The organism is Citrobacter amalonaticus (assembly GCF_018252635.1).
Taxonomy (GTDB): Bacteria; Pseudomonadota; Gammaproteobacteria; order Enterobacterales; family Enterobacteriaceae; genus Citrobacter_A; species Citrobacter_A amalonaticus_E.
The window spans coordinates 634,386-692,056 of record NZ_JAGTXM010000001.1 but is presented as its reverse complement, the minus strand read 5'-3'; the positions used below and the strand labels follow the sequence as shown (position 1 = coordinate 692,056).

Annotated in this window: 55 protein-coding genes (2 of these 55 cut by a window edge); 33 read left to right on the top strand and 22 right to left on the bottom strand. The window is 49.2% G+C overall.

The window, feature by feature from the left end; genetic code table 11:
* Window positions 1-76: the end of a hypothetical protein gene (locus KE671_RS03215; RefSeq protein WP_206161679.1), read on the top strand. 407 nt of this gene lie to the left of the window's left edge; only the last 76 of its 483 coding nucleotides appear in the window; the start codon falls outside the window, past its left edge; it ends in the stop codon at window positions 74-76.
* Window positions 77-120: 44 nt separating this feature from the next.
* Here the strand turns inward: KE671_RS03215 and KE671_RS03210 are convergent, their stop codons facing one another.
* On the bottom strand, window positions 121-672 hold the full coding sequence (locus tag KE671_RS03210; RefSeq protein WP_206161678.1) for a hypothetical protein: 552 nt from the start codon (window positions 670-672) through the stop codon (window positions 121-123).
* Window positions 673-950: 278 nt separating this feature from the next.
* On the opposite strand from KE671_RS03210, the gene KE671_RS03205 reads away from it, so the two are divergent.
* Window positions 951-1,574 carry a DNA-binding protein gene (locus KE671_RS03205; RefSeq protein WP_206161677.1) on the top strand — a complete coding sequence of 208 codons (624 nt, stop codon included), beginning with the start codon at window positions 951-953 and terminating at the stop codon, window positions 1,572-1,574.
* Here KE671_RS03205 and KE671_RS03200 read toward each other — a convergent pair.
* On the bottom strand, window positions 1,571-2,095 hold the full coding sequence (locus KE671_RS03200; RefSeq protein WP_206161676.1) for an HD family hydrolase: 525 nt from the start codon (window positions 2,093-2,095) through the stop codon (window positions 1,571-1,573). The two genes, KE671_RS03205 and KE671_RS03200, sit on opposite strands and share 4 nt — an antisense overlap.
* A gap of 256 nt (window positions 2,096-2,351) precedes the next feature.
* Window positions 2,352-2,927 (bottom strand): TIGR00730 family Rossman fold protein, encoded by a 576-nt coding sequence (locus KE671_RS03195; protein ID WP_206161675.1) that lies wholly within the window; start codon window positions 2,925-2,927, stop codon window positions 2,352-2,354.
* Window positions 2,928-3,772: 845 nt separating this feature from the next.
* On the opposite strand from KE671_RS03195, the gene KE671_RS03190 reads away from it, so the two are divergent.
* From KE671_RS03190 to KE671_RS03140, 11 genes are all read left to right on the top strand, one after another.
* Entirely contained in the window at window positions 3,773-4,378 is a 606-nt protein-coding gene (locus tag KE671_RS03190) for a tyrosine-type DNA invertase (RefSeq protein ID WP_206161913.1), read from the top strand.
* Window positions 4,379-4,837: 459 nt separating this feature from the next.
* Entirely contained in the window at window positions 4,838-5,434 is a 597-nt protein-coding gene (locus KE671_RS03185) for a tyrosine-type DNA invertase (protein ID WP_206161674.1), read from the top strand.
* A 494-nt stretch (window positions 5,435-5,928) separates the two neighbouring features.
* Window positions 5,929-6,477, top strand: a complete 549-nt coding sequence (gene fimA / locus KE671_RS03180) for a type 1 fimbrial major subunit FimA (RefSeq protein ID WP_206161673.1) — start codon at window positions 5,929-5,931, stop codon at window positions 6,475-6,477.
* Between the two features lie 68 nt (window positions 6,478-6,545).
* Window positions 6,546-7,085, top strand: a complete 540-nt coding sequence (locus KE671_RS03175; protein ID WP_206161672.1) for a fimbrial protein — start codon at window positions 6,546-6,548, stop codon at window positions 7,083-7,085.
* A 55-nt stretch (window positions 7,086-7,140) separates the two neighbouring features.
* A complete protein-coding gene (locus KE671_RS03170; RefSeq protein ID WP_206161671.1) occupies window positions 7,141-7,845 on the top strand; it encodes a fimbria/pilus periplasmic chaperone in 705 nt (234 codons plus the stop codon).
* A 71-nt stretch (window positions 7,846-7,916) separates the two neighbouring features.
* Window positions 7,917-10,538 (top strand): fimbrial biogenesis usher protein, encoded by a 2,622-nt coding sequence (locus KE671_RS03165; RefSeq protein ID WP_206161670.1) that lies wholly within the window; start codon window positions 7,917-7,919, stop codon window positions 10,536-10,538.
* Between the two features lie 7 nt (window positions 10,539-10,545).
* Entirely contained in the window at window positions 10,546-11,076 is a 531-nt protein-coding gene (locus tag KE671_RS03160; RefSeq protein ID WP_206161912.1) for a fimbrial protein, read from the top strand.
* Window positions 11,077-11,088: 12 nt separating this feature from the next.
* Window positions 11,089-11,589, top strand: a complete 501-nt coding sequence (locus KE671_RS03155) for a fimbrial protein (RefSeq protein WP_206161669.1) — start codon at window positions 11,089-11,091, stop codon at window positions 11,587-11,589.
* Window positions 11,590-11,605: 16 nt separating this feature from the next.
* Window positions 11,606-12,511: a fimbrial protein gene (locus KE671_RS03150; protein WP_206161668.1), complete on the top strand. Its 906-nt coding sequence runs from the start codon at window positions 11,606-11,608 to the stop codon at window positions 12,509-12,511.
* A gap of 67 nt (window positions 12,512-12,578) precedes the next feature.
* Window positions 12,579-13,949 carry an EAL domain-containing protein gene (locus KE671_RS03145; RefSeq protein WP_241029726.1) on the top strand — a complete coding sequence of 457 codons (1,371 nt, stop codon included), beginning with the start codon at window positions 12,579-12,581 and terminating at the stop codon, window positions 13,947-13,949.
* Window positions 13,950-14,179: 230 nt separating this feature from the next.
* A complete protein-coding gene (locus KE671_RS03140; protein ID WP_241029725.1) occupies window positions 14,180-14,863 on the top strand; it encodes a helix-turn-helix transcriptional regulator in 684 nt (227 codons plus the stop codon).
* A 13-nt stretch (window positions 14,864-14,876) separates the two neighbouring features.
* Here KE671_RS03140 and KE671_RS03135 read toward each other — a convergent pair whose 3' ends face one another.
* The 3 genes from KE671_RS03135 to KE671_RS03125 all read right to left on the bottom strand — a co-directional run bounded on the left by KE671_RS03135 (window position 14,877) and on the right by KE671_RS03125 (window position 17,327).
* Window positions 14,877-15,512, bottom strand: a complete 636-nt coding sequence (locus KE671_RS03135) for an acyl-homoserine-lactone synthase (RefSeq protein WP_206161666.1) — start codon at window positions 15,510-15,512, stop codon at window positions 14,877-14,879.
* A gap of 479 nt (window positions 15,513-15,991) precedes the next feature.
* The gene (locus KE671_RS03130; protein ID WP_206161665.1) at window positions 15,992-16,297 is read right to left on the bottom strand and encodes an antibiotic biosynthesis monooxygenase family protein; all 306 of its coding nucleotides are present in this window, start codon (window positions 16,295-16,297) and stop codon (window positions 15,992-15,994) included.
* A gap of 88 nt (window positions 16,298-16,385) precedes the next feature.
* Window positions 16,386-17,327 carry a LysR family transcriptional regulator gene (locus tag KE671_RS03125; RefSeq protein ID WP_206161664.1) on the bottom strand — a complete coding sequence of 314 codons (942 nt, stop codon included), beginning with the start codon at window positions 17,325-17,327 and terminating at the stop codon, window positions 16,386-16,388.
* A gap of 138 nt (window positions 17,328-17,465) precedes the next feature.
* On the opposite strand from KE671_RS03125, the gene KE671_RS03120 reads away from it, so the two are divergent.
* Together KE671_RS03120 and KE671_RS03115 are read left to right on the top strand one after the other, a co-directional pair.
* The gene (locus KE671_RS03120; protein ID WP_206161663.1) at window positions 17,466-18,896 is read left to right on the top strand and encodes an aspartate ammonia-lyase; all 1,431 of its coding nucleotides are present in this window, start codon (window positions 17,466-17,468) and stop codon (window positions 18,894-18,896) included.
* A gap of 111 nt (window positions 18,897-19,007) precedes the next feature.
* Complete coding sequence (locus tag KE671_RS03115) at window positions 19,008-20,306, top strand: anaerobic C4-dicarboxylate transporter (protein WP_206161662.1); 1,299 nt, start codon at window positions 19,008-19,010, stop codon at window positions 20,304-20,306.
* 66 nt (window positions 20,307-20,372) lie between these two features.
* Here KE671_RS03115 and KE671_RS03110 read toward each other — a convergent pair whose 3' ends face one another.
* The 5 genes from KE671_RS03110 to KE671_RS03090 all read right to left on the bottom strand — a co-directional run bounded on the left by KE671_RS03110 (window position 20,373) and on the right by KE671_RS03090 (window position 25,791).
* Entirely contained in the window at window positions 20,373-21,386 is a 1,014-nt protein-coding gene (locus tag KE671_RS03110; protein WP_206161661.1) for a fimbrial protein, read from the bottom strand.
* A gap of 12 nt (window positions 21,387-21,398) precedes the next feature.
* A complete protein-coding gene (locus tag KE671_RS03105; RefSeq protein ID WP_206161660.1) occupies window positions 21,399-23,900 on the bottom strand; it encodes a fimbria/pilus outer membrane usher protein in 2,502 nt (833 codons plus the stop codon).
* Between the two features lie 11 nt (window positions 23,901-23,911).
* Complete coding sequence (locus KE671_RS03100) at window positions 23,912-24,589, bottom strand: fimbrial biogenesis chaperone (RefSeq protein ID WP_206161659.1); 678 nt, start codon at window positions 24,587-24,589, stop codon at window positions 23,912-23,914.
* Between the two features lie 44 nt (window positions 24,590-24,633).
* Complete coding sequence (locus tag KE671_RS03095; protein ID WP_206161658.1) at window positions 24,634-25,152, bottom strand: fimbrial protein; 519 nt, start codon at window positions 25,150-25,152, stop codon at window positions 24,634-24,636.
* Window positions 25,153-25,266: 114 nt separating this feature from the next.
* On the bottom strand, window positions 25,267-25,791 hold the full coding sequence (locus KE671_RS03090) for a helix-turn-helix transcriptional regulator (protein WP_206161657.1): 525 nt from the start codon (window positions 25,789-25,791) through the stop codon (window positions 25,267-25,269).
* Window positions 25,792-25,883: 92 nt separating this feature from the next.
* On the opposite strand from KE671_RS03090, the gene KE671_RS03085 reads away from it, so the two are divergent.
* Window positions 25,884-26,183: a hypothetical protein gene (locus KE671_RS03085; protein WP_206161656.1), complete on the top strand. Its 300-nt coding sequence runs from the start codon at window positions 25,884-25,886 to the stop codon at window positions 26,181-26,183.
* 67 nt (window positions 26,184-26,250) lie between these two features.
* Here the strand turns inward: KE671_RS03085 and KE671_RS03080 are convergent, their stop codons facing one another.
* Both KE671_RS03080 and evgA read right to left on the bottom strand, forming a co-directional pair.
* Complete coding sequence (locus tag KE671_RS03080; protein WP_241029724.1) at window positions 26,251-29,436, bottom strand: ATP-binding protein; 3,186 nt, start codon at window positions 29,434-29,436, stop codon at window positions 26,251-26,253.
* Window positions 29,433-30,062 carry an acid-sensing system DNA-binding response regulator EvgA gene (gene evgA, locus KE671_RS03075; protein ID WP_206161655.1) on the bottom strand — a complete coding sequence of 210 codons (630 nt, stop codon included), beginning with the start codon at window positions 30,060-30,062 and terminating at the stop codon, window positions 29,433-29,435. The genes KE671_RS03080 and evgA overlap by 4 nt, the downstream gene beginning before the upstream one ends.
* 480 nt (window positions 30,063-30,542) lie before the next feature.
* Here evgA and KE671_RS03070 point away from each other — a divergent pair, with 480 nt between their 5' ends.
* The 4 genes from KE671_RS03070 to hypT all read left to right on the top strand — a co-directional run bounded on the left by KE671_RS03070 (window position 30,543) and on the right by hypT (window position 33,848).
* Entirely contained in the window at window positions 30,543-31,229 is a 687-nt protein-coding gene (locus tag KE671_RS03070; RefSeq protein ID WP_206161654.1) for a nucleoside recognition domain-containing protein, read from the top strand.
* Complete coding sequence (locus KE671_RS03065; RefSeq protein WP_042322243.1) at window positions 31,226-31,687, top strand: YjiG family protein; 462 nt, start codon at window positions 31,226-31,228, stop codon at window positions 31,685-31,687. Before KE671_RS03070 ends, KE671_RS03065 begins: the two co-directional genes overlap by 4 nt.
* Before the next feature lie 12 nt (window positions 31,688-31,699).
* Entirely contained in the window at window positions 31,700-32,866 is a 1,167-nt protein-coding gene (iadA, locus tag KE671_RS03060; protein ID WP_206161653.1) for a beta-aspartyl-peptidase, read from the top strand.
* 73 nt (window positions 32,867-32,939) lie between these two features.
* Window positions 32,940-33,848, top strand: coding sequence for a hypochlorite stress DNA-binding transcriptional regulator HypT (hypT, locus tag KE671_RS03055; RefSeq protein ID WP_206161652.1), 909 nt, complete (start codon window positions 32,940-32,942; stop codon window positions 33,846-33,848).
* A gap of 7 nt (window positions 33,849-33,855) precedes the next feature.
* On the opposite strand, the gene KE671_RS03050 is transcribed toward hypT, so the two are convergent.
* The gene (locus KE671_RS03050; RefSeq protein ID WP_206161651.1) at window positions 33,856-34,590 is read right to left on the bottom strand and encodes an aspartate/glutamate racemase family protein; all 735 of its coding nucleotides are present in this window, start codon (window positions 34,588-34,590) and stop codon (window positions 33,856-33,858) included.
* A 449-nt stretch (window positions 34,591-35,039) separates the two neighbouring features.
* On the opposite strand from KE671_RS03050, the gene KE671_RS03045 reads away from it, so the two are divergent.
* The 4 genes from KE671_RS03045 (at window position 35,040) to KE671_RS03030 (ending at window position 39,379) form a co-directional block, all read left to right on the top strand.
* Window positions 35,040-36,083 (top strand): TRAP transporter substrate-binding protein, encoded by a 1,044-nt coding sequence (locus KE671_RS03045; RefSeq protein WP_052522439.1) that lies wholly within the window; start codon window positions 35,040-35,042, stop codon window positions 36,081-36,083.
* A 72-nt stretch (window positions 36,084-36,155) separates the two neighbouring features.
* Window positions 36,156-38,030 (top strand): TRAP transporter large permease subunit, encoded by a 1,875-nt coding sequence (locus tag KE671_RS03040; RefSeq protein ID WP_206161650.1) that lies wholly within the window; start codon window positions 36,156-36,158, stop codon window positions 38,028-38,030.
* A gap of 117 nt (window positions 38,031-38,147) precedes the next feature.
* Window positions 38,148-38,912 carry an SDR family NAD(P)-dependent oxidoreductase gene (locus tag KE671_RS03035; RefSeq protein WP_206161649.1) on the top strand — a complete coding sequence of 255 codons (765 nt, stop codon included), beginning with the start codon at window positions 38,148-38,150 and terminating at the stop codon, window positions 38,910-38,912.
* Window positions 38,913-38,959: 47 nt separating this feature from the next.
* Window positions 38,960-39,379, top strand: a complete 420-nt coding sequence (locus KE671_RS03030; RefSeq protein WP_206161648.1) for an RbsD/FucU family protein — start codon at window positions 38,960-38,962, stop codon at window positions 39,377-39,379.
* A 40-nt stretch (window positions 39,380-39,419) separates the two neighbouring features.
* Here the strand turns inward: KE671_RS03030 and KE671_RS03025 are convergent, their stop codons facing one another.
* The 7 genes from KE671_RS03025 to arsR form a co-directional block, all read right to left on the bottom strand.
* Window positions 39,420-40,454: a LacI family DNA-binding transcriptional regulator gene (locus tag KE671_RS03025; protein WP_206161647.1), complete on the bottom strand. Its 1,035-nt coding sequence runs from the start codon at window positions 40,452-40,454 to the stop codon at window positions 39,420-39,422.
* Between the two features lie 474 nt (window positions 40,455-40,928).
* Window positions 40,929-41,645: a YebC/PmpR family DNA-binding transcriptional regulator gene (locus KE671_RS03020; protein WP_206161646.1), complete on the bottom strand. Its 717-nt coding sequence runs from the start codon at window positions 41,643-41,645 to the stop codon at window positions 40,929-40,931.
* A 396-nt stretch (window positions 41,646-42,041) separates the two neighbouring features.
* On the bottom strand, window positions 42,042-42,467 hold the full coding sequence (gene arsC / locus KE671_RS03015; protein ID WP_206161645.1) for a glutaredoxin-dependent arsenate reductase: 426 nt from the start codon (window positions 42,465-42,467) through the stop codon (window positions 42,042-42,044).
* Between the two features lie 12 nt (window positions 42,468-42,479).
* Window positions 42,480-43,769 (bottom strand): arsenic transporter, encoded by a 1,290-nt coding sequence (arsB, locus tag KE671_RS03010; RefSeq protein ID WP_206161644.1) that lies wholly within the window; start codon window positions 43,767-43,769, stop codon window positions 42,480-42,482.
* A gap of 44 nt (window positions 43,770-43,813) precedes the next feature.
* Window positions 43,814-45,565 (bottom strand): arsenical pump-driving ATPase, encoded by a 1,752-nt coding sequence (arsA, locus tag KE671_RS03005; RefSeq protein WP_206161643.1) that lies wholly within the window; start codon window positions 45,563-45,565, stop codon window positions 43,814-43,816.
* A 17-nt stretch (window positions 45,566-45,582) separates the two neighbouring features.
* On the bottom strand, window positions 45,583-45,945 hold the full coding sequence (gene arsD, locus KE671_RS03000; protein ID WP_206161642.1) for an arsenite efflux transporter metallochaperone ArsD: 363 nt from the start codon (window positions 45,943-45,945) through the stop codon (window positions 45,583-45,585).
* Window positions 45,946-45,992: 47 nt separating this feature from the next.
* Window positions 45,993-46,346: a transcriptional regulator gene (gene arsR / locus KE671_RS02995; protein ID WP_206161641.1), complete on the bottom strand. Its 354-nt coding sequence runs from the start codon at window positions 46,344-46,346 to the stop codon at window positions 45,993-45,995.
* A 659-nt stretch (window positions 46,347-47,005) separates the two neighbouring features.
* Here arsR and KE671_RS02990 point away from each other — a divergent pair.
* The 8 genes from KE671_RS02990 (at window position 47,006) to KE671_RS02955 (ending at window position 55,741) form a co-directional block, all read left to right on the top strand.
* A complete protein-coding gene (locus tag KE671_RS02990) occupies window positions 47,006-47,605 on the top strand; it encodes a LuxR C-terminal-related transcriptional regulator (RefSeq protein WP_206161640.1) in 600 nt (199 codons plus the stop codon).
* 215 nt (window positions 47,606-47,820) lie between these two features.
* Window positions 47,821-48,330 carry a fimbrial protein gene (locus KE671_RS02985; RefSeq protein ID WP_206161639.1) on the top strand — a complete coding sequence of 170 codons (510 nt, stop codon included), beginning with the start codon at window positions 47,821-47,823 and terminating at the stop codon, window positions 48,328-48,330.
* Between the two features lie 48 nt (window positions 48,331-48,378).
* Window positions 48,379-49,077, top strand: a complete 699-nt coding sequence (locus tag KE671_RS02980) for a fimbrial biogenesis chaperone (protein ID WP_206161638.1) — start codon at window positions 48,379-48,381, stop codon at window positions 49,075-49,077.
* A gap of 67 nt (window positions 49,078-49,144) precedes the next feature.
* Complete coding sequence (locus KE671_RS02975) at window positions 49,145-51,652, top strand: fimbria/pilus outer membrane usher protein (RefSeq protein ID WP_432759324.1); 2,508 nt, start codon at window positions 49,145-49,147, stop codon at window positions 51,650-51,652.
* Window positions 51,653-51,675: 23 nt separating this feature from the next.
* Window positions 51,676-52,932, top strand: coding sequence for a hypothetical protein (locus KE671_RS02970; protein ID WP_241029722.1), 1,257 nt, complete (start codon window positions 51,676-51,678; stop codon window positions 52,930-52,932).
* Between the two features lie 370 nt (window positions 52,933-53,302).
* Window positions 53,303-53,887 (top strand): LuxR C-terminal-related transcriptional regulator, encoded by a 585-nt coding sequence (locus tag KE671_RS02965; RefSeq protein WP_206161636.1) that lies wholly within the window; start codon window positions 53,303-53,305, stop codon window positions 53,885-53,887.
* Window positions 53,888-54,101: 214 nt separating this feature from the next.
* A complete protein-coding gene (locus KE671_RS02960) occupies window positions 54,102-54,302 on the top strand; it encodes a hypothetical protein (RefSeq protein WP_206161635.1) in 201 nt (66 codons plus the stop codon).
* Between the two features lie 236 nt (window positions 54,303-54,538).
* Window positions 54,539-55,741, top strand: coding sequence for a multidrug effflux MFS transporter (locus KE671_RS02955; protein ID WP_206161634.1), 1,203 nt, complete (start codon window positions 54,539-54,541; stop codon window positions 55,739-55,741).
* A gap of 187 nt (window positions 55,742-55,928) precedes the next feature.
* Here the strand turns inward: KE671_RS02955 and KE671_RS02950 are convergent, their stop codons facing one another.
* Window positions 55,929-56,954 carry an alpha/beta hydrolase gene (locus tag KE671_RS02950; RefSeq protein WP_432759327.1) on the bottom strand — a complete coding sequence of 342 codons (1,026 nt, stop codon included), beginning with the start codon at window positions 56,952-56,954 and terminating at the stop codon, window positions 55,929-55,931.
* Window positions 56,955-57,239: 285 nt separating this feature from the next.
* On the opposite strand from KE671_RS02950, the gene KE671_RS02945 reads away from it, so the two are divergent.
* Window positions 57,240-57,671 carry the 5' portion of a heavy metal response regulator transcription factor gene (locus tag KE671_RS02945; RefSeq protein ID WP_023320379.1) on the top strand. It continues 249 nt past the right edge of the window, so 432 of the gene's 681 nt are visible here — the first part of the coding sequence; it begins with the start codon at window positions 57,240-57,242; its stop codon lies beyond the right edge, outside the window.

Sequence of the window (57,671 nt, the reverse complement as noted above, 5' to 3'; positions counted from 1 at the left end):
CTCCATTCTCAATCAGGGCGTCCACGGGTTCCTGTTTACCATCGGGAAACGTCCCCTGCTGTACTGCGCCCGCTAAACGGAATATCGCCGTCAGCTCTGGGCTTAACAGGGCTGACGTTTTTACAGAAACATCGCCTCTTCCAGCAAATTCTCTTTGATCAGCAGCAGATCGTGGACTCTGTTCCCCCCTAATTTCTTGCACGCGAGATTGCGATAGGTGTATACCCGTTTCGGAGGCAATGCCAATGATTTGGCAATCAGGTTAATATCCTTACCCTGTAACGACTCACAAATAATCATTTTCTCAACGCGATTGAGAACATGATTCCTGATAACCTGCCGCTTTTCCATGCTCGCCAGACGCGTAATCATCATCGTTAATGACAACAGAGACTGTCGGGCACTGACAATCATATCGGCATCAAATACCAGTGCACTGCGCTCAGAATTTAATATAATCAGCAATTTACATTTTTTGTTAAGTCTGGAGACTTCCCTGGCACAACATTTGTTGAACAGATTGAGATGTAAAATCACGGTATCATCAAAAGTGAGTTTTTCTACAGGCAAATGGTGCATGGTTTCTTTCACGATTTCCAGGTTGGCCTCTTTTGCCAACAAGACTATCCCGTCCTGCAAAAAGTTATTGTTGCTTATGATATATATCGTCATCGTTTTTACTTCCGTATTAATAATCCATTTTACTTGCCGTTTATTTCCGTTCTGCTATATCATCTGGCGCGGCATTAAAACTATATTAGGAAATAATTGAATACTTCAATTAAAAAGTCTTAACTGACATGATTTCCATAACCTATTGAAAATATAGATTTTAGTTTGAATTCTTAAACATTCTTAAATGCATGATAATTCGTCTCTCTCTGTATTCTGTCTCTTTCTCTGTGCTATGTTGTGCCACTAGCGAACAGGCAGATGGGTTGGAGGGAAAAATGACCAGGCGTATCGATTACCTGATTGAGAAATATCACTTCACTGAAATCAACGAGTCACCGCGTATTACCAGCCAATGGAAGGAGGTTCTGGCGGAGTGCCAACAAGAGAAAGCCGGCGTTGAAGAACGCCTGCGTATTGCGCTGCTTAATGTCGATTACGTGACCAGTTTCGAACTGCCTTTTCGCTTACTGCTCACCCGCACCCCGCAACTGATCGATAAACTGCGGAAAGAATTTTCCCTCACCCAGAAAAATGTCCTGATTAATGATAAACGCCGTGGGCAGGTTTACAGCATCAGTGCCGATCTCAGTCGTGTCCCCGATGCTTTTCGTTATCGCCTGTCATCACGTATCCGTCGTATGGATGAGGACACCATCACCACGGCCCCCTATCAGCAGGTTGCCAGTCAGACAAAACATCCCGAAGCGCGGCTTCGCCTGGCGCTGGAGAGCGGTTTGCAGGTTAACGCCCTGGATGGGCTGTTCTGGTTGGGGATCCAGCGTATTGCCGCCGATATTCAGCGACTCCGCGCGTCGGGGATGCCTGTTCAGGCCTCGGATGTCGAGGTGTTCGACTCACTGACCGGGACGTGCCGAACCGTAACGGCATACCATCTTTAACCGGCTGTCAGTTCCTGAAAGCGGGATAAAAACAGCGCACGCGCCTCTCGTGGCATCAGCGGGGTGATGGTCAACCGCGTCGTCGGCGAGATCCCTGCCAGCATCGGCCAGTCACTGCCGGGATCCAGATTGAGATCGCGCCGTTCGGTCGCCAGCATCATCAGGTCCACTTGCTTAATCACTTTACTCGGAGTGAGAGGAAGATTGAAACGCTGGCGAATGGCGTTATCCAGCCGTGCTTCAATCTCTTTGTACGCGGGAAGCAACCTTTTTAGCGGTGAAGGAAGATCCAGACAATAGGCTTCGGCGGCATCGTGCAGCAGCGCTTCAAGCGCGAACTCAGGTGGCGTTAACTGGCTGCACAGAACTCCGTGTTGGGCGACGCTGTAAAATTCAGGCACATGCCCGGCAAAGCGACAGAGGTGCGAAAGGGCGACAGCGATATCTTCAATCGCAATATGCTCCGGTCGAATATCGCTGTAATCAATGTGTTGCCCAGTAATAGTGGCGATAAATTTCATCCGCTCTCCTGCTTCCTTGCCTCTTCCCTACCACGATGGCGTCTGGATCTTCCTGAAGAAGCTACGTGTTTACATTCACTTTGTAAATGCTTTAAACGTTCAACGCACGCCTTGCCGACGCGTTACTTTTGCCGCTGTTCAGTTATATTCCAGCACAAAGGTGGCGGTGCCGTTTACCTGCCCCGCCGTAACCGTCAGCCCGCTCTGCACCCTCTGGTTGTCATCACCCAACTAAGCTTGCGCAAGGCGTTTTGCCTTATTTCTGACCTGCCATCCACTTGGAAGCTGGCGGTGTATACGCTGAAAAAAACGCCACAATTTCCGGCAGGGAATCAGAGAAGAGCAGCATATCTACGTAGCTTTGCTTCATAAAACCTTCATCGGCCATTTTCTGCACCATCTCCTGCAGCGGTTGATAAAAATTGTTGATGTTATAAAACGCGCAGGGCTTGTTATGGATACCTAATTGTCCCCACGTCCACTGCTCAAAAATCTCTTCCAGTGTGCCAGCGCCGCCGGGTAAGGCAATGAAAGCAGAAGATAATACCGCCATGCGGTCTTTACGCTGGTGCATATTCTCAACGACCTGTAAATCAGTCAGCCCGGTATGCGCAATTTCACGTTCAACCAAAGATACGGGAATCACTCCCGTCACATGCCCACCGTGTTGCAGGGCTGAATCCGCTACGGCCCCCATCAATCCGACCCTGCCCCCGCCATACACAATACCCAGTCCGGCCTGAGTCAGATAGGTTCCGGTTTCGCGCGCGGCCTGTAAGTAAACCGGAGAATGACCATCAGATGAACCGCAAAAAATACCAATAGACTTCATATAATTTCCTTTGGGAATCACTCAATCCATAAATCTTCATTCACTCAATATCGAAACAGCATAATTCAAAGGGGTTCAATAGACCATGTAAGCGTGAAGAAATGAAAGCGCTGACCACGAAAGCTCCAGGAATTACCAGAAATGCGATGTAACCCTCGCCGTATACCGATAGCAGAAAACATCAATGCCCCTTTAGAATGATACGAATAAATGCCCTTGCACGGACAAGAGTAGTTTCAGACGTTATTATTCCCCCGTTTGCATTTTATTGTCGCAAAACATTTCATCACTTAACGACACGCTAATTTTAACCACACTTCCTCATTCGCCAAATATACCCATAGGAGTGCAACTTCCGCAGCTTAAACGGGAATCATTGTTCTTCCGGCGAAATACCTCATGGGTCCCCTAAAGCGGTCACACGATTTATTATGACTATTCTCCCACTGATTTTTGCAGTATTGTTTACTCATTGTTGTAGTTCAACAGTGAATGCTAGCGAAGTTGCTATCTTGTGCTTCGCCCTTAGCGGAGTCCTTTGCACATCCTTCGGGATGTACCAGAATGAGCGCGATCTTAGAACAGCAATAATGTTATTGATTCAGCAAGATAAGCAAGAACACAAGACAAGAGGAGGCGCCCAGTCGATAATGTCACGACGTTATGACGAAACAACATACAGCCATTTTCATTATCCGCTCAAGTCCTTCTGTGGCGAAGCCGCGTTGCCTATGATAAACGCCTACCGAGCAGTGCAAATAAATAATGAGTTAAAACCGGATAAGACTATTGGATTAATGGAAATCAGCAGAACGCTTGCGCACCTGCAATCAAAAGGGAACCTAATGAAAAACAATGCCGATAATAAGAAGAGGAATTTCCTGACTCAAAATGAAATAGAGTCGCTTCTCAAAGCAGCAAACACCGGACCACATGCTGCCCGTAATTACTGTCTGACATTATTGTGTTTTATTCATGGCTTTCGCGCCAGTGAAATCTGTCGCCTGCAAATTTCGGATATTGATATCAAATCACGGTGCATTTACATTCATCGCCTGAAAAAAGGTTTTTCGACAACGCATCCATTATTAAGAGAAGAAATTCAGGCATTAAATAACTGGCTGGCTATTCGTGCCGCCTACCCCCATGCCAACAGCGAATGGCTATTTTTATCAAGGAAAGGGAATCCTCTTTCTCGCCAACAGTTTTATCAAATTATTTCTGCTTCGGGCGATCACGCCGGACTCCCGCTTGAAATTCATCCGCATATGCTTCGTCACTCATGCGGTTTTGCATTGGCTAATATGGGGATCGACACCCGTCTCATCCAGGATTACCTGGGGCACCGTAACATTCGCCATACCGTCTGGTACACCGCCAGTAATGCAGGTCGATTTTACGGTATCTGGGATGACGCTAAACTCAAACAGCATAATGCTATTTCACTGTGACCTATACAACACCACGGATGGTGTTAAAAAATGGTGACTCATAAAGCATTAATAATATTTAACCATATATTTAATATGCTTATTGTTCACATTTTTCCTTATTCGCATGACAATGAAACCGTTTAATTATATCCTTGCAATCAATCAGGCTATATTTTCAACATTCACTTTTCGTCAGACAAACCTACGCTGAAAATGCCACCTTCAGTGACTATTTTCCTTTTAAATTGATACACCTGACTTTGTCTACTACAGGCGCTATTGTCGCCCTGGAAAAAATCAATAAAAATAAGATTTATCATGTGGTCATAATAGCTACATGTGTAACAGTAATGTAATCACTGATTGTGATTAATCCCCCAAATATAATATGCCTTTAACATCACAGGTTATTTTTTAATCCCATGATGTTTTCTACAGGTATTCATTAACAGAAGCATATTTCAGGAGTAATGCATTGTGAATCGACGTCGTTATCTTACTGGCAAAGAAGTACAAGCCATGATGCTGGCCGCCCGACATGGCGCTACCGGCGAGCGAGATTATTGTCTTATTTTGCTGGCATTCCGTCACGGCATGCGCATCAGTGAACTCCTCGATTTGCATTACCGCGACCTCGATCTACACGAGGGACGAATCAATATCCGTCGACTAAAGAACGGTTTTTCCACCATCCATCCACTGCGTTTTGATGAACGCGAAGCCGTTGAACGCTGGAGTCAGGAGCGTGCAGGCTGGAGAGGCGCAGGCCGCACTGACGCCGTGTTTATCTCCCGCCGGGGGACACCGCTTTCTCGCCAGCAGGCATATCGTATTATTCGGGCTGCGGGCGTTGATGCCGGAACCGTTACCCATACTCACCCCCATATGCTCCGTCACGCCTGCGGTTATGAACTTGCCGAAAGGGGAGCCGATACACGACTGATTCAGGATTATCTTGGCCACCGGAATATTCGCCATACCGTTCGTTATACGGCCAGCAATGCCGCACGTTTCGCCGGATTATGGGAGAGAAGCAGCCTGTTAGAGGTTATGACAGCGGAGAAAAAGAAATAATATAACCCATTGAGATAAAAGGAGAAGTGTTTGCCTGAACAGGTCAATTGGGGCCAAACTGTTTATATCATAAAAAGAATTAGTAAAGCTTTGCAACTAACAAGTTAGGAATTATCGAAAAAAACACGTTATCTCTTTGATAAAAATAGCATTATCATCAGCACCTTCTCACATTCACCTCCGCCGTATTATGCCCTGCCAGGATCTCTCCATCTGATCCCTGCACGATATCAGTCTTTTACAAAAAACCACTGAATGGTTTTTAATATTGAAAATAATAAAAATTCAAAATAATAACCCAAAACAACGAAGTTATAGCACCATTTTAAGTTATTTATTCCAATGAGTCAAAATGGCCCCAATTGTCTCATTAATTGGGTGAAAACTGCGCAGAACCGGCAGTCGCCCCATTCGGCTGAAACATGGAATGCCTGGAAGGCAAAACGACTGGCCATTTCGGTTCGTGATATCGATATTGTTTAAAGGAAAACAGCATGAAAATTAAAACACTGGCTATCGTTGCTATGTCAGCTCTGTCCCTGACCTCCGCGGCGGCTCTGGCCGATACCACCACGGTAAACGGCGGTACAGTGCATTTTAAAGGAGAAGTCGTTAACGCAGCCTGCGCCGTTGATGCCGGTTCCGTCGAACAAACCGTTCAGCTTGGCCAGGTTCGCTCGGCAAAACTGGCAACTGCGGGCAGCACCAGTTCTTCGGTCGGTTTCAACATTCAGCTTGATGACTGTGATACCAGCGTATCAACCAAGGCCTCTGTCGCGTTCTCTGGCACTGCCATTGATACCACCAACAACACCGTACTGGCGCTGCAGGGCTCCGCTGCCGGGAGCGCCACCAACGTTGGCGTCCAGATCCTCGACAACAAAGGCACCCCACTGGCGCTGGACGGCGCAACCTTTAGTGCAGCAACAACCCTGAACGATGGCACCAACATCATCCCGTTCCAGGCACGTTACTACGCTACGGGCGCAGCAACTGCCGGTACCGCTAACGCAGACGCCACCTTCAAAGTTCAATACGAGTAATTCATCACGCAAGGACGCACCAGGGGCCAGGAGGGCCCGTTATCCGCAATGGGACTGAGGTGATAACGATGCAAAGGATGAAATCAGGTCTGCTGATGCTTTTACTTCCCGCCTGCGCGCTGGCCGGCAACAAGTGGAACGTCACGTTACCCGGCGGAAACATGCGTTTCCAGGGCGTCATCATTGCCGAATCTTGCCGCGTTGAAGCTGGCGATCGCCAGATGACCGTGCAAATGGGGCAGATCAGCAGCAATCGATTTCATGCGCCAGGGGAGGATATCAACCCTGTTTCTTTCGATATTCATCTCCAGGAGTGCAGTACCGCCGTAAGCCAGCGCGTCGGCGTGGCATTTCATGGCGTCGCGGATGGTAAAAACCCGGACGTGCTCTCCGTGGGGGAAGGACCGGGGATCGCCAGCGGTATTGGGATCGCGTTATTTGATAAAGAAGGTAGCCAGATCCCTCTTAACGGCCCCCCCGCTAGCTGGACACGGCTTTACGCCGGGCCAACCACACTGCATTTCGTTGCGAAATATCGCTCCACCGGACGTCAGGTCACCGGCGGGGTCGCGAATGCACAAGCCTGGTTCTCTTTGACCTACCAGTAACAAACCGCAGAGTTAGCGAAGACAGGAAACGACGGTGAGTACAGCAAGGATATACATGAAAAAAACACGCACCATGATGCGCAGCCTGCTGGGCGGGATGCTGATGATAGCCGCCACGGGATTATTCACTCAGGCTAAAGCAGGCGTAGCGTTGGGGGCTACCCGGGTGATTTATCCGGCGGGTCAAAAACAGGTGCAACTGGCGGTCACCAACAATGATGACAACAGCACATATCTGATCCAGTCATGGGTGGAAAATGCCGAAGGCGTCAAAGACGGGCGTTTTGTGGTCACACCACCGCTGTTTGCCATGCAGGGGAAAAAGGAGAACACCTTACGCATTCTTGACGCAACCAATAATCAATTACCACAGGACCGTGAAAGTCTGTTCTGGATGAACGTCAAAGCCATTCCGTCAATGGACAAATCGAAGCTCAGCGATAACACCCTGCAACTGGCCATTATCAGCCGTATCAAGTTGTACTACCGTCCAGCCGGACTCGCGCTGCCGCCCGATCAGGCTGCGGAGAAACTCACTTTCCGACGCAGCGCAGGCACGCTCACCTTGATCAACCCAACGCCGTACTACCTGACGGTGACCGAACTCAATGCCGGCACCCGGGTACTGGAAAATGCGCTCGTGCCTCCTCTGGGTGAAACCCGCGTGAAATTGCCAGCCGATGCCGGTGGCGAGATTACCTATAAAACCATTAATGACTATGGCGCACTGACGCCGCGCATGAAAGGCGCACTGCAATAACGAACAGGGACCCGCGTGCTCCCTGAATAAAAAAAGAACTGACAGCCGGGTGATTTTGAACCGGAGGGACTATGTCATATCTGAAACCTGGACTCGTCCATAGGCGGTATTATGCGCCACTTTTGTCAGGCGCAATGGCGCAGATCCCCTTTGCCTTTTTGCTTGCCTCATACACTATTTCCGCCCAGGCAGAACTCTATTTTAACCCGCGCTTTCTGGCGGACGATCCGGCGGCCGTTGCGGATCTTTCCGGCTTTGAAAAGGGGCATGAGCTACCTCCCGGCACATATCGCATCGATATTTACCTGAACGAGGGGTACATGACCACGCGCGATGTCACTTTTCATGCCAACGACAACAGCCGCGAACTGGCCCCGTGCCTGACCCGTGACCAGCTCGCCGCGATGGGGCTGAACACGGCCGCCGTCAGTGGAATGAAGGTGCTGGCCGCAGATGCCTGTGTCCCGTTAACGGAAATGATCCCTGACGCCACCACCCGTTTAGACGTGGGTCAGCAGCGGTTATATCTGACGATTCCTCAGGCCGTTATGGGAAATCAGGCTCGCGGCTATATCCCCCCGGAACGCTGGGACCATGGGATTACCGCCGGGCTACTGAATTACAACTTCACCGGTAACAATGTCCAGAACGACGTTGGCGGCAGCAGCAACTACGCCTACTTAAACCTACAAAGTGGCCTTAACCTGGGCGCGTGGCGTCTGCGCGACAATACCACCTGGAGCTACAGCAGCGGCGGAAGCTCCTCAAGCAACGAAAATAAATGGCAGCACGTTAACACCTGGCTGGAAAGGGACATCACGCCGCTGCGCGCACGCCTGACGCTCGGCGACAGCTATACCAACGGCGATATCTTTGACGGTATTAACTTTCGCGGCGCACAACTCGCATCTGATGACAATATGCTGCCGGACAGCCAGAAAGGCTTTGCCCCGGTGATCCACGGAATTGCACGCGGAACGGCGCAGGTTTCCATCAAACAGAATGGCTATGAGATCTATCACAGCACGGTCCCCCCCGGCCCCTTCAGCATTAGCGATCTGTATGCCGCGGGCAACGGCGGCGATCTGCAGGTCACCATTAAGGAAGCCGACGGGAGCAGCCAGAACTTCACCGTTCCTTACTCTTCGGTCCCGGTGCTGCAGCGTGAAGGCCATACCCGTTATGCCATCACCGCCGGAGAGTACCGCAGCGGTAACGATCAACAGGAAGAACCGACTTTTTTTCAAAGCACCTTACTCCACGGTCTTCCGGCAGGATGGACTCTGTACGGCGGTACGCAACTGGCAGACCGCTACCGCGCCTTCAATCTGGGGGTGGGGAAAAATATGGGGATCCTGGGAGCGCTGTCGGTGGATGTTACTCAGGCCAATGCCACCCTGCCCGATGACAGCAAACATCAGGGGCAGTCGGTTCGTTTTCTCTATAACAAATCGCTGAGCGACGTTGGTACCAATATCCAGTTGGTGGGCTATCGCTACTCCACGCGTGGATATTTTAGCTTTGCCGATACCACGTATCGTCGGATGAGTGGCTATGACATTGAAACGCAGGATGGCGTTATTCAGGTTAAACCGAAATTCACCGATTACTACAACCTCGCCTATAACAAGCGCGGCAAAGTGCAGGTGAGCCTGACCCAACAGTTAGGCCGCACCGCCACGCTCTATCTGAGCGGGAGCCATCAGACTTATTGGGGCGTCGACAGCGCCGATGAACAATTGCAGGCTGGCCTGAATACCGCCGTCGGCGATATTAACTGGACGCTGAGCTACAGCCTGACCAAAAACGCCTGGCAGGATGGTCGTGACCAGATGTTGGCGATTAACGTCAATATTCCCTTCAGCCACTGGTTGCGCTCAGACAGCCAGTCCGTCTGGCGACACGCCAGCGCCAGCTACAGCATGTCAAATGACCTCAACGGTCGAATGACCAACCTGGCGGGACTGTATGGCACCGTGCTGGAAGACAATAACCTTAGCTACAGCGTACAAACCGGCTATGCGGGCGGCGGTGAAGGTAACAGCAGCAGCACTGGATATGCCACGCTGAACTACCGCGGCGGTTCGGGCAATGCCAACATCGGTTACAGCCGCAGCGATGGCCTCAAACAGTTTTATTACGGGATGAGTGGCGGCGTGCTGGCGCATGCCAACGGTGTCACGCTGAGTCAACCACTCAATGACACGGTCGTGCTGATTAAGGCGCCCGGCGCAGAGGGCGCGAAAGTGGAAAACCAGACCGGAGTCCGCACCGACTGGCGCGGCTATGCGGTGCTGCCTTACGCCACCGAATACCGGGAAAACCGAGTGGCGCTGGATACCAATACGCTTGCCGATAACGTGGATCTGGATGAGGCAGTGGTCAACGTCGTCCCCACGCACGGTGCGATCGTCCGGGCGGAATTCAACGCCCACGTTGGAATGAAACTGCTGATGACGCTCCTCCACAACGGCAAGCCGGTGCCGTTCGGCGCGATAGTCACCACCGACAGCAGCCAAAGCAGTAGCATCGTCGCCGATAACGGTCAGGTCTATCTGAGCGGTATGCCGCTGGCAGGGAAGGTTCGGGTGAAATGGGGTGACGGCGCAAACGCCAGCTGTGTGGCGGACTATCGCTTAGCCGCAGAAAACCAACAACAGTTGCTCAGCCAGCTTACGGCGCAATGCCGCTAAGGACATGATGATGAACAAACGTTTCTCTCTGCTGGGCGCCGTCTTCTCACTGGTCAGCGCCAGTGCGTTCGCCGCCGACAGCACGATCACGATCAGCGGATATGTCAGGGATAACGCCTGCGCCGTGGCGGGCGAATCGAAAGATTTTACCGTCGACTTGCTGGATAACGCCGCTAAGCAGTTCAACACTATCGGGGCCACCACGCCTGTCGTCCCGTTTCGTATTGTGCTTTCCCCCTGCGGCACGTCGGTCACGGCGGTAAAAGTCGGTTTTATCGGTATTGCTGACAACGATAACACCCGCTTATTGAAACTCGACAGCGGAACAACGGCGGCGGCGGGAATGGGAATCGAGATCCTCAACGGACAGCAGACGACGTTGCCGCTGAATGCCGCATCCGCCGCCATTCCGTGGACGACCCTGACGCCCGGTCAGACCAATACGCTTAACTTTTATGCCCGCCTGATGGCAACGCAGCTCCCCGTCACGCCGGGACACGTCAATGCAACAGCGACATTCACTCTTGAATTTCAGTAAGCGGAGGCTTTGATGAAATGGTTTCAACCCCGGTGGCTACTGGCGGTAATCCTTGCCGCTTCTGCGGTTGTGCAGGCGGCCGACGTGACCATTACCGTGAACGGGAAAGTGGTCGCAAAACCATGCACAGTGTCGACCACCAATGCCACCGTCGAACTGGGCGATCTCTACACCTTCAGTCTGGTCTCTGCCGGTTCCTCCTCCGCGTGGCATTCCGTGGCACTTGAGCTAAGCAATTGTCCGGTGGGCACCTCGCGAGTCACCGCCAGCTTCAGCGGTACAGCCGACAGCACGGGTTATTACAAAAATCAGGGGACTGCCGGAAATATCCAGCTCGAACTTCAGGATGACAGCGGGAACACACTGAACACCGGCGCGACAACGTCCGTGGTGGTGGATGACGCGTCGCAATCCGCCCATTTTCCTTTGCAGGTCCGGGCGTTGTCGGTAAACGGCGGCGCAACCCAGGGAACGATCCAGGCGGTGATTAACGTGACCTATACCTATGCATGACCAGGAGAGTATGTTGATGAAAAAAGTCGTATTCCTGTTGACGACACTGTTGCTGATGGGCTGGTCAATCAATGCCTGGTCCTTTGCGTGCAAAACCGCCGGTGGCGCGACCATTCCCATTGGCGGCGGTAGCGCGAACGTCTACGTTGATCTCTCGCCTGCGGTTAACGTCGGGCAAAACCTGGTGGTCGATCTCTCAACGCAGATTTTTTGCCATAACGATTATCCCGAAAGCATGACCGACTATGTCACCCTCCAGCAGGGCTCCGCTTACGGCGGCGTGTTATCGAGCTTTTCCGGCACCGTAAAATACAACGGCTCCACCTATCCGTTTCCGACCACCAGCGAAACCGCACGGATGATCTATGACTCAAGGGTCGATAAGCCGTGGCCTACGGCACTTTATCTGACCCCCATCAGTTCCGCCGGCGGCGTGGCGATAAGCGCTGGAACACTTATCGCCAGACTCATTCTCCGCCAGACCAACAACAGAAACAGTGATGACTTTCAGTTCATCTGGAACATCTACGCGAATAACAACGTGGTTGTTCCGACCGGCGGCTGCGACGTCTCCTCGCGCAACGTGACGGTAACGCTGCCGGACTACCCGGGCTCAGCCCCCGTTCCGCTGACGGTCTACTGTGCGCAGAGCCAAAATCTGACATATTACCTCTCAGGCACCACAGCAGATTCCGCCAATTCGATCTTCACCAATACCGCGTCGTCTTCGCCTGCACAGGGCATAGGTGTTCAGCTCACGCGCAACGGTACCATCGTCCCCGCCAACAACACCGTGTCATTAGGCACGGTCAGTACCTCTGCCGTGAGCCTCGGCTTAACGGCCAATTACGCTCGAACCAGCGGACAGGTGACGGCAGGCAATGTTCAGTCAATCATTGGGGTGACGTTTGTTTATCAGTAATGCGGGAACGCCGGGAATAGACTACATTTTGTCCCCCTGCTTCTGTGCCGCCGAAGGGCTTGCGAGGATGATGGCGCCAGACCCTCATCCTCTGGTGCTGCTGAACTCGTCGTCGCTGGAAATATCAACGCTTCCCGTGCGGGCGTCAGCACGTCGGATTGTGGTGTTCCTTCCTGACGATCCCCTGTTACTACTCAGCACATTGCAGCAGGTGGCGCTTTTGCTGGAACAGGCTGCCGCTCCCCTGCCGATGCTCATCCTTAGCCGCTGTCCCGATCGTTGGTTGTGGCACACGCTGGGGCATCTTGTGACGCGTCGCAGTCTGCTTACTGAAATCCGTGCCGTCGCCTCGGATTTACCGACACGCTGCATTGCCGCGCTATTACGCGAGCACGGACAGCAGGATATCCCTCCACTGAGGCAGAGCGCAGGCTACGAGACGTTGATTTATGACAAACCGGCAGTCGGCCTCAGCAAACCGGAGCTCAGCGCCATTCTGGATCTGCTGCACGGATACAACATCCAGGAACGGGCGCAACAACGAGGAATCAGCCAAAAAACCCTTTATAATCAGAGAACATCAGGACTTAAAAAGATGGCGGAACATTTCCCTCAGTTGGCGTCTCACTTTCCCGGTTACCCACAGACCCGGCTGAACAGAAGCGGAAGCGCTGCCTTGTCAGCTTTCGAACGTGAATTCATCCATGCCATCCATTGCCGACAACTCTTCCCGGTATTTCAACCCATTGTGGATAGCAACCACCGTTTACAAGGGATGGAAATCCTCTCACGCTGGCATCGCGAGGGAACGGTCCTGCAACCTGGTGCATTTTTACCACACATCCGCGCTGAACACGCCTGGCAGGTACTGACCGCGTTTGTTTTGCAGGAAGCCATCCAGAAAATCAACCAGCATCCGGGGGAGTTTTATTTCTCACTTAACATCCCTGCCCCCCTTGCCAGCCACGAATGCCTTCCTCGAATGCTGGAGGCCGTAAAACAGAAGCTGGCGTCGCCACAGCAAACGGACAGGCTGGTACTGGAATTTGCTGAGACGACCGAGTTCAGTCAAAGGGGAAAAACCGCCGCGAATATCGACAAAATAAAACAACTCGGCTTTCGGATTATGCTTGATGACTGCTTCTCACAAGGCAGCGTGATGTTTCCGGTCAGACAGATCCAGTTTAGCGAATACAAGCTGGATAGGTGCATAATCAATGATATGCAGCGCGATCCGCACGCGCTTGCGCTGATAAAAAGCCTGAACTATTACTGTATGCTGACAGGCAGTCGCTGCGTTGCCGAAGGGGTCGACAGTGAAGAGAAATTTACGATATTGAAAGCCTTAGGTATCGATCGCTTTCAGGGATATCTCATCTCCCCGCCGGTCGGTGGGAATATGCTTGAAACGTTTATGGAGAGCTACATATCATTCTGATCAAAGCTGTTTTGTGACGAGCTGGAGGACTCGCACGAGCAGATATTTTTCGCCTGCACAATGCCGTTCGTTACCAAACAGATGAATCTGACATTCTGGCAGCACACCGTTCTCGTTATAAGGACAGAAATATTGACTGTTGTGGGTCAAGCCCATTTTGTCAGGCTACGAGGCAGGCTATACTGCTTATTCAAACACTCATCTCAGAGGCAGCAGCTGGCGTGAAGGATATGTATTACAACGATGAAGGGATCAATGCGTTAATCCAGAATGAACTGAATACGTTCATAAAGGACTATAAAAATACGATCTACGCATACGCGATTATGAACAAGAAAGATCCCTCGCAAATGCAGATTATCAATAATAATCCTGAGTGGTTTAACATCTATCTCGAAAGAAAATATCAGTTTATTGACCCTGTTATCATCAGGGCATTAAGCAGCGTTGAAGACTTTTTCTGGGAGAACAAGGTACTACTGGCAAGTGGTTATAACCTTACACGTATTTTCAGTGAAAGTTCTGAGCACAATATCTATCAGGGCCAGACGTTTCCCCTGCATGACTATCTGAATAATCTTGTCGTGTTGTCTATCATCAGCCAGAAAGATTCAGGTATTGAGATGGAATCCTGCCGCGCGCATTTCATGCATTTCCTTATTCAGTTACATCAAAAGACACTCGATCTCTACAGTAAAGTCCATCAAAAAAAGAATGTTTTTTTATCCCCACGTGAGCGACAGATTTTGAAATGGGTCAGCGCGGGTAAAACCTATGCAGAAGTCTCGGTTATTTTGTCAATTGCTGAGCGAACCGTGAAATTTCATATGAGCAATGCAATGAAAAAGCTGGGCGTAAACAATGCCAGGCATGCGGTAAAACTCGGAATGGAGCTCAGATTACTGGATAACTGAACTCCCTGCGGGATTACAGACGGCGAAGTTGTTGAAGAATCTCACGAAGCCAATCGCTGGCCTTGTCTTTGCTGATGATGCTTTCAATTGCGCTTTCATTTGCCGGCATAAAAATATAGTAGATTGTTTCACCTTTCTCCGAGAGACCTTTCTGAATCACGTCTATTTTCCAGTTCGCATGACGAAATATGGCATACATGCCGCGACTGGCCACGGCGAACATCCCCCGATACTGTTTTTTCATGCAATAGATGATCATCGCGAGGAACAACGCCTTACTGGCAGGCATCCCGCGAAGATTCCCGGAATCACGCCTGGCCTTATCTAAAAACAGGCGACTCACTTCGCAGCAGGGAATATCGGTAGGGAGAGAGATATTATCGAAGTATTCATGGAATATTTCGCTGATCATCGTCGGTTGCGTGGCATCGATAAAACGGGCACCGCACAGGATCTCGCCCTCGTGCATCCCTAAAAGGTAAGTCGTGTTTTCGTTATCAAATTGATCCTTTTCCAGGCCATCAGTACATTCCACTTTCCAGTCGAGTCGCTCACGAAATGTTCGGTTTCGCAGTCGGTAGAGTTCAGTGGCAAAACCAGACGGCAACTCATTGCGATCAAGCAAAAAAAACTCAACAACAGAGTTCATTTATTCATTCCTGATAATAACATTCCGAAATTATTATCCCCTGTCTTTTAGGACAGCTTTTTTTTAGACCGGGTCTTCCTTATACTTAAAAAATACCTGACTAATAGCGCTTGCGGCGCATACTAGTCAGGCGGTCAAAGACCAACGTAACACCAGGGATAAATCCACCGGAGATTATCTAACATTTAGACTCCCGGGTACAGAATGCAATAAGCACTTAATCAATAAAAAACCATTAAAATACGACGAATATCAAATATTCTTCCTTATTATATTGCCCCTTGTATTTTCAAGGGGTAATATTTAATGTTGAGTTAACTATTAAGCGCAATGCTGTACCTCGCTCGATCCCGTCCTTTAACAGGATGCGTTGTTTTCTCTTTCTGCCCCTCTACATCCGTCCTTATTTCTCTCTTGTAAAAGAATACAGACATCGCGTGAGATCACCGGAAGTCACACTTGCTTAAGATGTACGAATTTTAGCCATCAGAGGAATAATCACGCAGTACGTGCGCAACGCGAATTCGGTAAAACGAAAATATCGACTTCCGTCCTTCCATCTGCGCTGCCCGGTGTTTCATGTTGCCCTTCCACACCGCAACGGCCTCTTCGCTTTCCCACCACGAGAGCGATAAAATCTTCCCTTCCGTACTCAGGCTTTTGAAACGCTCAATCGAGATGAACCCCTCAATATTAACGAGTTCAGCCCTGAGTTCAGCGGCGAGGTGTAAATATCGTTCCTGCTGAGCGGGCACCGCTTCCGCTTCAAAAATTACAGCTATCATAACAACCTCCAGGGTTAGCACTTCCGCCACTTTAGCGGCTAATGTCAGGCCATACTTCGCTGAAGACCGAAGAGTGAATCGTTGGGGATCATGACGGTTCCTCCGCATCCAAATCGAGCTTACTGTAGAACCCCTGTTCCAGTTTTGTCTCCAGTATCGACTGGACCTCAACCGCCAGGTTTTTATAAAACTCAGACAGTTCATCATCCTTACAGAGCAGGACAATTTTGCGGCGCTCTTTGCGGTTGTTGATACGAATAATTTTCAGCGAGTCAGTAAAAGCGGGAAGCGTGGTAATAAATAGCGGTGTGGTCAGCGTCCATCCGTAACCGCAGGAAATTAATTTTAGAATGTCGTCAGCGTTATCCATTTCAAACTGGATAGATGGCGACAGGTTATTCCATTTCAGCCAGTTGAGCGTCTGGATACCGGTCGGCGTATTGCGGGTATAAGCGATGTAGTCCCTGTTTTTACACAATTCTTCCAGCCGCGTTTCCGGCCAGGTTTTGGGGCAAACGCACAGAAATTCCTCCTCAATCAGCGGGTACATTCTGACATTAGGCGGCATCTCAGTATGCAGCATCGTTACGGCCAGGTTAATGCTGCCCGTATTCAGCGCGGAAAGCAGCCCCGATGCCGTGCCGGTAACCTGAAAAATATGTTTCACCTGCGGTTGCAGGAAGGTCAGTATATCAAGGCCGATAGATTTCCCGATCGAATCAACAAAGCCGATTTTCAGATGTGAAATATGCCCATGGCTGATCGCATTGATATGTTCCTGCAAATAGACACCGCTATCGATAATCTTTTTTCCCAACGGATACAGCGCCTGTCCGGCTATTGTCATCTGAATGGGCCGTTGTGAACGGTTAATCACGTCAGTTTTTAAGCCATTTTCCAGATTCGCAATCTGCTGAGAAATCGAGGATTGAGTCAGATTGAGTTTCTTTGCCGCAGCGGTAAATGAGCCGGTCTCAATCACCGCTAAAAACGCCTGTAACTGCTTAAAATCGAAGTTAATATCCTTCATCACCGTCTCTACTATTACATTTTTTAATAATGACTATTTATCTTTTCAATGCTTTTTTTTCTTTGAGCCACTTCAAATTATCTGTACTGCCAGCAAATTAAGGTAGCGATACACCTTAATACAGGAAGAGACATAACGATGCGTGAAGAAAAGGATCTATTAGGAACGTTAATGGTGCCAGAGGAGGCCTACTACGGTATTCAGACGCAACGGGCGGTACTGAATTTTACAGTTTCAGGGAAAACGGCCGGGGATATTCCGCATTTCCTGTGGTCGATCGCCGCCATAAAACAGGCGGCAGCGCAGGCAAACGCGCAAATTGGCGCCCTGGATCCGCAGAAAGCCGCCGTCATCGTGACAGCATCGCAAGAGGTGATGAACGGTGATTTTGCTGCCCATTTCCCGATTGATATTTTTCAGGGCGGCGGCGGCACCTCGACCAACATGAACATGAATGAAGTGATCGCTAACCGAGCCAATGAACTTCTCACCGGCGCCCGGGGATATGATGCGATTCACCCGAATACGCACGTCAATATGGGACAGTCGACCAACGACGTTATTCCTGCGGCGATGAAAATGACCAGCCGCATGAATATCAAGCATTTGCTGGTGCAACTGGAAAAACTGGAAGCTGTATTAGCGGATAAAAGCCGTCTGTTTGCCGATAAAGTGAAATTGGGCCGCACCTGCTTACAGGATGCTGTCCCCATGACGTTTGGCCAGCAGTTTGGCGCCTATCGCACACAGGTCAGCAGGCTTAAAGAGAAACTGACCGAGGTCAACGAGGAGGCGTTGTGCCTGCCACTCGGGGCGACGGCGATTGGCACAGGGTTATCCACCCATGAGGGCTACTTACCGGCAGTGTATCAATGGCTGGAGACCCTCACTGGCGAGCAGTATCGCCCGGAAGCGGATTTCTTCGATGGTCTGCAACACGGTGACTTCTATATTGAATTCTCCGCGCAGCTCAAGAAAATCGCCGCCTTTCTCTCTAAAATGGCGACCGATTTTCGTCTTCAGGGGTCAGGGCCGCGCGCTGGATTCAATGAAATTATTGTCCCTGCCGTGCAACCGGGATCGTCCATTATGCCAGGAAAAATTAACCCGGTGATGCCCGAACTGATGAATCAAATTGCGTATCAGGTTATCGGTAATGACGTCACGGTAACCATGGCGGTTGAAGGCGGCGAGCTTGACCTGAACGTGTGGGAACCCGTGCTGCTGAAGGCGCTCTTCGAATCCTGTTCGTTACTGAGCCGGGGGATACCGCTGTTTATTGATAAATGCCTGAAAGATATTGCGATCAATGAAGAAGTGAGTGCCCGCTACGCAGAGGAAAGTACGGCCCTGGCCACCGTCGTGGCAACCCTGTTTGGTTATCAGGTGGGATCGCGAATTGCGAAAGCCGCGTATCAACAGCAGTGCAGCGTAAGGCAGGTCGTGCTGGCAGAAAAACTGCTGACGCCGGAGCAGGCGGATTATCTGCTTGATCCAATGAACATGACCGACCCGCAAAAAAGTACGGCAGCGATTAAACGCTATCAAACAGAAATGAATATGTCGTAGTCATCTGTTTTCAAAAAATAAGCGTTAACGGCAGGTAATGAATATTCACTATTCATTACCTCGCCCTCTCGTTGCCGATAAATAAAATATTACAAAGAGCAGGTTAATTATATGGTGATATTACATGTCGTTTTATTGCTGGGAACCATCATGCTTGCCGCCCGCTGGGGCGGAATTGGCGTCGGGTTCGCCGGCGGGATCGGATTAGCGATTTCGGTATTTATTCTGGGCGTTCCGGCGGGTTCTCCACCTGTCGACGTGATGCTCATTATTTTGTCCACCATTGTAGCGCTCTCGGCCATGCAACAGGCGGGGGGAATGGATTATTTAGTCACCCTGACAGAAAAATTATTACGTAACAATCCTGGCTACCTTAATCTTCTCGCCCCTACTGTAACCTTTATTCTGACAGTACTTTCCGGTACCGGTTATACCGCCATGTCGGTGATGAACGTGATTCAGGAAGTGGCGAAAGACAACGGTATCCGCCCCAGCCAGCCGTTGAGCTCTGCAGTCGTTGCTTCGCAACTGGGGATTACCGCCTCCCCAATCTCTGCAGCCACGGCAATTATGTACGGCACCGTTGAGGTAATGGGTGTGAGCTTCGGCGATGCCATGCTGATTATCTTGCCCACCGCATTATTTGCCATGCTGATTGCGGCCTTCATTGCCAGCAGACAAGGCGTTAAACTGGCCGACGATCCTGTGTGTCAAAAAATCATGCAGGAGAATAAAATTGTGCTGAATAAACAAATCCATCGCGAAATTCCGACCGGCGCAAAATCTTCCGTGTTGGTTTTCCTGTTTGGGGTGGTTTTTGTGGTTTGTATGCTGTTGTTTAAATCACTTATTGGACACACCATTAACTCTCGCGACTTAATTATTATTACGATGTTTATCGTCTCTACGACGATTATTTTTACCTGTAAGCTGGACATGAAAGAACTGAAAAATTCACCGATATTTAAATCGGGTGCCGAATCGCTGGTGGTAGTATTAGGGATTGTCTGGCTGAGCAGCACACTCATTGGCGCGCATATCGATGAGATAAAAGTGGAAGCCAGTGACATGCTCCGCGAGTACCCGTTTTTACTGGCGGCGGTATTTTTCTGTACCAGCGCCATGCTGTTTAGCCAGGGAGCAACCAGCGCATTACTGATGCCTATCGCCGCCTCCATCGGAATTAGCCCAGAGGCAATATTAGCCAGTTTTGTCGCGGTCAGCGCACTCTATATCACAAATATTTACCCAACAACTGCGTTTGCGATAGCTACTGATGACACGGGATCGTTTCTCAGTTCGCGCTGGAATGGCTCAAAGATCGTTAATCATCCCTTCTTCCTGCCGGGATGTTTGTCGATTATCTTCTCGGTACCGTTTGGCTTCTTACTGGCACAGCTGATTTTGTAATGGCGGATACAGAACAGGTTGACGTTAACCTGTTCTGCTGTTCACCCTCACGGTTGTCATTCTCAGTTACTGGTATGTCATTGTAAAAGACAGTACGCCATTCGCCGCCCCCGTGGTGATGCGTTCTCCTGTCTGGTAGTAACGCGCCTTAAGCGGTACGGTGAATCCGCCCCCTGTGCTCGATGTCCCAACCGCCACATCGGAGCCCAACCTCATTGGCTGGTTGTTATAAAGCAGTTGGATCCCGACCCCTGTGGCGGCGTTATTCCCGCTGGTCGTATTGATAACGCCTTTCGTTGCATCATAAATATCGCCTTCCATCCTGACGCTGACCGCCGTTCCGGCATTGCAGGTCATCGGCAGACTGAATGACTGGGTATATGTCTCTCCCGGCGTTGTGCCTTTGCCATTAAAGGCGTTTTTATCGACCTCTTTCATATCGACAGGGATGGATGCTGTGGTGAGTTTGCAGGCCGGCGTGGTCACCGTAAACGCATTGATACTGACTGCGGCCTCTGGGGATTGCCAGAGCAGCGAGTTATTCAGCAATACTAACGCCCCCACCGTTCTTGCCGATATCGTACCAGACCCCGTCTCTGTAGCCGTTTTATAAAACGTCACCGTGACTGACCCATTTAATCCGGGGCTTATCATTCCCGTGGTATTTTGACACAGCTGAGCGGTGTTAATATCCCCTCGAATAGTATTCGACCCAGTGACAGTAGCATTCCCTCCGGCACACTTTGTCGTTGTACCGGAAATAGCATAGCCAATACCGTTAATGTTGGTTTTATAAACTCGTACCCCATTAACCATCGAATCGAAGGTACCTGTCGCCTTTACGCCAAACGTTTGATTGGAAATGACCCCTTCCTGTGAGTCATAACAACTGAACGCATTCACTGTCGGGGTCATTATCTGCGTACCAATAACGGCACCCACCGGCAGATCCCTGGAGATAGTGATATTCTGTGGCGATAATGTTGTTGAAGGCGTGACTGTCGAACAATCCCACGCCAGCACGGTACGTGAAAAAAGTCCCAGAGCCACCAAAAGTAAACTTACAATAATTCGATTCATCTTATTCTCCACTTACCTGCACTCAGCGGTGACGTTATGCGTTTTGTCAGAAGCCTGCGCAATCTGATAACTTGCCAGACAACTTTCGCCAGCCCAGTTCACCATTACAGAGCCTTTTTCCGGTGCGCCGCTAAACCAGACTCGCTGACGATCGTCAACAATCCCTTCTGGTGTATTGTCTCGGTTGTTAATTTTTGCTGTCGCGCCAAACGGAATCGTTTTGCCCGTCAATTGCAGCATGATTCGATAGCCGGTAACGGTCGGGAAATTAGCCAGCGCCAGCGCACCTTTTGTAGGTACGACGGTCTGCGTGTCGTTCAACACATCAGTATTGTTATTCAACGTGTCGGTATTTAACGTCAGACTGTTCTGCCGATACGGCGCAACGTACGGTACGACGGCAAAACCTTTACTGTCTGTGTAAATGCCACTGTTATTCGCCACTTTCACTTCTGCCGCATTCTCGACCTTCACCAACGCCATCGTCTCGCCAAGAGGTTGAGTCGCGGAGACGCCATACGGATGAACGACCAGTCCGCCCATCGCGCCAACTGACACCTGACGGTTATCGCGAGAGTAGTTATAGCCAAGCTGATATTCACCATGACGGCCCTTATAATTCGCCGACGCGCTGCCCGTCACATCTGAACCCTGACTGTTGTATCCCTGCTGTACGTTCCAGCTCAGATTTCTGTCTTCCAGCGCGGAACCTGACAGCCCTACCTGTGAAGTGGCATCGCCTTTTTTATTCGCGTTTGCCGAAAGCGTCATCCAGCTATTTGGCAAGAAACGTGAGAACGGAATCTGCATCGTAAAAGAGACGATATGATCATTGTCGTTGTGCCAGGGACCACGGGAATAGCTATAGTTCAGGCCATAATTAATATTGTTAATACTGGTGTTGTAACCGAGGCTGATGTTACGTTCGCTATCACCGCCCCAATAGTCCTGATGCCAGGCAGAAAGGTTGATATTCCCGAAATCACCGAGTTGCTGGTTCAACGTCACCTGTGCCTTACTGCGTTTGTTACGCTGATAACGCCAGTCATTGCCTTCCAGAACACTATCGCTCGCAATCCGATATTTATTCACATCGCCATTCGCTTCCTGAAAATCATGAAAGCCGGAAGAGGAATACCGATATCCCATCAGACTCAGCGAGGTGCCCGTAGATGAAAAATCTTTGGCGTACTGCGCACGAAGCGAGATGCCGCCCTCCGTTTTGCCTGGCATCTGCGTATGAGCAAAGGTGGTGTCAAAAGAGAACGAACCGAAATCCCCCAATCCTTTGCCGATACCTATTGCTCCAGCCTGGTAATCTCCTGATGCCAACGCTCCGCCGTAAACCGTTGTATCCCACGGCAATCCGTAACTCATCGTGGCCTGTAGAAATTCTGGTTCCTTATCTGTGCTACTTGATGCACGATACTTCCCCGCAGCCAGCGCATAGGTGAACTGGCCTTCACGCCGCATGATCGGCACCGCCGAAAATGGCTGAATAAACTGATGCACCGAACCATCTGCTTCACGCACAACCACGGTAAGATCGCCGCTGGCGGCAGTAGGATAGAGATCGTCAATCACAAACGGGCCTGGCGGAACATAAGACTGCCAGATAATATTCCCTCCCTGACGAATGGTGACTTGTGCATTACTTTGCGCTATACCACGAACCACGGGCGCAAATCCCCGCACGCTTTCCGGCAGCATGGTGTCATCCGAATAAATTTGTGCGCCGCGGAAATGGATGCTGTCAAACACGCCGGACTGCGTATATCCGTCACCAACACTGAACTGACTTTTCAGTACTTTAATATCACGCTCCAGTGAAGTACTAAGGGTGTTCCAGTGCCCGTCCCCTTCGTTATTGTTATATGTCGAGTAATTACGCAACCGCCAGGGACCGACGTTAATCCCACTACGCAGGTTCAGATAGCTGTCATTACGCGACTCCCCTTGGCCATGACTGTTGGCCGCAGAGAAGTTATAATTCAGGAACAGCATATTCAGTCCGTCATCCCACAGTTCAGGTGAAACAGAGCCGCGTGGATCGCGCTGCATATATTCTTGTGGCACCGAAATATCCAGACGCATCTCATCAAACTGAAAATTGAGTTGGCTCCCGGGGAGTAATGCACCAATATTGTCGATGGTTGCGGAATCCTCCTTACTCATCCAGTCAGGCTGTGCGTTACGCTTCACACCCCATTTCACGAAATCGGCGTAGGTTAACGATGGAGCCAATTCACTCTCTTTACCCAGAAAGCTAACATCACGAGACTCGATATAATTTCCGTTCAGATAAACATCAACGTGATAGACACCAGGAACCTGTCCGTCAGTTCTACTGAAACGGGAGATATCAATATCACGTGGAATATTCCCTCGAGTTTCAATAAAATCTGGTGAAAAATAATCTTCAGCCAACACGGTTGACGTATGTGTAAAAAGATAGATAAGGACTGATAATTTCGTTAACGTTGCAAAACCTGAAACCGCATTGAGCTGGAGCATAAGTATTTAACCTAAATTTTAACTTTTTGTTCAGTCGTGACGCCTCCAAAATCATTAATCGCACGCCACGATACGTCTCCACCCGTTATCCCTGACAGAGGTAGCGTTACTGTTTGAAATGGTAATACCATTGGAGGCTTAGTTATCGTCTTACCGTTCACCTTTATTTCATTAAGCGACACGCTATAAGGCGTTGGATTATTTACAGTTAATTTTCCACCCTCGCGTGAAAAAATTAACTGCTGATATGCCAATGACGGATCGCCTTTTAATCCAGCAGGACGATAAAAGAGCTTCATTTTACTTTTCACCGCGATCAACAATTCATTTTTCGCATCCGGAGAGGATGAAGGGATCGCTTTTATATTCAACCAGTAAACGCTTTCCCTGTCCGAGGGTAAGTTGTTTTCTGCCAACATGACGCGAACAGAATTCTGAGCATTTGGATTTAATTTAAACAAGGGTGGCGTAGTGGTAAATTCGCTGCCACTATCATCACTATTTTCACTTTTACTCACCCATGACTGAATTAAATAGGGTTTATTGTCCGGGTTTTTAACACTGATTGCAGCCTGACTAGCGTTACCATTATAAACCAGACGCGTACCGCCTATTTCAATACCACTGATTGCCGCTGTTGAGATAAAAATCATCCCCACAGCAACCGTTTTAAATAATTGCTGAAACATGTGAGTTCCTGATTGATTACTCAGGGCCACGAGTGGCCCTGCTTTTACTGATAAGTCACGGTGAAGGAGGTTGACGCATTTGCCGTCCCCGCTCCGACAGCACCTGTTGCCATATATTTCGCGAAATAGGTCAACGTATTGTTGACGTCTTCCAACAACGTCACGCTAGCCGAAGAAGAGCCAACCGGGATCAATGTGGCGCTGTCCTGTTCATAAATAGCAACGCCGACATTCGTCGCCGTTTGCCCCGTGGTCAACGCCAGAATCGAAGGATTCGCCGTGTTAGTGGTACCGTCAAACCGAATACTGGCGCTGGTTACACTCGCCGGACAGGATTTCAGCACAATGTTAAAACGCTTGGCTGCCGCTGTTGCGCCATTCCCGCCTGAAAATGCCGCCGTTGAGACGGTTCCCAGATCAACAGGTTGTGCAATCGCAGAAGGATCAACCACACACGCCGTTCCCGTAATCGTTCCGGTAAAATTGATTACGCCATCGGCTGCATTAGCTGCTTGCAGAGCAGAAAGCGATAACATCGCAGAAATCAGTGCAATTTTTTTCATAAAGTTAAATCCAGATAGTTAAGGTAATATTTAATTAAAAGCGTTGATGTTTAAAAAAATTATTCCGTACTCACCTCCTCTGCTTATTGCCACTCCCGACATTAACGCAATAATTTATGGAAGGTCAGATTCATAAGTAAAATCTTTGCACATTCTTATCCGTGCGATATTTCTATACAGAGACACACGATTACCGAGTTGAAGTTTAAATATTAAACTGCGGCGATGGGCGTAAAATGTCTTCATCGACATACCTAATAACTTACCAATCTCCTTCGCATCCATTCCTTTTTGCATACAAGCAAGAACTTCATTTTCCCTTAAGGAAAGTGTGTATTTCACTCGATAAGCATATCGCGAGTCATTGACAAAGAGGTATGAAAGAATTTCATTTATCCGTCGTTTCTTATCAATAAAAGCAATATTGCTCAAGTGGTTCAAGGCATAGTAATCAAGATCATTGGTGATAAATGCAATGATTTTCCTGCCTGGAGACAAATATTCTGTGAGCCGTTGAATACTGGACTCATCGACGTCGACTATATAGTAATTTTCATCAATCAACTCCGGCGTTAACAACGCACTTATGCCGACAATAAAAAAATAATCATCAGAAAAAACGGAGTCTGACAACTTCATAAAACTTCCCTTTTCGACACTTCCTGTTTGCTTTTTTAACGTCAGTAAGTCACCTCATGTTTCGGTGTAAAATTTACAGAAAATAATTCCGCATGACATCACAAAAGTCGTGGTTTTCGGAAGCAAACATAAAAACGATCGTTTCTACTATCTTTTTACCTTCAAAAGAACAACGATCCACAGTTAACTATTTTTATCAGAATAAAAAGCCACTAATGAAAATAAAAATAGCATCAAACACTACTGACATGGATAGGTTTGGTTTAATGATTCAGGTATATTTGATAGCTGAAACTTGTAATAAACAAAAATATGGATTTTTCTTAGGAAATATACCAGGTTTAATTAACGAATTTTATTCTGTTGGAACAGGGCTTATTTTACCTGGTTAACACAGGAGCAACATCAGCGGTGCCTTATTATTCTGTCAGGCGCCGCCTACATATGTAGGAAGGGAAATTAAGGTGTGAATTTCTCGATTGCCAGATCCAGTTCCTCCAACAGTGCCTGGATATGCTCAAGCTCACCAGGCAGTTCTGTGACAGTAATAGCATCCGGGAGTTTATCCTCCAATGACTGCGCAGCTTTCATTAAGGTCTCAACCCCCAAGAGCTGAGCAGTACCGTTAATACGATGAACATGATGTTTAACCAGACGATAATCACCAGACTCACTGGCTTTATAAGCCTCTGTTAAATCGCAGTGATTTTCTACCTGCGCATCTTTTAATGCGCGGAGCATCAATTCCCGATTGCCTTGCGCCAGCATCGCCAGTCTTTCGAGATCAAATACGGTGTCGTGAGTCTCACTCACACCGGCGAGCAAATGAGAAAGCTGCGCCAACGTAATGGGTTTAAAAAGACAGGCATTCATGCCCGCCGACAGGCAACGTTCGCGCTCATGCTCCTGCGCCGTTGCCGTGAGCCCCCAGATGACAAGTCTCGTATTACATTTTCTTACCTGCCGGGTAAGCTCAATACCATCCATAACCGGCATATTGAGATCGGTAATCAACACGTCATAATCTCTTTGCTGAAGATACTGTAATGCGACCTCTCCATTGGCGGCTTCATCCGCCATGATCCCCAGCGTTGCAAGCTGACGTTTCAGGAGTAACCGGCTGAAAGGAAGGTCATCTGCAATTAATACCCGGAGTGTTCCTTGAAATGCTGGCAGAGGCGAAGCAACGTCCGTAACGGTGGGTGTGATGTCAAATGACGTCTGGATTGGCAGGCCCAACGTCACGGTCGTTCCCCGATTGATCTCACTTTGCAGTTCGATTGTTCCTCCCATTTGCTTCATTAACGCCCGACTGATTGCTAATCCAAGTCCCGAACCGCGATGATGCTCTCCCGCTTTTCCCTGGCTAAAGGCGGTGAATAAACGTCGTTGTTCTTCTTCACTCATCCCAGGGCCAGAATCAGTCACTGAAATCACCAGCGTTTGCTCATGTTTCACTGCGGAAATTCGCACATCACCGCGTTCGGTAAATTTCACCGCGTTACCGATAATATTGGTGAGAACTTGCCCCAGTAATTGCGGATCCAGCCGCATTGCCTCACGCGCGTCTAAACGAGAATCGAAACGCAGCGCGATCCCTTTTTGCGCCGCCAGCGCGCTAAATAGCGTCATTTTGTCCTGGATCAGTTCATCAGGATATTTCCACTGAGGGACAATCTCTAACAACCCGGATTCAATCTTCTCCAGATCGAGGATCTCACCAATGAGTTTTAATAACGAACGTGAGGCCTGAGCCGCCTGGTCCACTGACGCTTTATCTTCCGGACTAAACTTTGCCGGAGAGAGTTGCAGGAGTTCAAGGAATCCCATAATGGCACTTACCGGTGTACGTATCTCATGACTCATATGAGAAAGAAATTCACGTTTCTCCTCATTGGCCCTGAGAGCCCTGTTCCGCTCTTCTTTGAGTAAGTGTTGAGAACGTTTTCTGACACGAACTTCCCGCACCAGATAGACTGCCCATAACAAGGTGCTGAGTATCAGTAACGACGCTAACGTAGCCACCAGATAAAAAGGCCTGTTATATAACTCCCAGGTATCTATTTTGACATCCGGCAGACGGATCCATTTGCTGACGATCTGCAGAACTTCTTTTTGTGGAATATCATCTAACGCTTTATCCAGAATTTGCCGTAACTCTGGTTCAGAACGGGGCACCGCGAAACTAATTGCCGCAGGCTCTTCTCCGGTAAGCGGTATCCAGGAAAGCTGATCGGGATAGTAATGTTCACTCAGATAACGCGCGGTCAACTGGTTTGAAATGGCCGCGTCCACTTTTCCTGTGGCGACCAGATTCAATGCCACGCTGGAATTTTCCACCTCTTCCCACACAATGCCGGAATATTGCGCCTTCAACGTAGCCAGTAAAGTATGATCGGCGCTGATTGCGATATGATTACCGGGTCGCAACACATTTTCTTTACTTTCCTCTTTTCTGATAACGGCAACGAATTGTGTGGTGATAAAGGGGTGAGTAAAAGAGAGATAATTTTCTCGGCTGAGATCATAGGTGGCAGCCTGCACAATATGCCAGTTACCTTTCTTCATTTCAGCGATCATCTCTTTATTCGATTTGACGACAACGGTCTCAAACTGAATACCTGTTTCCAGGCTAATTAAATTAAGGATGTCGCCAACAATACCTCGCGTCTGCTGGCTGCCATCAACCATCGTGTAAGGTGCAAACCAGGGATTAATAATCACGCGTAGTGTTTTGTGGTTATTCAACCACTGCTTTTCGCGTGGCGTAAGGTTCAGAGGTTCTATCAGGAAGGAGAGATTGCTTTTATCAATCATCGACTGGGCAATTTGACCATGAACATTTTCATCAATTGCACTAAGGGTATTATTGACAATGTCCCGCAAACGTTGCTGTGCGGGTAAAAATAGAAAGTGGCTTTTTCTCTGCGGAGCTGGCCAATACTTTACCGTAGTCAGCGCAAGGCTGAACTCCTGGGAAAGCCAGGTACTGGTCGTGAGTGAATCACCGAAAAACCAGGTATTGTTTCCATTATTGACGGAATTCAGCGCCTCCTGATAGCTGCTATAGTTATCGATCTCGGCATCAGGAAAGGACTGACGGATAAAATCAGCATCCGGATAGTGGTTAACAATTGCCACATTCGTACGTTGCGCACTCTGCAATGGCGCCATCACATTGCCAAGGGAAGTCACTAAATTGGGCCAGGAATGAATCAGGGGCAGAGAACGCTGAACACTTTCGTCACTCCAGGATTGCCCTTCCAGCCCGGTCAATACCGTATCGACCTCACCCTTTTTTAGCGCCTCAACTGCATCAGCCTGATCCGGATACGCCATCACACTTATTCGTGTATTAAGGGAATGTTGGATTAATGCCAGATAATCAGCATTCATCCCCCGATAACGTCCAGTAAGCGTTGTCAGAACAAGCGGTGGCAGACCGGGACCATAAACGGCAACTTTGAGTCTTTTTTTCTGTTGCAGCCAACGTTTGTCATCCTCACTCAGATAAACCGGTACCGGCGAGATATAATTGAACCCTGATAGCTCCAGTTCAACGGGCGTTTTTTGCTGTGCGTAAACCGCGTGCCACCCCATTGATAAAGCAATAAACACCACCATCAGCCATTTATTCATCATCATGTCAGCTTATTTTGGTGAGCAAATGAGAGCAGTTCGATTAATGATTTACAGCCAAGTTTTTCCATTAGTCGCGTTTTATAAGTACTGACGGTTTTACCACTAATATGCATGATCTCGCCAATTTGCGAATTGTCCAGACCGCTCAGCACATGTCCCATGACTTTCATCTCTTGTGTTGAAAGGGACTCCAGACGCTGCGAGTCGGTCAGGATTTCGGAGGCTTCTTCAGGGAAAAAGGGAAAGTAGGTATACCCATTCTGCGCTGCGTTAATGGCTGCCAGGATGTTATCCATGTTCTGCTTTTTACTGATAAACGCGTTCGCCCCCGCCTGCGCGCAGCGCTTGCTGTAGTAACGATCGTTTTTCGCGGAGACAACAACCAGCACACCGGGATAGTGCTTCGCTCTGAGCTTCTCCACCAGCTCAACACCATTGACACCGGGGATCTCAACGTCAATAACCACAATATCCGCTGTCGTTTTTACCAGACTGTTCAGCGCAACCGCACCGTCTTCATACTCCCCGAGAACAGTAACGTGATCTTTCTCCAGCACACCGCGAATAGCCATACGCGCCAGAGGATGATCGTCCACTATAATTGCCGTGCGAGAACGTATTTCACTCATAATTCCCCCGAAAAACATAAGGCGTTAAGTCCGCTATGTTATTGAGAATAGTGTAAACAATACGGCAGGTTATCTCCTGCATTAACCTTTGTCGTGAGGAACAGCTCACTGTTCTCGCCAATTTCCCCCCTCCCAACAGAATATATTTAAAAATAAGGTATCGGATACTCACTCATACGCGATCGTGATGACTGTGGCTATCGCACCGTGTGAAGCAATGTTCTGAATGTCTGAAACAATGCCGTTGTATCGACTTACGTTACACCAATGGCGGAGGAATTATCTGGCAATGGTAAAACCTGGCGGAAACTGGCTGGTGGTGTTATTCCGGTTCTGCCTACCGCATTATGCAAGAAACGCATAGTGCGAAACATTCTTGCATTTTCCCCTTATCCACATGACTGATAAGGTCATTGCGTTCGGGCCACTTTTGGCCTGTCGCGATAAACACACATCATCAAAAAAATAACGGGGTTCGCTATGGCGCAACAAGGGGAACAGGCGGCGCTGCCGCTTACAACAGAAAAAGTCGGACTTAAAGGGTATCTGGCATTTTTTCTGACCATCATTTTCTTTTCCGGCGTATTTTCCGGAACGGAAGGTTGGTGGCGTGTTTTTGATTTTACCGTGCTGAACGGTTCATTTGGTCAGATCGCGAATGGGGCTGGACAAACGACCGTAACCTTCCGGGGCGCCGGCGGTACTGGCGCAAAAGATGGTTTCCTTTTCGCGCTGGAACTCGCGCCGTCAGTCATTTTGTCACTGGGGATTATTTCTATCACCGACGGTCTTGGCGGATTGCGAGCGGCTCAACAGCTGATGACGCCGATCCTGAAACCGCTGTTGGGTATTCCGGGCATCTGCTCGCTGGCGCTTATCGCGAATTTACAAAATACCGATGCGGCTGCGGGTATGACGAAAGAACTGGCGCAGGATGGCGAAATCACTGAGCGCGATAAAGTCATTTTTGCAGCATACCAGACCAGCGGCAGCGCGATTATCACCAACTATTTTTCCTCTGGCGTCGCCGTCTTCGCGTTTCTGGGAACGTCTGTTATCGTCCCGCTGGCCGTCATTCTGGTGTTTAAATTTGTCGGCGCGAATCTGCTACGTATCTGGATCAATTTTGAAGAACGCCGTAACCCACCGCAAGGAGCACAAGCATGACCACTCAGGTTCGCAAAAATGTCATGGACATGTTTATCGACGGCGCCCGCCGCGGCTTTACGATTGCCACTACTAACCTGCTGCCAAACGTGGTCATGGCGTTCGTCATTATTCAGGCGCTGAAAATTACCGGTTTACTCGACTGGGTTGGACACATTTGCCAACCGATCATGGCACTGTGGGGACTTCCCGGTGAAGCGGCCACCGTGCTGTTAGCGTCGCTAATGAGCATGGGCGGCGCGGTAGGCGTTTCCGCCAGTCTGCTCGCGGCGGGGGCGTTAAATGGTCACGACGTAACGGTTCTGCTCCCGGCGATATACCTGATGGGTAACCCTGTGCAGAACGTAGGCCGCTGCCTCGGTACCGCCGAAGTGAACGCCAAATATTATCCCCACATCATTGCGGTATGCGCCATCAACGCATTACTGTCGATCTGGGTTATGCAACTCATTGTTTAAAAGGGAATTACCATGCCTGATTTATCCTTTGCAGAATTTACGTTGCTGCAGGGTGCGCACCTTTACACTCCTGAAGACCAGGGGATTTGCGACGTGTTTCTCGCCAACGGCAAGATTATTGCCGTTGCACACGATATCTCGCCTCACATTGTGCCGGATTGTAAGGTTATCAATCTCAAAGGGCGGATTCTGTGTCCTGGCTTTATCGATCAGCATGTTCACCTGATTGGCGGCGGCGGCGAAGCGGGCCCCACGACCCGAACGCCAGAAGTCAGACTGAGCAGACTGACCGAAGCCGGGGTCACGACCGTCATTGGCTTGCTCGGCACCGACTCCGTCACCCGCCATCCGGAATCCCTGCTGGCAAAAACCCGGGCGCTAAATGAAGAAGGGATCACCGCCTGGATGTTAACCGGCGCTTACCATGTCCCTTCACCGACGATCACCGGTTCCGTAGAAAAAGATGTGGCGCTGATCGATCGCGTCATCGGCGTAAAATGCGCCGTCTCTGACCACCGCTCTGCCGCCCCAGGTGATTATCAACTGGCAAACATGGCAGCGGAATCCCGCGTGGGTGGACTGCTGGGCGGCAAACCTGGGGTTAGCGTGTTCCATATGGGTGACAGCAAAAAGGGGCTCAAGCCGCTGTATGACATTCTTGAAAACAGCGATGTGCCGATGAGTAAGCTGCTTCCAACCCACGTTAACCGCAATGAAGCACTGTTTGAAGAAGCGCTGGCCTTCGCTCTCAAAGGCGGAACCATTGATATCACTAGCGGTATTCCCGATCCGGTTGCACCGGCTGAGGGGGTAGCGCGTGCAGTGAAAGCCGGTGTACCGCTTGCCCGGATAACGGTCAGTTCTGATGGTAATGGTAGCCAGCCGTTGTTTGATGATGCCGGAAAACTGACCGGAATTGGCGTGGCGGGCTTCGAGAGTTTGCTTGAAACCGTGCAATCGCTCGTCAACGATTACGGATTTACCCTGACCGACGCACTGCGTCCGCTGACGGCCAGTGTGGCTGCCTTCCTTAACCTTTCCACTAAAGGCGAAATCGCCCCCGGTAAGGATGCCGACCTGCTGGTGATGACGCCGGAATTGTGTATTGAGCAGGTTTATGCCCACGGCAAACAAATGGTGGCTGACGGTAAAGCCTGCGTGAAGGGCACCTTCGAGTAAGAAGCGTAATCGGTTGTCAGCCGTGTGAATGCCCGTAAAATGGCGCAAACAGACGGCTGACAGGTGATGATCAATGGATGTGAGTGGTGCAGGTTTGTATAACATTGAAACGAAATGGCTGTATGATTTTCTGACCCTGGAAAAGTGCCGAAATTTTTCTCAGGCTGCGATTATTCGTAATGTCTCGCAACCCGCCTTCAGCCGTCGTATTCGCGCGCTGGAAAACGCGGTTGGCGTTGAATTGTTCAATCGTCAGGTCTCGCCGCTGCAACTTTCCGAGCAGGGAAAAATCTTTCACTCTCAGATACGTCATCTGCTACAACAACTGGAAAGCAACCTGGCTGAACTGCGTGGCGGCAGCGATTTCACGCTGCGTAAAATCAAGATTGCCGCTGCGCACTCCCTCTCACTTGGATTATTACCCGGTATTGTCAGCCAGATGCCAACCCAGTTTACCTGGTCGGTTGAAGCGATCGACGTCGATCAGGCTGTCGATATGTTGCGGGAAGGGCAAAGTGACTTCATCTTCTCTTATTATGATGAAAACCTACTTCAGCCTCCGTTTGCTAATATTCATTTGTTCGAGTCGCAACTGTTCCCCGTCTGCGCAAGCGATGAAAACGGCAAACCGCGATACACACTCGACCGCCCCGCTTTCCCGCTGCTCAACTATAGCCAAAACTCCTACATGGGACGGCTTATCAACCGGACGTTGACCCGCCATGCCGAGCTAAGTTTCAGCACGTTTTTTGTCTCTTCGATGAGTGAGTTGCTTAAACAGGTTGCGCTGGACGGGTGTGGAATCGCCTGGCTCCCGGAGTATGCGATTCGTCAGGAGATTCGTAATAAACAGCTCATTGTGCTGGACCAGGACGAGCTGATTATTCCTATCCAGGCGTATGCCTACCGAATGGATACACGGATGACGCCCCTGGCGGAGCGGTTCTGGAAGGAGTTGCGCCACCTGCGTACCGTCCCCTGATCGCAATTCAAACGCAGGCAACCTGTTGCACAGGCTCTTCTATCTGCGTATCTGGCCAGGACTCATACCAGCGAATAGCGGCGTGTACCAGGGATGCGGTTGAATCAATAAACTGGCGCCCGAATGTGTTCTCATGCCCTGCCACAATTAACGGGATCTCGGTGCAGCCCATAATGATGACCTGCGCTCCGTGGGAAATCAGTCGCTCAATTTGGGGAAACAACAAACTTTGCGCAGCGGCCTTATCACCGCCTTTCAATGCGTAAATTGCCTGCATAACCTGCTCCTGACCGGCCTCTTCCGGCTGAATCAGCGAGAGTCCCTGCGCCATCATTTTCTTCTGATATAACCCCGTTGCCAGCGTGGCGTTCGTTGCCAACAGGCCGATGCGGGTTACACCGGGAGGGATCTCACCCAGCGTGGCATCGAGAATGCTGATCATTTCCGCTTTTGCCACTGCCCGTAAATCTTCAAACCAGTAGTGCGCGGTGTTACAGGGGATGACGATACACTCGGCCCCCGCATCTTCCAGCATATGCAGATAACGCTCAAGGTAGAGCAAGGGGGAAGGACCGCCAGAGAGCAGGCAGGCAGTACGATCGGGAATGTCCGGAATTGAGCTAACAATGAGCGGGATATGCTGCTGATCGCAACTGGCGCTGCGCAGTTCAACAAATTTTTCCAGCATGTCTGCCGTTGCTGCGGGCCCCATGCCGCCCAGTATCCCAATGGTATGTTTCATCACCTGTACCGCGCTTTCTCTACAATTTCAAATGACACTATCACCTTGATGCTTATGTAAAAAATGCCATTTTCTAAGCGGCTATGCGTAAAAGTTATCGCAAGGCACGCGCAAATCAGTTTTCGCAGATAGCTGTCTGCGCCTGCGACGACTGAAGAAATATCGTTTCTGTTCCTTGCCTCGCTAAACAGTGACTAAACAGCGAACACTCCGTTTCGGTTTTGTAACACACACCGATAAATTAGCGATGGCCGCCACAAAATTCGCATATCACTCACGTTGATGAAGGGATGCATATTGCATTTGCATAATGAGTCGGATAGCGTCTGTAACGTTACACTAAAACGTTACAGAAAACAGAATCAGCGACTTTTTCGTTAAACCAGCTGGCTGCGTCCGCCTTGCCAGATGGCGTTATCACGACCTCTACACTGTGAGAAAGGATAATCATGATGAAAACAACACCGTTTCGTTCAGCCAGACGTTTTCTGGCACTCGCTTGCCTCAGTAGCGCCCTGATTGCAGGCAGTGTGCTGAGCGCTTCAGCCCAGGCAGCAATTAATTTTCGTGTTTACTCGTCTCTGCCAGGAGATGACTCCTCTGCACACTACATCTGGTTCAACCGATTCCAGGAAAACCTGAATAAAAACGAGAAATTAAAAGGACAGATTAAGCTTAATTATTTCGCCAACGCCATGCTGGGAAAAGAAGCCGATGCCACACAGCAGGTTCGTATCGGTGCCATAAACATGATGATTTCAGGTACCTCAATTTGGGCCACGCTGGTTCCAGAAGTGGGCGTGCTGGATCTGGGTTATCTGTTTAAAGACTATGACCAGGTCGGGAAAGCGCTGGACGGCAAAGCCGGCGAGCAACTGTCTAAACTGATGATGGATAAAGCAAACGTAATGGTGCTGGGTTATGGCTATAACCTCGGCGCGCGCAACGTTTACACCAAGAAGGCGATTGAAAAACCGGAGGATTTAAAGAATCTGAAAATCCGCGTGCTGCCGGTGCCTAACTTTATCGCCACGCTGAATCACATGGGCGCGGTTGCCATCCCAATGCCGGGCGGAGAAGTCTATTCCAGCCTGCAAATGGGCGTGATCGATGGCGTTGAACATGATGCCCCCACCATCTACGCCAGCAAATATTATGAAATCATCAAAAATGGCACACTGACCCGCCATAGCTATAACCCGCTGATGATTGCGATGAACAAGAAGAGCTTCGAGCAGATCCCGGAGTCTTTACGTGCCGATGTGCTGGCCGCAGCGAAAGAAGCCACGGAATACGAACGCCAGCAGGCCAGCCAGAAAGAGCTGGAAGCGATTAAAAACCTGGAAGCCAAAGGCGTCACATTCCGGGAAACCGATCGCGCGTTCTTCGCGCAGGCCGTACAGCCGGTCTGGAAAGCATTTCTGGATAAATACCCGGATCTAAAACCTATGGTGGACGAGATCAGCGCCGCGGCGCCGAGCGACAAACCATAAGCCGTGCATCGTCGACCTGCGGCGTTTAGCGGGTCGACGATGTTGCCATACAAACCATGAAAGGAGTTCATCATGGCTGATATCCCGATGAAAACAAAGGATGAAAAGTCTTTGTTGACGCTGTTGGGGCGGCTGAGTCGATTTCTGACCACGTTAACGTCCTGGGCCGGCGCGCTGGTGCTGTTCATCAACGTGCTGGTGGTATTCGCTTCGGTGATCTGGCGCTACGCCCTGCATTCACCGATCCACTGGGCGGAAGAAGTGGCGCGTGCGCTGATGATTGCGCTGGTCTTTTTTGGCGTCGCAACCTCGACCGGCAGAGGCGGACACATTGGTGTCGATCTGTTCTTACGCTTCCTGCCTGAAAGCGTCCGCCCTTATGTTGTCCACGCCAGCCGCTGGATCCTGTTTCTGGTCTCCGTTGGGCTGGTCGTTTCCAGTTATGATCTGGTGCAGGCTGCACGACTGCAAACCACCGAAACGGGACTGCCGCAGACCATCTACGTGATTCCGGTGTTAATCGGCTCCGTGGTGATGATGGTGGCCGCGCTGGAACATGCGCTGCATGAACGCGCAAAAGTGGTATTGTTGAGCGGCGTTGGGATCATCGTCCTGGCGGCGCTGGGTTATCTGAAACTGTCGCTGATGGCCGATCCGGCCAGCGCGGCGGCGGGCCTGATGCTGATTTGCTTTGTACTCGGCATTCTGGCCGGTGTGCCAATCGCCTTCACGCTCGGCATGTCCGCAATGGTCTTTTTTATTTGCGACCCTTCCCTGCCGTTTGTCTTTTTCTCACAACAGGTGGCGGCGGGCGTTGACCACTTTGTCCTGTTGGCGATTCCGTTCTTCTTGCTCGCCGGTGCGGCGATGGAAATCAACGGCATGTCCACGCGTCTGGTCGAACTGATTGTGCGCGGTATGGGACGTTTTCGCGGCGGTCTGAACATGACCACCGTGCTGTCGATGGCCTTTTTCTCTGGCATTTCCGGTTCCAAACTGGCGGATGTGGCGGCCGTTGGCGGGGTGTTAATGCCTGCGGTACGCCGCGCAAAGCAAGACAGCGAAGAAGCGGCCGGGGTATTTGCCGCCTCCGCGGTGATGGCGGAGACCATTCCTCCCTGCGTAAACCTGATCGTGATGGGCTTTGTCGCCAATATTTCCATCGGAGCGCTATTTATCGCCGGCCTGATACCTGCGGCCTGCCTGCTGGTGCTGCTCATGGTCGCCGCCAACCGTTTCGGCGGCAAAATTAACGTCAGCGAAGCCTACCCGGTATTACGCCCCCGGACTCAACTCTACCTCGGTGCCGCTGTCGGTCTGGTCATGATTTTCATGATTGGTCGAGGGGTTATGATGGGGATCGCCACCTCCACGGAGATTTCCGCTTTCGCCGTTATTTACGCCATTGTGGTGGGCCGCCTGGCGTTTGGTGAGCTGACGCTGAAAGCCACGGTGAAAATGTTCGTTGATATCGCGGCAATGTCCGGCGTCCTGCTGTTCATTGTGGCCTGTGCGACCAGCCTCTCTTATGCTCTGACCATTCAGATGATCCCACAACAGATTGCTGAACTGCTGGTTGGAATTGGCATGGAACAAGGGGCATGGCTGTTCCTGATATTAACCATTGTCATTCTGATCATCTTTGGTGCGGTGCTTGAAGGCGCGCCTGCGCTGATTATTTTCGCCCCGATTCTGGTGCCAATTGCCATTCAGCTTGGCTTTAATCCGCTGCACTTTGGCATTGTGATGATCATGGCGATGGGCTTTGGTCTGTTCTCACCGCCAATCGGCCTGGGTCTGTATACCACCTGCGCCATCTGTGGTGTGGAAATGAAGCACGTCATTAAACCAATGGCGAAATATCTGGCGGTAGTGTTTGTCGGCATCATTATTGTCGCCATGGCGCCACCATTAACCACCTGGCTGCCCGGACTGGCCGGCTACTGATAATAAAGTCCTGTATTTGCCACGCTCAGGTGGCAGGGATATCCACGCACAAAAAACGGCAAAACGATGGCACAGCGTGACCTGATGCCGTTTAAATATGAATAACGGGAGTATGAAATGGGATTATTAACGGGTAAAAAAGCGTTTATTACGGGTGCAGAACAAGGCATTGGTAAAGAGAGCGCGAAAAAGCTGATTGAGGCAGGATGCGATATTTATATTCATTATTTCAGTGGTGAAGAAGGCCCAAGGGAATTAATGGCTCTTGCCGAACAACAGGGCTGTCGGGCAGCCTGTGGTTTCGCCGATTTAACCAATGAAGAAGAGGCAGCGCACTGTGTGGCGCAGGCGGCTGAATTCCTTGGCGGTATCGATATTCTGGTTAATAACGTCGGCGGCATTATTGCCCGCAAATGGCTGGGTGAGATTGAGCCCCATTTCTGGCGCACGGTAATCGACGTCAATATGACGACGATGCTGAATGTCACGCAGCAGGCATTACCGTGGCTGAAAGCCGCGCCGGACGGCGCCAGTATCGTCAACCTGGCCTCTCTGGCCGGACGCTCTGGCGGCCACGCGGGTTCTCTGGTCTACTCCACCACCAAAGGGGCGGTTCTTACCTGGACTCGCTCGCTTGCCGCCGAACTCGGTGAATACGGTATTCGCGTCAATGCCGTTGCGCCAGGACTGATTCTCGGCACACGTTTTCATAATCAACACACCACACAGGCCTCTGCCGACCAGACAATCCAGGCCATCCCTCTGGGAAGAGCGGGCACGCCGGAAGATGTGGCACGGGTTATCTGTTTCCTCGCCTCTGAATATGATGGATTCGTTTCCGGCGCCACCATCGACATTAACGGCGGTATTTACCGGGCATAAAAATGTGGCGGGCGATGGTGCCCGCCAGCGTTGAAAAGGTATGACATATGATCAAGTCAGATATTATTCATCCTGATTTATTACAGGCGCTGGCACAGTGCGGACACAAAGCGAATATTTTAATCACCGATGCCAATTACTCTTTTTTAACCAATACTTCTGCGCAGGCACGAATTATCTGGCTTAATTTCACACCGGGGATGATCGGTAGCGTCGTTATTCTGGAAAAAATCCTCAGTTATATTAATGTGGAAAAAGCCACGTTAATGGCAAGCCCAGCGGATTTTGATAATACCGTTGAGCGCGAATACCGCGGTATGCTTTCTGAAGCCATCGAGTTTGAACATGTTGAACGCAACGCGTTTTATTCACTGGCCAAATCGTCTGACACGATTCTGGTCATCGCGTCTGGCGAAACCCGTCGCTTCGCCAATATCCTGCTGACCGTTGCCCCAACGCTGGTATGACAGAACGAGAAGAACATATCGTTCTTCTCGCGCCACGCCGCTACCGTACCGATTGTCGGGAAACCAACGTCGGAGGGAACAGAAACTCCTCTGGCGGTACAGCCGGATTTTCGGTCCGCTCAATCAACCGCTCAACCATCACCTCCGCCATCTCCCGAAGCGGCGGCATGATGGAGGTCAGGCCAGGGAAAACCAGTCCGGAGAGCGGGATATTGTCGATGCCCACAATAGAGATTTGTTGCGGCACCTGAATCCCTGCCTGATGCAGACCGGCCATCAGCCCAATGCCCAGCGCGTCGTTGATCGCCACGATACCATCCGGGAATTCCGGCTGCTGGCTGATTTTTAGCGCCAGTGCCCGTCCAAGTTCTGTCATTTCCGTGTCGCCATAAGCCGCCACAGCCTGACCTTCGATGATCATGCCTTCCCGATAAAAACCGTGGTCATGCACCGCGCGGAGAAAACCGTCGATTTTGTGGGCGCGGCTGGGCGTCATCCCTTCCACCGTGGCGAACGCAAGACGACGGCACCCCTGTGCGATCAGATGTTCTGCTGCCATTCGTCCGGCGTCAATGTTGTCCATGGAGACGCTGTCCAGCGCAAAATGATCCGACTGAGCGCGCGCAGGCATGCGACCATCATAATTCACCATCACCATGCCCTGCTCTGCTGCTCGCGCAAAATGCGCTTTTTCAATATCGCAGGCGGCAACGATAATTCCGCGGACACCGTGGGAAAACATGTCGTCCAGAAAGGCTTCTTCTTCTTCAATCTGTCGGTAGGTATTTCCAATCAGCACCCGCAGTTGGCGCTTTTTGGCGGCCAGATCGACTTCACGGGCCAGGGCGGCAAAGCTGGGATTCACAATGGACGGCACCAGCAGACCGATCATTTTGGCCTGTCCGGTCTTGAGCTGTTGCGCCACCCGGTTTGGAAAGTAATTCAACGTCTGCATGCTCTGCTGGATACGCGCCAGTGTTTCAGCCCGCATTTGATCGGTACGACCGTTGAGCACATTGGATACCGTACTGACAGAAACGCCAGCATGCTTTGCGACATCACGAATATTCGCCATACATCTCCTTTGCGGCAATCAATGAATGGCGGAAGACACTCATACCCGGCATCGCCATTTTCTTAGGAATTATGAACTACAACGGTTTAGTGTAACGTTACAGATTGTGCTGTCAATGCAATGTGTCGGTGAAAAGGAGACGAATTCAGGTGACATGCGTTGAATAACAGGAGAAGTGAGGAAGGAATGTGTGCGTATTGGTATCAATGATGCTATCCGATCATAATCAGTGCCTTAGCAAGACCAATCAGTATGGTCCCTCGTCGGATAGAAATAGTGTCCGCACAATAACACCGGTATTCTTGTTCGACTCGCTAACGTAAGGCAACTGTATTATTGCATGAGACATGCATATTGCTGCCTGCCAAAACTGCCCGTCAAATTCGTGACGGGCAATTATCAGCGTAAATAATCTTGATCTATTTTTTCAGTCAGCATATCTGACTGGCCATGCTATTTTTAACGAATTTGTAATCAGAGATTTGCAACGTTGTGATATACCTTTTGGACATCATCGTCATCTTCAAGGGCATCAACAAGTCCTGCAAAGGTTTCTAAATCTTCTGGTGAAAGTTCAATTTCTGATTGAGCAATCATTTCTAATTCTGTTGTAGAGAATTCGGTAATGCCGGCTGCTTTTAGCGCTGCAATTGCTTTATGAAGATCTGTAGACTCAGTATAAATTACGATGTTTCCTTCTTCTTCGGTTACATCGCGCACTTCAACTTCAGCATCAAGCAAAATTTCAAAAATACGGTCAGGGTCTGTCCCTTTAAATACAATCACGCCAGTGTTATCGAACATATAGCTGACAGAACCTGCCGCGCCGATATTCCCGCCTTTTTTATTGAAGATGTTGCGGACATTAGCAATCGTACGGTTAACATTGGAAGTCAACGTTTCAGCAATAATCATGGAGCCATTGGGCCCAAAGCCTTCATAACGCCCTTGTACGAACGTTTCATCGCTGCCGCCTTTCGCTTTATCAATGGCTTTATCAATAACGTGCTTTGGAACCTGAGCTTGCTTCGCACGTTCAATAACGAATTTTAAGGCTGAGTTTGATTCTGGATCTGGTTCGCCTTGTTTAGCAGCAGCATAGATTTCTACACCGAATTTTGCATACACGTTAGACGTTGCACCGTCTTTAGCGGTTTTTTTTGCAACAATGTTGGCCCATTTACGTCCCACTGGAATAGTCCCCTCGAAAATTTATTTACATTACTGACAGGTTATTAACCTGTATGTTTTCCTACCATATTATACCATGGTGTTGAAATCTTCGTCCATGAGAAATAAAAACATTAAAAATTTGCGTGATGTTACTTTAATTTTAACAATCGTTATGGTTGCCGAAAGGTTGATGGAAAAAGTGCTAACGACGAATAAAACTCACAACAGACGTTTACGCAAGATGTCGCTAAAAATAAAAACCACTACTATTAAGATATAGAACGCTGGAAAACAAAATGAACGCCATCCACACTATTTAAATCATCTGAATATCACCATGATATAATTCTTCTCACACGATAAATTTTGCTCTGATTTATGAAAATAAAAATCAGAGCATTTATTATCTTATTACTATTGCACTCGTTTACCTGCATCATCAACGACTTTCTCGCCATCTTCCTTAGTAAAAGCCCTTTTCTGCGCATCAGGAAGAATATCCAGAACCACCTCGGAAGGACGACACAGTTTAGTTCCCAGTGGCGTCACTACAATCGGACGGTTAATCAGGATCGGATGTTGCAACATAAAGTCGATGAGCTGGTCGTCAGTAAATTTATCTTCGGCAAGACCCAGTTCCTCATACGGCTCGACGTTCTTACGCAGCAGTGCCCGGACGGAAATGCCCATATTCGCAATGAGTTTGACCAGCTCATCGCGTGAAGGTGGGTTTTCAAGGTAAAGAATCACGGTCGGCTCATTACCGCTGTTGCGGATCATCTCCAGCGTATTACGCGACGTGCCGCAGGCCGGGTTGTGATAAATGGTGATGTTGCTCATATCAGTATCTCATTACAAAGTGAAAGAGAGACGTAGCGCCAGCGCGGCCAGCGTTACGAACAGCACAGGCAGAGTCATGACAATCCCGGTACGGAAATAGTATCCCCAGGTGATGATCATATTCTTCTGTGAAAGGACATGCAGCCAGAGCAGCGTTGCCAGGCTACCAATCGGTGTAATTTTCGGCCCCAGATCGCAGCCAATCACGTTGGCATAAATCATCGCTTCTTTGATAACGCCGGTTGCGGTGCTGCCATCTATAGACAGCGCGCCAACCAGTACGGTCGGCATGTTGTTCATGATGGAAGAGAGGATTGCCGTCAGGAGCCCAGTGCCCAGCGTCGCGGCCCAGAGTCCTTTATCCGCCAGTACGTTCAGCACACCTGAAAGGTATTCGGTTAGCCCGGCGTTGCGCAGACCGTAAACCACCAGGTACATCCCCAATGAAAAGATGACGATCTGCCAGGGGGCGCCACGCAGCACTTTGCCGGTGTTAATAGCATGGCCTCGTTTCGCCACGGTAAACAGTATTACCGCCCCAACTGCAGCAATTGCGCTAACGGGAATCCCGAGCGGCTCGAGGACGAAAAAACCAACCAGAAGAAGGATCAACACTATCCAGCCGGTTCTGAAGGTCGCCAGATCGTTAATCGCTTTCGCCGGTGCTTTCAGAAGGGCTAAATCGTAAGTCGGCGGAATATCTTTGCGAAAGAACAGATGCAGCATCACCAGCGTGGCAACAATGGCTGCAATATCAACCGGAACCATCACCGACGCATATTCGGTGAATCCCAGACCAAAGAAGTCCGCCGAGACGATATTCACCAGGTTCGATACGATTAGCGGCAGGCTGGCCGTATCGGCAATAAACCCGGCTGCCATGACAAATGCCAGCGTAGTCCCTTTACTGAAACCTAATGCCAGCAGCATGGCGATGACGATTGGTGTCAGAATAAGTGCCGCGCCATCGTTGGCAAACAGTGCCGCCACCGCGGCCCCAAGCACGACAATCCAGGTAAACAGTAAACGACCACGACCATTACCCCAACGTGAAACGTGCAGCGCCGCCCATTCGAAAAAGCCGGATTCGTCGAGCAACAGGCTGATAATGATCACGGCAATAAACGTTGCTGTCGCGTTCCAGACAATATTCCACACAACAGGGATATCACCAAAATGGACAACGCCAGAAATCAACGCCAGTACCGCGCCCAGGGTCGCACTCCAGCCGATCCCTAATCCTTTCGGCTGCCAGATAACCAAAACAAGGGTCAGGACAAAAATCGCACCTGCCAGTAACATAAATCCTCCAGCCAGGACGGATAAGCCGCCCTGTCTACATAAAATTAAACCGCCAGCTCTCTGAGTTTTTCGATACCTGTGGGCTCTGAAGCCAGTACGGGTACTAACGCGATCCGTTTGGCATGGGTGCTCTGCACGGCCTCGATCTGAGGAAACTCTTGTTGAGCACGCTGACAAAGCAGTGGTGAATGGGTCTGTGCAATAGAAAGGCTGTTATTGATAATCCAGCCCCAGGGATGGATCCCCGCACGTTCCAGATCGGCCTGCAAATTTGCCGCTTCCAGCACCGGTGTGGTTTCAGGCAGAGTGACCAGCAGGACTTTGGTACGCTCCGGATCCTGAAGCTGCATCATCGGCGTGGTAAAATGACCGTTATCCCCCATCTTCCTGGCAATCTCACGGTGATAAGCCCCGGTAGCATCAAGCAGTAATAGCGTATGCCCGGTAGGTGCCGTATCCATGACCATAAACCGTTTGCCTGCTTCACGGATTACGCGTGAAAAGGCCTGGAACACCGCAATCTCTTCTGTGCAAGGGGAACGTAAATCCTCTTCGAGCAGTCGTTTCCCTGCCTCATCCAGATTCCTGCCTTTCGTCTCAAGAACATGCTGACGATAGCGTTCAGTCTCTTCGTGAGGGTTGATTCGGCTGACCTGCAGATTCTTGAGGCTGCCATTGAGCGTTGTACTGAGATGTGCAGCGGGATCTGAGGTGGTGAGATGGACATCAAATCCCATATCCGCCAGCCTGACGGCGATAGCCGCTGCCATTGTGGTTTTACCGACACCACCTTTGCCCATCAGCATAATCAGGCCGTGTTCACTGCGGGCGAGTTCATCGACCATGGCAGATAGCGACGTATTCTCTGGCTTGTTCTGCATACTCTGTTCAGGCAGCGATACTGACTCAGAATGTTCGTTGAGCAGACCTTTCAATGCGGATACACCAACCATATTCAGCGGCTGCAGGAATAGGGTGTCGATCGGCAACGCAGATAACCCGGCAGGAAGGTTTGCCAGCGCCTCTTGCTCTCGTTGCCATATTGCAGCGGCCAGTGCATCACGTTCTGCTTCGCCTGCAGGCAGGACACCGTTAATGACGAGATACTGATTTTTAAGGCCAATGGCTGATAATTCGTCATGCGTACGGGCAACTTCCTGCAATGTTGATTTTTGCAATCGCGCGACCAGCACCAGACGGGTACGTTCAGGATCGGATAATGCCTCAACCGCATGAGCATATTGCTCGCGTTGCTTTTCCAGACCCGCCATCGGCCCAAGACAGGAAGCACCATCCGGGTTACTTTCAATAAAGCTGCTCCAGGCACCGGGAAGCTGAAGAAGGCGGATAGTGTGACCCGTTGGGGCAGTATCAAAAATAATGTGATCGAAGCGAGTCAGCAGAGAAGCGTCAGTCAGCAAGCCAGTAAATTCATCGAACGCCGCAATCTCAGTGGTACAAGCTCCTGAAAGCTGCTCGCTGATACTGTTAACAACGTCATCAGGCAGAAGGCCTTTGACAGGATCCACGATTCTGGCGCGATATTGCTGGGCAGCGTCCTGTGGGTCGATTTCCAGTGCGGAAAGCCCAGGAACAGCTGTCACAGTGCGAATGGTGTTACCGATAGCCTGATCGAATACCTGACCGACATTGGAGGCAGGATCGGTACTGACCAGCAAAACCCGCTTACCCTGTTCGGCAAGGCGGATAGCCGTCGCGCAGGATAGGGACGTTTTTCCTACGCCTCCTTTACCGGTAAAAAACAGGTAAGGCGGGATATTCTGTAAGAATTTCATATGTCCTCCTGACATACTCAACAACAGGACGTATTACCACCACAGCAACGGGTGGGAGCTAACCCTACCTTCTCCAGCGGAATACCGAACCAGCGAGCCAGCTCAGCGCGTTTTGGGTATCGCCCTGCCATCACCGTTTCACCGTCCAACAGCAGCAGCGGAAGCCCTCCTGCTCCAGATGCTTCGAGGAATGCTTTCGCTTTCTCGTTCTGAACAAAGCTCATGGGCTGCTGCGCCAGGTTGTAACGTTCAACCTGTACGCCACGCCCTTTCAGCCACTGCACATCAGCCGAAAAATCGACCAGCACCTGATCGACATCGGAACCACAGACGCCAGTACTGCAACACATTGCCGGGTCAAACACCGTTAAGGTTTTCATCTTTCACACCTCACATTCGTAAAAACATATATGTACAGGCAAATTTTTTAGATACAAACAGCCTTACCGCTGCCAGAACAGTTGGCTGATGCCAGCTTACGGGCGAGGGCCTGTACGTCGTCCTGTTGGCTTAACCAAGCCTGCTCAATTACCTGAGCAGCCCAGGAAGGAATATGCGGGGACAGGCGGTAGTGAACCCACTTGCCCTGTTTGCGATCCAGCAATAATCCACTTTCACGAAGCATTGCCAGGTGACGGGAGATCTTGGGCTGGGACTGTTCCAGCGCCGTGCAGAGATCGCACACGCACAGTTCCCCCATCTCCCTGAGCAGCAACACGATGCCCAGACGAGTTTCATCGGAGAGGTTTTTGAAGAGTTGTATTGATGATAATTGTGGCATAAGCCCTCCTGCTTCTGTCTGGCAGTCTCTCTCTGCAACCATAAAATGTCAAAATTATATTTGAATTTCCATATATGATGTGATGGATGTCCTTTCCCGAAACAGGCAGTGCCATACCTTTACAACCTGCATTTGCTGCAGGAATAAATCACATGAGCACGATCAGGGTTGATGGTATTGATATCGCCGAATGAGTTTTTCAGGTCTGTCGCCTGGCTTTTCAGAAAGGTTTTTACAACAACGCCATCATTCCAGCCACTTTGAAATATCATAGATTAAGTAAATAAAAGAATTTTTAAAATATAACCATATGATGATGTGGTGGTGAGCATAATTATTAATATCGTGTAACTCTTAAAGACAGATACAGCAAGCCTTATCATGCCATGCCCTGCAGCACTTGCTAAAATTGACACTAAGTCTTAGGTTACACTTAATTCAAAACCGTATAATTATAATATGAATATTTTAATTAAAAATTAGCTATAGCTTTTTTCATAACAACCATCACCTGCGTTATTGAGATTATTCCCACTCCACAAGGAGCATTCCGAGTGACAAACCTCCATAAGCGTATGTTATAAGAATATAAAACAAAAAATTGCGAACATTCTTACTAGACATAAATGACTACACACTCAGGAAAAGGAATACACATAATGGAAATTAGTGGGAAGCAGGTAAAGTATATATTCAATAAAAAAATCTTCTCAATTGTTAATAACAGTGATAAGAACCGTTACCATGTCTGGCCTGGAGGAAATAATCTACTTTGCAAAGGGTTGGCCAGCATTATTGCATCGCTACCTGATTGTTTTAACAACCAGGAACATGCTGATATCGTATTCATTGACATTTCAGTACAAAACTTTCATGCAATTATCATGGAGGAGTGGATTCAGGCCTTTAATGATTGTAAATTAATACTAATATGCGACAATAAATTGAGTCCTCTCGCTCATCACTGGCTCTTAAGAATGAGAACGCTCGGCGTCACTGGCGGTATAATTTACCCCTATGATAGCATTGATGAAATAATACGAAAAATCACAATAATCATCAGCGGCCAAACTATTATCGCTGACAATATTACGCCTAAGATTTCTTTGAAAGAATACAGTATCTTACAGTTATTATATCTTGGTGCTAATGCTAAGAAAATAGCCTCATTCTGCAACTCAACTGTAAAAACTGTTTACGCACACAAATCATCGATCGAAAGAAAGATAAGCATACCCATAAACAGAATCCCACGTTGAGCATAGCTAAAGTTGATACTACTTTGTAAATTTAAGAATATGTCGGATTATTAGATAACAATCTCATATTCCACTGGAGACTGACTTCTGTCACCATTCAATGGTTACCATGATAGCTTAGCGATGTCTGGATAATACATATACCTGATGTAGATTCGTAGATTCATGGTCAGGTATATTCTATTGGGGTTAATATTTAATAAAGGATTATGTCTATGAAAAAAATCACTGGGGTCGCCCTTTCATTAGGTCTGGCATTTATTAATATGCCATCAGCGCTGGCGGCTGACGCCACTGTTAACTTCAATGGCTTGATTCTTCAGGAAACTTGCCATGTTGATAACGGCACAGTGAACGTCACGCTGGGTACATTTGGTGTTGCACAGTTCCCGACGGTGGGCACAACAACGCTTCCCGTTCCTTTCTCCATCAGTTTAACTGACTGTCCGACATCAGGCGGACCGACATCCGCACTGGTAACCTTTTCAGGTCCGGCCGATGCGGCAAATAATCTGGCATTAACAGGCCCAGCAACCGGTGTCTCCATTGATATCAAGAAAGCGGGTGGGGGTGATATCAACATTAACTCTCAGGACTCCGGTATGGCGCTAAGTAACACTGTCTCCCAGCAGCTTAATTTTACTGCTAATTATATTAGTACTTCGGCATCGGTTACTGCCGGTGATGCCAGTTCCGTTGCACAGGTTAATATCTCTTATATGTAATATTGAGTGATAGTCGGGAGTGGAAACACTCCCGTGACAGGAGTTCAGATGAAGGTAGTCCTTTTTATCTCTTTAATTGTGTCTTGCCTGACAATTTCAGAACAATGCAATGCGGCTGTTTCTGTAGGGGGGACCCGCCTTATTTTTGACGGCAATGAAAGAGAAGCGTCTATTAGTGTCAATAATACCAGTAATGGTACACCTGTTCTTATTCAGTCCTGGATTGATGGAAGCAATGGAAGTCAAGTGAAAGCTCCATTTATGATCACTCCTCCTTTGTTCCGTCTCGAGCCAGGCCAGGACAATATACTGCGGGCTGTCCGCATAGGCGGAAAAATCCCGGAAGACCGTGAAACCCTGTACTGGCTAAATATTAAGATTATCCCCTCCGTAAAAAAAGATACGGTAAAAAAAAATACGCTGCAACTGGCAATAAAGAAACGAATTAAATTTATCTATCGTCCTCAGTCGGTTAAGGGAACACCAGAACAGAGTGCTGACACCCTCGTCTGGAAAAGGAATGGAAATCAAATCCAGGTAGTTAACCCTACGCCCTTTTACATGAACTTCAGTGTGATAACGATTGGAGGGAAAATATTTAAACCGACATTACCTGAGCAGACCTATGTGGCTGCCAGGTCAGAGTTATCATTTCCAGCTCCCTCTGGAGCCACTGGTAATGTAGTGAGTTGGAAAATAATTAATGACTACGGCATGAGCGGAAAAGAGTTCACCAAAAAACTCTGAAGACATCTTTATTAGTACCTAAATCTAAATTGCGAGCGTAACCATTTTGGAACATATCAATTTCAGGATGAAATATTATTACCTTTTGGTTATTTCTGCTTTATGGAATTTTCCAGGCGGAGCTCAGGCCGATGAGTATTTTAACCCTGCATTACTTGAGATTGGCGAAGGGACACAGGAACGGACGTCCGACCTGTCTGTATTTGAGGTCGCCAACGGTCAACCAGCGGGTAATTATCGTGTTGATATCTTTATCAATAATGAGCAAAAGACCACACAAGCTCGCGATGTTACATTTTCGAAAAGTGAGGATGGCAAACTTGAGCCCTGCCTCACGCTGGAACAACTGAACACATGGGGCGTGCGCAGCGAATCATTCCCGGACCTTAACGTTGCGGGTTCTGAATGTGTCAATATTAACGGTATCCCTAACGCCTTTTCTGATTTTCAGTTTAACCGGCAAAGACTGAATTTGAGTATCCCTCAGATAGCAATGAACACGCGTAGCCGGGACGATGTCCCGGCAGAACTCTGGGACGAGGGTATTCCGGCCGCACTGCTGAATTACAGTGTGAACAGTTACCAGAGCCGTTTTTCCGGGAACGATACTTATAAAAGTACCTACCTGAACCTGCGTCCGGGAATAAATATTGGTCCCTGGCGTCTGCGCAACTACACCACTTATGAGCACAGTAACCAGGGAAGGGATAAGTGGAATACCGTGTACAGCTATGTACAGCGGAACATCATCTTTTTGAAGAGCCAACTGACGCTAGGCGACAGTTCGGCCCCTTCTGATGTCTTCGACAGTGTTCCGTTCAGGGGAGTTCAGATTACCTCCGATGATGACATGCTGCCGTCCAGTGTACGTAGCTACGCCCCTGTAGTCCGGGGGATCGCCCGCAGTGATGCCCTGGTGACTATCCGGCAGAACGGGTACGTTGTTTATGAAACCAGAGTCGCTCCCGGAGCATTTGAGATAACGGATTTGGCCTCAACCGGTGGTGCGGGCGATCTCGATGTGACAATCAAAGAAGCGGATGGCAGCGAGCAGCATCTGATCATCCCCTATGCGTCTCTGCCAGTACTGCAGCGTGAAGGACAGTTTCGCTATAGTTTCACTGGCGGTCAGTTCCGCTCCTATGATTCCAGGACTGAGAAAAATCCGTTTGTACAGGGAACCGGCATTTATGGCCTGCCGTGGGGGCTGACCGTATATGGCGGGCTGCAGAACGCAGGAGATAAATATCAGTCTTATGCCCTGGGCATAGGTAAAAATATTGGTAGCTGGGGGGCCTTTTCTACCGATGTGACGCATTCCCAAGCCACCCCGACAAATACGGGCAGGCAGCAGGGTCAGTCACTTCGCGTACGTTACAGCAAAAACTTTCTCGAGACGGGCACCAATTTTACGATTGCCGGCTATCGCTATTCAACCTCAGGATTTCACTCCCTGGAAGAAACCCTTGGGACCTACCGCAACGACAGTCACATTCCTTCTTATTTGACTGAGCGCCGCCGAAACAGAGCAGAACTTTCGCTGAATCAGGAGTTAGGGCGGGATTTTGGGTCATTCAGCGTATCCATTGTCAGCGAGGATTACTGGCAGGACAGAGGTAATAGTCTGTCTGCCAATCTGGGGTATTACAAAAATATCGGCAGCGTTGGACTCAGTCTGAATTACTCGTGGAACCGGAATACCGGACAGTATGGTTATGCTAATCAGGACAATATTTTTTCCCTCGAGATCAATGTTCCCCTGGACTCGTTACTGGGCCGGACATATGCCTCTTATGGGACCACGCACACCGATGGTGTCGGCTCCAGTCACAACGTAAGACTGAATGGTTCTGCATTTAGCGATGAAAGCCTTAACTGGGGGATGAATGCCATACAGTCAGAAAGTAGTGAACGAACGGTAGGGGGGAATGTCACCTGGAAGACGCGCGCTGGCACATTAAATGGCTCATACAATTACAGTCAGAACAGTCAACAACTGGGATACGGGCTCGCGGGAGGGATCGTGATTCATGAAAATGGCATTACCCTTTCACAACCGTTAGGTGAAACCATTGGATTAGTCAAAGCTCCCGAAGCGCAGGACGTTAGCGTTAATAACTATTCCGGGATCTCAACGGACGGCCGTGGCTATGCTGTGGTTCCCTATCTCAGCCCTTACCGCATCAATGATATCAGTCTGGACAGCAAAACCTTACAGGACGACACCGATATCACTTATATGTCCCAGAAAGTCATTCCGACGAAAGGAGCTGTCGTCAGAGCGGAATACAAAACAGCGCTTGGCCATCGTGTATTGCTGGCGCTGACGTTACCTGGCGGTCAGCCAGTTCCTTTTGGCGCAGTCGCATCGCTGATGGCGCCTGAGGCAGGCAGTAACACCTCTATTGTCGGTGATGATGGTGAGGTCTTCCTGAATGGCTTACCGCGAAAGGGGACTTTACGGGTGCAATGGGGCAATGCTGAAGGCGCTGAATCAACCTGTCAGGCTGACTATATTGCCCGTAAGGCTGAAGAGGCGCCCGGCTTGTGGATGGCTGAAAGTATCTGCCAGTAAACCGATGACAACACAGGAACCGAATGACCGGAATCATTGAGCCAGACGGAGTATTGCCAGCACCTGTTTTTGCGCAGCCGGACTCTCGAACAAGGAATATGAATATGAAGTGGATTTTTAATGTACTGGTGACCACGGCGATAGCACTGACGGCGTCTCCTCTGGCATCAGGGGGATCGTTTAATTCTGTAACCGGCGCTTATACCACCGATCAGGTAACCGTAACTGTCACGCCAAGGACCGTGACCGCCAGCAGCGCGATAATAGCCGATGGCGAAATGGTTTATTGGAGTAGTGCTGCTGGGGTCCCTCAGACCCAAGGTCCGTTTTATTGGGGGCCGCATGCTCACACAATGAACAGCGCTGCAATTGCCACAACAGCCGCCTCCAATATAAATGCACTCGGAGGAGGATGCACAGCATCAGCCAGCGGGATCTCGCTGACGATAAATGGCTGTTTCTCCTTTAAAGCTTCCAGTATTTTATATATCGGAAAAGGTGCTACTTGCTACTCATTCAAGCGCAGTGGCTCTAGCTTGTCTGGTGGTAGAATAAGTCATTCCCCATATCTCCAATTAAAATTCAACACAACACAACAAGCTCTTGACATCAATCCAGGCACTGATACACCGATAGCTTTATCTTCAGCTGCGACCAACGTCATCTTCTCGGCAGTGACCAGGCAGCCCGCGTATTTCTCTACTTATAATGGCACCCTCACTGCCACAGTTTCTGAAAAGACGCTTGCTTATGTATTTTTTTATTGTTCAGTGTCGCAAGGGATGAATGTTCTTGTGAACTCTGGATTTGCATCTTCAAATTCTTCTTATGGCATAGTGACAACAACCAACAGGACAGCCTACGCCCCCACAGTGACGTTCTCCCCATCATTGCCCATTACTGATAATTCAGTCGTCAATATCAGAAATATTACGGCGATTAATATTCTTCCCGCCACCACATTTAATACGGGGACGATATCTTCCTACCGTACGACCTATACTGAGCAACCCTTTACCGTCACCGGTAGTGGCAGTCTCATCCGGGATGTGGGTGCCAATGAGAACTTTAATATTCTGGAATCCTGGTCATGCTCAGTGACAGGGCAAATTGATTTCAGGATTTTGAGGGATGGAACACAGACCAATGTATGCTCGTCTTCTGCATATACCCATGCCATTGCGACGCCACAATCCCTGACGGCAAAATGGCGGGCACAGAGTCAGACCTCTTCGGGAGTATGGAATGCGGCAGCCACCGTGACGTTTACTCTGCCATAATTATGTGGGTGACAATCGGCAATACAGAAAAATAAACTTTTTTTACTGTTTACCACGCATCAGTCACTCACTATTTCATGAGTTTACTTGCCTTTTGCAATGTGATATTTACTATAAAAACGCGGAACTCACTTTGGGTGAATCATATTAAAAGCACAAAGATGAATTATTTCAACCCTATAAATTCATTTTTTGCCAATGTTCGCTTTCATCAAAAATGAAATAAGAACTTATTAAGACGTTCAGGGCATACACATTCAGGTACTGGCCTTACATGATACGGCAGGAAGAACGCCTCTCAATAATAGTCACGAGTGCAAAACTGTCTTCCATATCACTCATTATTCCGGTTTCTTATTAAGAGGTTTACATGATAGAAGTTAGTGGCAAGCAAGTAAAACAACTGTCTGATGAAAACATGATCCATGATTTTCCATTCTATCTATGGCCTGCCGATAACTGTTTGCTGGCAAAAGGATTAACCGGTATTCTTGCATCCCTACGTTCACGGCACAATGTGGGTGATACAGATATCATCTTTGTTGATATTTCCGTTCAGACTTTTCATGCTATCATCATCGAAGAGTGGCTTATGTCATTCAGGAACTGCATATTAATATTAGTCTGTGATAAAAAAATGACACCATTTGCCAATTACTGGTACCTGAGAATGCTAACGCTAGGTATCTCTGGTACTATTATTTACCCGGTAGACAACATGGATGTGATAATCAGAAAAATATCTTCAGTTATTAATAGCATCCCTTTAATTGATAATGCAAAAACACCTTCTGTTTCCCTAAAAGAATATAGCATTTTAAAATTAATATTCTCTGGAGCAGACGTTGCAAAAGTAGCATCATTTTGCAACCTAACTGTAAAAACGGTTTATTCATATAAATCCAGAATCGAGAGGAAGATAAAAATCCCGATCAACCGAATCCCACGAAAATAATAGCCACTTTTGTTTTCCTTCATGGCTATTTTTCATTGAAACTTCTGCATCCTTAATCACACCCTGAGATAGCGGATGTTCTCAGGTAATATTCTTATAAAAGAACGTTGTCATTCCTTCTTATGACAACATCATTACTTAATGCTACTTCAAAGATTGCCGTAAAAGCCATGACTCACCTACAAATGAAAGTTTATAACACAAAGGTATCGACATGAGAGAGTTTAATAAATATGAATCATTTTATGTGACCGCGATGGAAATACTGGAAAACTTAATTATTGAAACCATTAATAAAGAAAATGAGTTAAAGACACCCCATGACGAAAATTACCTGGCGGGTTATCTGACTGCGCTAAAGAAAGTGCAAATGTCATTTGAGCGACAAGCCAACCTCTTTAATATTCACATGTAATAATTTGATGATATATCGAATCTTGCGATAAGAACCGGGGAGACGATAACGGTGAACTGGCCCGGTTCACATCAACGGGTGTGATGCTTGCTGACCGCTAGAAAGAGGACAATGACTTGGTAGGCAACTCCAGAAATTAATGAATACCATTCATAGTCCCTATCCTTCCCTCTGTGATTATCAGAGAGCACAAACCCGTTAACATGCCTTTATCTCTTCCTGTCCAACGGATCACCATGCTTAATCAACAGGCACAAACAAAGTCGGCTACAGCTAAAAAAAACGGTCTCTCGTTTCTACTCATTCTCAGCGCCCTGATGGCTGTTACCTCTTTATCAACCGACATCTATCTTCCGGCTATGCCGGTCATGACAAAAGACTTACAGGGTGATGCAGAGCTGACAATCACAGGGTTCCTTATCGGCTTTTGCATTGCACAACTGATTTGGGGACCGATTAGCGATCGTTATGGGCGTCGACTGCCGCTGTTTATCGGTTTAGGTCTATTCATCATCGGCTCGGTGGGCTGCGCGTTATCAACAGATATTGTACAAATAGTCTTCTGGCGAGTTTTTCAGGCGTTAGGTGCCTGTACCGGGCCTATGCTGGCTCGAGCAATGATCCGTGACTTGTTTAGCCGCACTCGTGCAGCACAAATGCTTTCGACACTAATGATCATCATGGCCATCGCACCGATTGCCGGGCCCTTGATCGGCGGGCAGATGATTAAAGTCACCTCGTGGCATGCCATATTCTGGCTGCTGGCGATTATCGGAACATTAATGCTGATGTCTTTATTCTGGTTACCAGAAACATTACATGCCGAAAAACGCTCACAAACCTCCGTAACCAAAGCTTTCCAAAACTACTATGCCTTGCTCACCAACGCCAGATACATGCGTTTTACGCTATGTCTGACGTTCTACTACGTTGCAGCCTACGCCTTTATCACCGGTTCCCCGTTTGTGTACATCACTTACTTCGGTGTTGACCCGCAGCATTACGGTTGGTTGTTTGCAGTAAACATTATTGGACTGATGGCGGTGAGCATGGTCAACAGACGTCTGGTTCACCGCTATCCACTGGAAGCATTGCTCAGGAATGCCGTATTCATCGCCGCTATTGCCGCAATAGTGCTGGCGGTCACCACCGGCCTGGGTGTGGGTGGAATTACCGTGATTGTCGGCGCTGTGTTCGTATTCTTCGCCATGAATGGCATCATCGCTGCAACCTCCACGGCTTGCGCTCTGGACGCAGTGCCTAATGTGGCAGGCTCTGCGTCGGCGCTAATGGGCGCGTTACAATACGGCAGCGGCATCATCTCTTCACTTCTTCTCGCTCTGTTCAGTGATGGCACACCATGGACGATGGGCTGGATAATGGCGTTGTTTACAGCAGCCAGCGCCCTGATGGCACTCACCGTTCAGCTAAAAAAATGACCACCACATATCCACCACGTTTATGAATTTAACTCATAGCGCCTATTCAGGCTGCGTAATTATCTTTAACCGCAACTTCGTTAATCTGGATATATCGCGTGAATATGGAATGTGAAATACAGCGGAAACTGGCTACAGCTGATAGGTATACCCCAGCCTGCGCGGCTGGGGCGTCATTTGAGGCTAACTAAATATTCTTATCGAAGAAGACGTCTAACTTTTGCATCGCCTGGTCAACGTATTTTGGCACCCAATACGTCTCGATATGAGTAGCGCCATCGATCAGGAAGAGTTCTTTGTCCTTCGTACCGGTGGCTTTCGCGAACGCATCTTCAGTCATATAGAGCGTATCCGCTTTTGTACCGGCAATCATCAGCAGTGGTTTATTGATGAGATTGATATGGTCCGTTACGTCAAAGCTCATCAAATCCAGAAGACTGCTGGTGGTGTATTTAAACGTGGAGTTCGGGTGGGCGTGGGTTTTCCAGTAGTACTCGTAGCCCTGGCGATACAAGGCAAAAGGTAATTTAGCAATCTGTTCATCAGTCAGGTTGGCATCGCCGGAGTAAAGCACTTCGCCTCCGGCGGCTTCCTGAGCTCGTGCGTCAGAAGCTTGCTGAAGGCGCTGCTGGATAGTATCCAGCTGTGAATTCTGAAAACCGTTGCGCCGCACAAGGCCTGAATTAAACATGCTGATGGTTGCTATTGATTTGAACCGCTTGTCAGTTTCAGCCGCAACCAGTGAATAACCGCCGCCACCGCAAATACCCAGCAGACCGAGGCGGGCGGTATCGACACCGGGATACTGGCTAATGTAGTCAGCCATGCCATGGATATCCTCAATGCGATTAGCGGGTTTATCCACGCTGCGTGGCATTCCGCCGCTGGCCCCCTGATAAGCCGCATCGGCGGTGATAGAGATGTAGCCCTGTTCGGCGAGACGCTGGGCATACAACCCGGCGACCTGTTCTTTTACGCCGCCATTGGGATGTGCAACCACCACCGCAGGGTATTTTTGGGCGGGATCGTAGTTAGCAGGGGTATAGACATTCGCGGCAATCTGAATGCCATGCAGATCGTATTTTACCGGATGAATGTTGACCTTGCCTTTGACGTTCTCGGTGATGGCACCGTCATAGGCCAGTGTGAAAGGGTTTTGTTTGTAATCAGCCGCATTGACTGAGGTCATCCCGGCCATTGCCGTGAGTAGCATTGCACTGATAAGCGTGAATTTCATGGTCTCTCCCGATGAGTGTCAGCCTGGTTATACAGGCTCGCAGAATCAAATTTGCAGGCTCAGAGTAGGCGGAGAGGGCTGTCAGCATCGTGACAGGGAAATAACATTTTTGTCAGGAACAGACTGGGATAGGTAGGTGTTTCTGACAACGCTGTCAGGTAACCGTCAGCTTTATGTTGGCAATCAGAGGGCAGAATGGTCTCAGTAACAGGGTTGTTCAGGCATTGAAGCACCGTTGAAAAGTTAAGAGGAAGTCCCGTTATGCGCCTGTTGTTAGTCGAAGATGAAGAAAAAACGTCAACCTATCTCAACCGCGCGTTGAGTGAGTCCGGATTTACGGTGGATGTCTCTGCAGACGGAGCTGAAGGTCTTCATTACGCGCTGGAGTTCGACTACGACGCGATAATACTGGATGTGATGCTGCCGGGGATGGATGGTTACCGGGTACTTGAGGGTGTGCGAGCAGCCAAACAGACGCCGGTGCTGATGCTCTCGGCTCGCGGCTCTGTCGATGAACGCGTTAAAGGGCTTCGCCTTGGCGCGGATGATTACCTCCCCAAGCCCTTCTCGCTTATTGAGCTGGTGGCGCGTATTCAGGCACTGGTGCGTCGCCGCGCTACGGATGGCGCGGACATCACCCAACTGCAAATTCACGATCTGCATCTCGACCTGCTGGCTCGCCGGGTATTTCGC

What these genes read in the sequence shown, in the direction of transcription:
- KE671_RS03210 (WP_206161678.1), bottom strand. Translation starts at nt 672, where the DNA reads ATGACGATATATATCATAAGCAACAATAACTTTTTGCAGGACGGGATA.
- KE671_RS03205 (WP_206161677.1), top strand. Translation starts at nt 951, where the DNA reads ATGACCAGGCGTATCGATTACCTGATTGAGAAATATCACTTCACTGAA.
- KE671_RS03200 (WP_206161676.1), bottom strand. Translation starts at nt 2,095, where the DNA reads ATGAAATTTATCGCCACTATTACTGGGCAACACATTGATTACAGCGAT.
- KE671_RS03195 (WP_206161675.1), bottom strand. Translation starts at nt 2,927, where the DNA reads ATGAAGTCTATTGGTATTTTTTGCGGTTCATCTGATGGTCATTCTCCG.
- KE671_RS03190 (WP_206161913.1), top strand. Translation starts at nt 3,773, where the DNA reads ATGAAAAACAATGCCGATAATAAGAAGAGGAATTTCCTGACTCAAAAT.
- fimA (WP_206161673.1), top strand. Translation starts at nt 5,929, where the DNA reads ATGAAAATTAAAACACTGGCTATCGTTGCTATGTCAGCTCTGTCCCTG.
- KE671_RS03175 (WP_206161672.1), top strand. Translation starts at nt 6,546, where the DNA reads ATGCAAAGGATGAAATCAGGTCTGCTGATGCTTTTACTTCCCGCCTGC.
- KE671_RS03170 (WP_206161671.1), top strand. Translation starts at nt 7,141, where the DNA reads ATGAAAAAAACACGCACCATGATGCGCAGCCTGCTGGGCGGGATGCTG.
- KE671_RS03165 (WP_206161670.1), top strand. Translation starts at nt 7,917, where the DNA reads ATGTCATATCTGAAACCTGGACTCGTCCATAGGCGGTATTATGCGCCA.
- KE671_RS03160 (WP_206161912.1), top strand. Translation starts at nt 10,546, where the DNA reads ATGATGAACAAACGTTTCTCTCTGCTGGGCGCCGTCTTCTCACTGGTC.
- KE671_RS03155 (WP_206161669.1), top strand. Translation starts at nt 11,089, where the DNA reads ATGAAATGGTTTCAACCCCGGTGGCTACTGGCGGTAATCCTTGCCGCT.
- KE671_RS03150 (WP_206161668.1), top strand. Translation starts at nt 11,606, where the DNA reads ATGAAAAAAGTCGTATTCCTGTTGACGACACTGTTGCTGATGGGCTGG.
- KE671_RS03145 (WP_241029726.1), top strand. Translation starts at nt 12,579, where the DNA reads ATGATGGCGCCAGACCCTCATCCTCTGGTGCTGCTGAACTCGTCGTCG.
- KE671_RS03140 (WP_241029725.1), top strand. Translation starts at nt 14,180, where the DNA reads ATGTATTACAACGATGAAGGGATCAATGCGTTAATCCAGAATGAACTG.
- KE671_RS03135 (WP_206161666.1), bottom strand. Translation starts at nt 15,512, where the DNA reads ATGAACTCTGTTGTTGAGTTTTTTTTGCTTGATCGCAATGAGTTGCCG.
- KE671_RS03130 (WP_206161665.1), bottom strand. Translation starts at nt 16,297, where the DNA reads ATGATAGCTGTAATTTTTGAAGCGGAAGCGGTGCCCGCTCAGCAGGAA.
- KE671_RS03125 (WP_206161664.1), bottom strand. Translation starts at nt 17,327, where the DNA reads ATGAAGGATATTAACTTCGATTTTAAGCAGTTACAGGCGTTTTTAGCG.
- KE671_RS03120 (WP_206161663.1), top strand. Translation starts at nt 17,466, where the DNA reads ATGCGTGAAGAAAAGGATCTATTAGGAACGTTAATGGTGCCAGAGGAG.
- KE671_RS03115 (WP_206161662.1), top strand. Translation starts at nt 19,008, where the DNA reads ATGGTGATATTACATGTCGTTTTATTGCTGGGAACCATCATGCTTGCC.
- KE671_RS03110 (WP_206161661.1), bottom strand. Translation starts at nt 21,386, where the DNA reads ATGAATCGAATTATTGTAAGTTTACTTTTGGTGGCTCTGGGACTTTTT.
- KE671_RS03105 (WP_206161660.1), bottom strand. Translation starts at nt 23,900, where the DNA reads ATGCTCCAGCTCAATGCGGTTTCAGGTTTTGCAACGTTAACGAAATTA.
- KE671_RS03100 (WP_206161659.1), bottom strand. Translation starts at nt 24,589, where the DNA reads ATGTTTCAGCAATTATTTAAAACGGTTGCTGTGGGGATGATTTTTATC.
- KE671_RS03095 (WP_206161658.1), bottom strand. Translation starts at nt 25,152, where the DNA reads ATGAAAAAAATTGCACTGATTTCTGCGATGTTATCGCTTTCTGCTCTG.
- KE671_RS03090 (WP_206161657.1), bottom strand. Translation starts at nt 25,791, where the DNA reads ATGAAGTTGTCAGACTCCGTTTTTTCTGATGATTATTTTTTTATTGTC.
- KE671_RS03085 (WP_206161656.1), top strand. Translation starts at nt 25,884, where the DNA reads ATGACATCACAAAAGTCGTGGTTTTCGGAAGCAAACATAAAAACGATC.
- KE671_RS03080 (WP_241029724.1), bottom strand. Translation starts at nt 29,436, where the DNA reads ATGATGATGAATAAATGGCTGATGGTGGTGTTTATTGCTTTATCAATG.
- evgA (WP_206161655.1), bottom strand. Translation starts at nt 30,062, where the DNA reads ATGAGTGAAATACGTTCTCGCACGGCAATTATAGTGGACGATCATCCT.
- KE671_RS03070 (WP_206161654.1), top strand. Translation starts at nt 30,543, where the DNA reads ATGGCGCAACAAGGGGAACAGGCGGCGCTGCCGCTTACAACAGAAAAA.
- KE671_RS03065 (WP_042322243.1), top strand. Translation starts at nt 31,226, where the DNA reads ATGACCACTCAGGTTCGCAAAAATGTCATGGACATGTTTATCGACGGC.
- iadA (WP_206161653.1), top strand. Translation starts at nt 31,700, where the DNA reads ATGCCTGATTTATCCTTTGCAGAATTTACGTTGCTGCAGGGTGCGCAC.
- hypT (WP_206161652.1), top strand. Translation starts at nt 32,940, where the DNA reads ATGGATGTGAGTGGTGCAGGTTTGTATAACATTGAAACGAAATGGCTG.
- KE671_RS03050 (WP_206161651.1), bottom strand. Translation starts at nt 34,590, where the DNA reads ATGAAACATACCATTGGGATACTGGGCGGCATGGGGCCCGCAGCAACG.
- KE671_RS03045 (WP_052522439.1), top strand. Translation starts at nt 35,040, where the DNA reads ATGATGAAAACAACACCGTTTCGTTCAGCCAGACGTTTTCTGGCACTC.
- KE671_RS03040 (WP_206161650.1), top strand. Translation starts at nt 36,156, where the DNA reads ATGGCTGATATCCCGATGAAAACAAAGGATGAAAAGTCTTTGTTGACG.
- KE671_RS03035 (WP_206161649.1), top strand. Translation starts at nt 38,148, where the DNA reads ATGGGATTATTAACGGGTAAAAAAGCGTTTATTACGGGTGCAGAACAA.
- KE671_RS03030 (WP_206161648.1), top strand. Translation starts at nt 38,960, where the DNA reads ATGATCAAGTCAGATATTATTCATCCTGATTTATTACAGGCGCTGGCA.
- KE671_RS03025 (WP_206161647.1), bottom strand. Translation starts at nt 40,454, where the DNA reads ATGGCGAATATTCGTGATGTCGCAAAGCATGCTGGCGTTTCTGTCAGT.
- arsC (WP_206161645.1), bottom strand. Translation starts at nt 42,467, where the DNA reads ATGAGCAACATCACCATTTATCACAACCCGGCCTGCGGCACGTCGCGT.
- arsB (WP_206161644.1), bottom strand. Translation starts at nt 43,769, where the DNA reads ATGTTACTGGCAGGTGCGATTTTTGTCCTGACCCTTGTTTTGGTTATC.
- arsA (WP_206161643.1), bottom strand. Translation starts at nt 45,565, where the DNA reads ATGAAATTCTTACAGAATATCCCGCCTTACCTGTTTTTTACCGGTAAA.
- arsD (WP_206161642.1), bottom strand. Translation starts at nt 45,945, where the DNA reads ATGAAAACCTTAACGGTGTTTGACCCGGCAATGTGTTGCAGTACTGGC.
- arsR (WP_206161641.1), bottom strand. Translation starts at nt 46,346, where the DNA reads ATGCCACAATTATCATCAATACAACTCTTCAAAAACCTCTCCGATGAA.
- KE671_RS02990 (WP_206161640.1), top strand. Translation starts at nt 47,006, where the DNA reads ATGGAAATTAGTGGGAAGCAGGTAAAGTATATATTCAATAAAAAAATC.
- KE671_RS02985 (WP_206161639.1), top strand. Translation starts at nt 47,821, where the DNA reads ATGAAAAAAATCACTGGGGTCGCCCTTTCATTAGGTCTGGCATTTATT.
- KE671_RS02980 (WP_206161638.1), top strand. Translation starts at nt 48,379, where the DNA reads ATGAAGGTAGTCCTTTTTATCTCTTTAATTGTGTCTTGCCTGACAATT.
- KE671_RS02975 (WP_432759324.1), top strand. Translation starts at nt 49,145, where the DNA reads ATGAAATATTATTACCTTTTGGTTATTTCTGCTTTATGGAATTTTCCA.
- KE671_RS02970 (WP_241029722.1), top strand. Translation starts at nt 51,676, where the DNA reads ATGACCGGAATCATTGAGCCAGACGGAGTATTGCCAGCACCTGTTTTT.
- KE671_RS02965 (WP_206161636.1), top strand. Translation starts at nt 53,303, where the DNA reads ATGATAGAAGTTAGTGGCAAGCAAGTAAAACAACTGTCTGATGAAAAC.
- KE671_RS02960 (WP_206161635.1), top strand. Translation starts at nt 54,102, where the DNA reads ATGAGAGAGTTTAATAAATATGAATCATTTTATGTGACCGCGATGGAA.
- KE671_RS02955 (WP_206161634.1), top strand. Translation starts at nt 54,539, where the DNA reads ATGCTTAATCAACAGGCACAAACAAAGTCGGCTACAGCTAAAAAAAAC.
- KE671_RS02950 (WP_432759327.1), bottom strand. Translation starts at nt 56,954, where the DNA reads ATGCTACTCACGGCAATGGCCGGGATGACCTCAGTCAATGCGGCTGAT.